This is a genomic window from Enterococcus caccae ATCC BAA-1240 (assembly GCF_000407145.1).
GTDB lineage: Bacteria > Bacillota > Bacilli > Lactobacillales > Enterococcaceae > Enterococcus_L > Enterococcus_L caccae.
Map to the genome: position 1 here is coordinate 346,029 of NZ_KE136473.1, position 57,671 is coordinate 403,699.

The 57,671-nt window shown below is 34.1% G+C and carries 49 protein-coding genes (2 of these 49 cut by a window edge); 44 read left to right on the top strand and 5 right to left on the bottom strand.

What is annotated here, in order from left to right; translation table 11 throughout:
* Nucleotides 1–629, bottom strand: the 5' portion of a protein-coding gene (locus I580_RS07180) for an aminopeptidase (RefSeq protein ID WP_010771291.1). The gene continues 610 nt to the left of window position 1, outside the view; 629 of the gene's 1,239 nt are visible here — the first part of the coding sequence; it begins with the start codon at nucleotides 627–629; the stop codon falls past the left edge of the window.
* Nucleotides 630–884: 255 nt separating this feature from the next.
* Here I580_RS07180 and I580_RS07185 point away from each other — a divergent pair, with 255 nt between their 5' ends.
* Nucleotides 885–1,457: a TetR/AcrR family transcriptional regulator gene (locus I580_RS07185; RefSeq protein ID WP_010771292.1), complete on the top strand. Its 573-nt coding sequence runs from the start codon at nucleotides 885–887 to the stop codon at nucleotides 1,455–1,457.
* Nucleotides 1,458–1,524: 67 nt separating this feature from the next.
* Here I580_RS07185 and I580_RS07190 read toward each other — a convergent pair whose 3' ends face one another.
* Nucleotides 1,525–1,968 carry a flavodoxin gene (locus tag I580_RS07190; RefSeq protein WP_010771293.1) on the bottom strand — a complete coding sequence of 148 codons (444 nt, stop codon included), beginning with the start codon at nucleotides 1,966–1,968 and terminating at the stop codon, nucleotides 1,525–1,527.
* A 348-nt stretch (nucleotides 1,969–2,316) separates the two neighbouring features.
* On the opposite strand from I580_RS07190, the gene map reads away from it, so the two are divergent.
* The 40 genes from map to glmS all read left to right on the top strand — a co-directional run bounded on the left by map (nucleotide 2,317) and on the right by glmS (nucleotide 51,754).
* Nucleotides 2,317–3,081 carry a type I methionyl aminopeptidase gene (map, locus tag I580_RS07195; RefSeq protein WP_010771294.1) on the top strand — a complete coding sequence of 255 codons (765 nt, stop codon included), beginning with the start codon at nucleotides 2,317–2,319 and terminating at the stop codon, nucleotides 3,079–3,081.
* Nucleotides 3,082–3,106: 25 nt separating this feature from the next.
* Entirely contained in the window at nucleotides 3,107–4,021 is a 915-nt protein-coding gene (locus I580_RS07200; protein ID WP_010771295.1) for a YihY/virulence factor BrkB family protein, read from the top strand.
* Between the two features lie 132 nt (nucleotides 4,022–4,153).
* Nucleotides 4,154–5,290 (top strand): glycosyltransferase family 4 protein, encoded by a 1,137-nt coding sequence (locus I580_RS07205; RefSeq protein WP_034860165.1) that lies wholly within the window; start codon nucleotides 4,154–4,156, stop codon nucleotides 5,288–5,290.
* Nucleotides 5,291–5,514: 224 nt separating this feature from the next.
* Nucleotides 5,515–6,297, top strand: a complete 783-nt coding sequence (locus I580_RS07210) for a glycosyltransferase family 2 protein (RefSeq protein ID WP_010771297.1) — start codon at nucleotides 5,515–5,517, stop codon at nucleotides 6,295–6,297.
* Nucleotides 6,297–7,130 carry a glycosyltransferase gene (locus I580_RS07215; RefSeq protein ID WP_010771298.1) on the top strand — a complete coding sequence of 278 codons (834 nt, stop codon included), beginning with the start codon at nucleotides 6,297–6,299 and terminating at the stop codon, nucleotides 7,128–7,130. Before I580_RS07210 ends, I580_RS07215 begins: the two co-directional genes overlap by 1 nt.
* Nucleotides 7,131–7,847, top strand: a complete 717-nt coding sequence (locus I580_RS07220; RefSeq protein ID WP_010771299.1) for a glycosyltransferase family 2 protein — start codon at nucleotides 7,131–7,133, stop codon at nucleotides 7,845–7,847. It begins immediately after the preceding gene.
* A 120-nt stretch (nucleotides 7,848–7,967) separates the two neighbouring features.
* On the top strand, nucleotides 7,968–8,837 hold the full coding sequence (gene rfbA, locus I580_RS07225) for a glucose-1-phosphate thymidylyltransferase RfbA (RefSeq protein WP_010771300.1): 870 nt from the start codon (nucleotides 7,968–7,970) through the stop codon (nucleotides 8,835–8,837).
* A gap of 13 nt (nucleotides 8,838–8,850) precedes the next feature.
* Nucleotides 8,851–9,423, top strand: a complete 573-nt coding sequence (rfbC, locus tag I580_RS07230) for a dTDP-4-dehydrorhamnose 3,5-epimerase (RefSeq protein ID WP_010771301.1) — start codon at nucleotides 8,851–8,853, stop codon at nucleotides 9,421–9,423.
* Between the two features lie 22 nt (nucleotides 9,424–9,445).
* On the top strand, nucleotides 9,446–10,474 hold the full coding sequence (rfbB, locus tag I580_RS07235) for a dTDP-glucose 4,6-dehydratase (RefSeq protein ID WP_010771302.1): 1,029 nt from the start codon (nucleotides 9,446–9,448) through the stop codon (nucleotides 10,472–10,474).
* Nucleotides 10,475–10,677: 203 nt separating this feature from the next.
* Complete coding sequence (gene rfbD, locus I580_RS07240) at nucleotides 10,678–11,508, top strand: dTDP-4-dehydrorhamnose reductase (RefSeq protein ID WP_010771303.1); 831 nt, start codon at nucleotides 10,678–10,680, stop codon at nucleotides 11,506–11,508.
* 159 nt (nucleotides 11,509–11,667) lie between these two features.
* Entirely contained in the window at nucleotides 11,668–12,837 is a 1,170-nt protein-coding gene (locus I580_RS07245) for a nucleotide sugar dehydrogenase (protein WP_010771304.1), read from the top strand.
* A gap of 410 nt (nucleotides 12,838–13,247) precedes the next feature.
* Complete coding sequence (locus tag I580_RS07250) at nucleotides 13,248–14,048, top strand: ABC transporter permease (protein WP_010771305.1); 801 nt, start codon at nucleotides 13,248–13,250, stop codon at nucleotides 14,046–14,048.
* Nucleotides 14,049–14,050: 2 nt separating this feature from the next.
* On the top strand, nucleotides 14,051–15,280 hold the full coding sequence (locus tag I580_RS07255) for an ABC transporter ATP-binding protein (RefSeq protein ID WP_010771306.1): 1,230 nt from the start codon (nucleotides 14,051–14,053) through the stop codon (nucleotides 15,278–15,280).
* Between the two features lie 59 nt (nucleotides 15,281–15,339).
* Nucleotides 15,340–18,426, top strand: a complete 3,087-nt coding sequence (locus I580_RS07260; RefSeq protein WP_010771307.1) for a rhamnan synthesis F family protein — start codon at nucleotides 15,340–15,342, stop codon at nucleotides 18,424–18,426.
* Nucleotides 18,401–19,765 carry a DUF2142 domain-containing protein gene (locus tag I580_RS07265; protein ID WP_010771308.1) on the top strand — a complete coding sequence of 455 codons (1,365 nt, stop codon included), beginning with the start codon at nucleotides 18,401–18,403 and terminating at the stop codon, nucleotides 19,763–19,765. The genes I580_RS07260 and I580_RS07265 overlap by 26 nt, the downstream gene beginning before the upstream one ends.
* Nucleotides 19,766–19,767: 2 nt before the next feature.
* Nucleotides 19,768–21,024 (top strand): glycosyltransferase family 4 protein, encoded by a 1,257-nt coding sequence (locus I580_RS07270; RefSeq protein WP_010771309.1) that lies wholly within the window; start codon nucleotides 19,768–19,770, stop codon nucleotides 21,022–21,024.
* Nucleotides 21,025–21,241: 217 nt separating this feature from the next.
* Entirely contained in the window at nucleotides 21,242–22,036 is a 795-nt protein-coding gene (locus I580_RS07275) for a glycosyltransferase family 2 protein (protein ID WP_010771310.1), read from the top strand.
* 20 nt (nucleotides 22,037–22,056) lie between these two features.
* Nucleotides 22,057–22,785, top strand: coding sequence for a glycosyltransferase family 2 protein (locus tag I580_RS07280; RefSeq protein WP_010771311.1), 729 nt, complete (start codon nucleotides 22,057–22,059; stop codon nucleotides 22,783–22,785).
* A complete protein-coding gene (locus I580_RS07285; RefSeq protein WP_010771312.1) occupies nucleotides 22,785–23,135 on the top strand; it encodes a DUF2304 domain-containing protein in 351 nt (116 codons plus the stop codon). Before I580_RS07280 ends, I580_RS07285 begins: the two co-directional genes overlap by 1 nt.
* A 3-nt stretch (nucleotides 23,136–23,138) precedes the next feature.
* Complete coding sequence (locus I580_RS07290; protein ID WP_010771313.1) at nucleotides 23,139–24,242, top strand: glycosyltransferase family protein; 1,104 nt, start codon at nucleotides 23,139–23,141, stop codon at nucleotides 24,240–24,242.
* A complete protein-coding gene (locus I580_RS16435) occupies nucleotides 24,235–25,236 on the top strand; it encodes a glycosyltransferase family 2 protein (RefSeq protein WP_010771314.1) in 1,002 nt (333 codons plus the stop codon). Before I580_RS07290 ends, I580_RS16435 begins: the two co-directional genes overlap by 8 nt.
* A gap of 97 nt (nucleotides 25,237–25,333) precedes the next feature.
* A complete protein-coding gene (locus I580_RS07300; protein WP_010771315.1) occupies nucleotides 25,334–26,776 on the top strand; it encodes a lipopolysaccharide biosynthesis protein in 1,443 nt (480 codons plus the stop codon).
* Between the two features lie 297 nt (nucleotides 26,777–27,073).
* On the top strand, nucleotides 27,074–30,481 hold the full coding sequence (locus I580_RS07305; protein WP_016249795.1) for a GBS Bsp-like repeat-containing protein: 3,408 nt from the start codon (nucleotides 27,074–27,076) through the stop codon (nucleotides 30,479–30,481).
* 340 nt (nucleotides 30,482–30,821) lie between these two features.
* On the top strand, nucleotides 30,822–31,565 hold the full coding sequence (locus tag I580_RS07310; protein WP_010771318.1) for a glycerophosphodiester phosphodiesterase: 744 nt from the start codon (nucleotides 30,822–30,824) through the stop codon (nucleotides 31,563–31,565).
* A gap of 1 nt (nucleotide 31,566) precedes the next feature.
* The gene (gene miaA / locus I580_RS07315; RefSeq protein WP_034860168.1) at nucleotides 31,567–32,487 is read left to right on the top strand and encodes a tRNA (adenosine(37)-N6)-dimethylallyltransferase MiaA; all 921 of its coding nucleotides are present in this window, start codon (nucleotides 31,567–31,569) and stop codon (nucleotides 32,485–32,487) included.
* A gap of 3 nt (nucleotides 32,488–32,490) precedes the next feature.
* Nucleotides 32,491–33,732 (top strand): GTPase HflX, encoded by a 1,242-nt coding sequence (gene hflX, locus I580_RS07320; RefSeq protein ID WP_010771320.1) that lies wholly within the window; start codon nucleotides 32,491–32,493, stop codon nucleotides 33,730–33,732.
* 395 nt (nucleotides 33,733–34,127) lie between these two features.
* Nucleotides 34,128–34,511: a MerR family transcriptional regulator gene (locus I580_RS07325; protein ID WP_010764139.1), complete on the top strand. Its 384-nt coding sequence runs from the start codon at nucleotides 34,128–34,130 to the stop codon at nucleotides 34,509–34,511.
* Nucleotides 34,512–34,554: 43 nt separating this feature from the next.
* On the top strand, nucleotides 34,555–35,895 hold the full coding sequence (gene glnA, locus I580_RS07330; RefSeq protein WP_010771321.1) for a type I glutamate--ammonia ligase: 1,341 nt from the start codon (nucleotides 34,555–34,557) through the stop codon (nucleotides 35,893–35,895).
* A gap of 125 nt (nucleotides 35,896–36,020) precedes the next feature.
* Entirely contained in the window at nucleotides 36,021–36,329 is a 309-nt protein-coding gene (locus tag I580_RS07335; protein ID WP_010771322.1) for an antibiotic biosynthesis monooxygenase family protein, read from the top strand.
* Nucleotides 36,330–36,468: 139 nt separating this feature from the next.
* Nucleotides 36,469–37,473, top strand: coding sequence for a DUF3114 domain-containing protein (locus tag I580_RS07340; protein WP_010771323.1), 1,005 nt, complete (start codon nucleotides 36,469–36,471; stop codon nucleotides 37,471–37,473).
* A gap of 221 nt (nucleotides 37,474–37,694) precedes the next feature.
* Nucleotides 37,695–41,372 (top strand): pyruvate:ferredoxin (flavodoxin) oxidoreductase, encoded by a 3,678-nt coding sequence (gene nifJ / locus I580_RS07345; RefSeq protein WP_143141741.1) that lies wholly within the window; start codon nucleotides 37,695–37,697, stop codon nucleotides 41,370–41,372.
* A 153-nt stretch (nucleotides 41,373–41,525) separates the two neighbouring features.
* Nucleotides 41,526–42,413: a diadenylate cyclase CdaA gene (gene cdaA, locus I580_RS07350; RefSeq protein ID WP_010771325.1), complete on the top strand. Its 888-nt coding sequence runs from the start codon at nucleotides 41,526–41,528 to the stop codon at nucleotides 42,411–42,413.
* Entirely contained in the window at nucleotides 42,410–43,558 is a 1,149-nt protein-coding gene (locus I580_RS07355; protein ID WP_010771326.1) for a CdaR family protein, read from the top strand. The genes cdaA and I580_RS07355 overlap by 4 nt, the downstream gene beginning before the upstream one ends.
* An 85-nt stretch (nucleotides 43,559–43,643) precedes the next feature.
* Nucleotides 43,644–44,999, top strand: a complete 1,356-nt coding sequence (gene glmM, locus I580_RS07360) for a phosphoglucosamine mutase (RefSeq protein WP_010771327.1) — start codon at nucleotides 43,644–43,646, stop codon at nucleotides 44,997–44,999.
* A gap of 321 nt (nucleotides 45,000–45,320) precedes the next feature.
* Nucleotides 45,321–46,178 carry an SAM hydrolase/SAM-dependent halogenase family protein gene (locus I580_RS07365; protein WP_010771328.1) on the top strand — a complete coding sequence of 286 codons (858 nt, stop codon included), beginning with the start codon at nucleotides 45,321–45,323 and terminating at the stop codon, nucleotides 46,176–46,178.
* 10 nt (nucleotides 46,179–46,188) lie between these two features.
* Nucleotides 46,189–46,740, top strand: a complete 552-nt coding sequence (locus I580_RS07370; RefSeq protein ID WP_010771329.1) for an ECF-type riboflavin transporter substrate-binding protein — start codon at nucleotides 46,189–46,191, stop codon at nucleotides 46,738–46,740.
* 134 nt (nucleotides 46,741–46,874) lie between these two features.
* On the top strand, nucleotides 46,875–48,584 hold the full coding sequence (locus I580_RS07375) for an ABC transporter ATP-binding protein (RefSeq protein WP_010771330.1): 1,710 nt from the start codon (nucleotides 46,875–46,877) through the stop codon (nucleotides 48,582–48,584).
* Nucleotides 48,581–49,417, top strand: a complete 837-nt coding sequence (locus tag I580_RS07380) for an energy-coupling factor transporter transmembrane component T family protein (protein ID WP_010771331.1) — start codon at nucleotides 48,581–48,583, stop codon at nucleotides 49,415–49,417. Before I580_RS07375 ends, I580_RS07380 begins: the two co-directional genes overlap by 4 nt.
* Nucleotides 49,418–49,655: 238 nt before the next feature.
* Nucleotides 49,656–49,778, top strand: a complete 123-nt coding sequence (locus I580_RS17325; protein ID WP_010771332.1) for a hypothetical protein — start codon at nucleotides 49,656–49,658, stop codon at nucleotides 49,776–49,778.
* Between the two features lie 164 nt (nucleotides 49,779–49,942).
* Nucleotides 49,943–51,754 (top strand): glutamine--fructose-6-phosphate transaminase (isomerizing), encoded by a 1,812-nt coding sequence (gene glmS / locus I580_RS07385; RefSeq protein WP_010771333.1) that lies wholly within the window; start codon nucleotides 49,943–49,945, stop codon nucleotides 51,752–51,754.
* Nucleotides 51,755–52,032: 278 nt separating this feature from the next.
* Here glmS and I580_RS07390 read toward each other — a convergent pair whose 3' ends face one another.
* Both I580_RS07390 and I580_RS07395 read right to left on the bottom strand, forming a co-directional pair.
* Nucleotides 52,033–53,532 carry an ATP-binding protein gene (locus I580_RS07390; RefSeq protein WP_010771334.1) on the bottom strand — a complete coding sequence of 500 codons (1,500 nt, stop codon included), beginning with the start codon at nucleotides 53,530–53,532 and terminating at the stop codon, nucleotides 52,033–52,035.
* The gene (locus I580_RS07395; protein ID WP_010771335.1) at nucleotides 53,522–54,220 is read right to left on the bottom strand and encodes a response regulator transcription factor; all 699 of its coding nucleotides are present in this window, start codon (nucleotides 54,218–54,220) and stop codon (nucleotides 53,522–53,524) included. Before I580_RS07395 ends, I580_RS07390 begins: the two co-directional genes overlap by 11 nt.
* A 157-nt stretch (nucleotides 54,221–54,377) precedes the next feature.
* On the opposite strand from I580_RS07395, the gene I580_RS07400 reads away from it, so the two are divergent.
* Nucleotides 54,378–54,722: a hypothetical protein gene (locus I580_RS07400; RefSeq protein ID WP_010771336.1), complete on the top strand. Its 345-nt coding sequence runs from the start codon at nucleotides 54,378–54,380 to the stop codon at nucleotides 54,720–54,722.
* A 362-nt stretch (nucleotides 54,723–55,084) separates the two neighbouring features.
* Here the strand turns inward: I580_RS07400 and I580_RS07405 are convergent, their stop codons facing one another.
* Nucleotides 55,085–55,975 carry a C40 family peptidase gene (locus I580_RS07405; protein WP_010771337.1) on the bottom strand — a complete coding sequence of 297 codons (891 nt, stop codon included), beginning with the start codon at nucleotides 55,973–55,975 and terminating at the stop codon, nucleotides 55,085–55,087.
* 387 nt (nucleotides 55,976–56,362) lie between these two features.
* Between I580_RS07405 and I580_RS07410 the strand changes: the two genes are divergently transcribed.
* Together I580_RS07410 and I580_RS07415 are read left to right on the top strand one after the other, a co-directional pair.
* Nucleotides 56,363–56,944, top strand: coding sequence for a TetR/AcrR family transcriptional regulator (locus I580_RS07410; protein WP_010771338.1), 582 nt, complete (start codon nucleotides 56,363–56,365; stop codon nucleotides 56,942–56,944).
* Between the two features lie 139 nt (nucleotides 56,945–57,083).
* Nucleotides 57,084–57,671, top strand: partial view of an ABC transporter permease gene (locus I580_RS07415; protein ID WP_010771339.1) — the 5' portion only. The gene runs 504 nt beyond the window's last position; the window shows 588 of its 1,092 coding nt (coding positions 1–588); the start codon lies at nucleotides 57,084–57,086; its stop codon lies beyond the right edge, outside the window.

The following is a 57,671-nucleotide window of genomic DNA, read 5'->3' on the forward strand; positions in this document are numbered from 1 at the left end:
AATTGTTCTTTATTTAATTCATCTGCTTTGTTTGCTAATTTAGTATCGTGTGCTTTCCATGCTGCAACTGGATCTGTTTCATAAACACGAGTGGTTTTGAAGATTTCATCCCAAAGAGCATCGACTTGTGCAGCGTTATCTTTTAGCTCAGGAAAAACTTTAGCAGCCCATTCGCTGCCAGCAGCAGCTACTACAGTCCAACTAACTTTGTTTGCTTGCGTTGCTTTTCTTAGGTTGACCATTGCTTTACCAGCAGCAGCTTGAAAAGTAGCAACACGATCTGCATCGACTCCTGCTAAAGCATCAGGATTGGCGGAGACAACACTGATACGGCTAGCGCCTTTATTGACCCAATCATCCGTTTGATCTATTTTGTATTGAGGAACGTTCTCTAAATATTTTTCATCTGCATGCAGTAAAAATTCGCGTTGTACAAGATCGTCATTCCATTGAACAATGACTTCGCCTGCGCCTAATTTATATGCCTCTTCTGTAATCAACCGTGCTAAAGGTGCTTGATCCACGCTGATTTGTAAAACGATGCTTTGCCCTTTTTGAACATTGACACCTGTTTCAACAATCAGTCTAGCATATTTTTTTAATGTCTCATTAAAATTTGGTAATGTCATAGAATAACCTCCTAGTTTTTCATTCGTATAATCGACAATATCATAACACGTAAAGCATGTGAACTCAAACAATCGAAAAGGCTGAGCTACTTATTTAATTCTAGAAAAAAGCTCTTGAAAGTCCCGTGTAATCAAATAAGTAAAATAATTTAAAACGAAGGACTAGTATTTTGCAGAATAAACAAATCGTGTTACAATAACTGTAGTATTTATATGGAAGCGTTGTAAAGGATAGGCAGAGGGGATTGAAAGATTATGGCAAGAAAAAAAACGATTACTAAAGATCAGATTTTAAATGCTGCATACGAAGTAGTGGCCACTGAAGGCTTTTCGAAATTCACCGCACGAAACATTGCGACCAAAATGAAATGCTCAACACAACCGATTTATTTAGAATTCAAAAATATGGACGATCTAAAAGAAGAATTATTTGAAAAGATTCATCAATATTTGGCAAAAGAAGTATTTCCTATAACGCATACAGGTAATACAATTGTTGACCTAGCTTTAAACTATATCCACTTCGCTAAAAATGAAAGCAAATTGTACCGCGCACTATATTTAGAAGAATATGGCGGCGGCAAAAGAATGCAAGAATTTTCATACAGCTATTTTTCTAATGCTGTCAAGCAAGATTCCGATTATGAAAAATTAAGTGATACGGAAATCAATTCTCTGCATATGGGAACTTGGATCGTTGCAACTGGGATTGCGGCGCTGATGACATCTGGAATCATTCACCCAAGCGACCAACAAATAGAACGTTTGATGATAGAAGCAATCGATCAGATATTAGAGCGGGATAAACCAATTGATATCGATAATTAACTTCAATAAAGAAGAGGCTGAAAGGAAACTCGACGAGTTTCCTTTCAGCCTCTTGTCATTTCAATGGTTATTTTACCGCTTCTGCCAGCTTTTTAGCGAAAGCTTCAAGATTTTGAATATCTTCTTCTTCAGCAGCTAAATCAACTTTTACGCTATCTGCGCCTTTTGAAGCTCCGATTTTAGTGAAAACAGCATCAAAATCATCCACTGATTTACAAAAATCATCGTAAAAAGTATCACCAGAACCACAAACACCATACGTTTTTCCTGATAAATTGATTTCTTGTAATTCTTCATAAAAATCTACGATTTCGTCAGGTAACTCACCATCACCATATGTGTAAGTGGCCACAACGCAAATGTCTGCATCTTCAAAATCTTCAGGATCAACTTGCGTACATTCATTGATTTCAACTTCAATATCTAAATTTTCAAAAGTTTCAGCAACGATATCTGCGATTTCTTCTGTATTTCCAGTCATGCTTGCATAAACGATTTTAGCTAAGGTCATTAGATTTCCTCCTTTAAATAATACAACATTGATTATATCAGAAGAATGAAGGTTGTGTAAATTGCAAAATGAAGGTGTAAATTGAAAGAATTACCTATGTACTAATGTTTTTCGGGTGTAAATCAGGTGCAAACAAATGAAATCTATTCTTAACAACTACTTTTCAGTGAAATTTTCATAAAATATGATAAAATACTCTTATATAAAGAATATCTAGCTCCGCGCGCTAGTCTCTATGAAAAAAGATAAAATATGTTCGTGATCAAAAGTGTTACAAACCTATTTTTTACTTTTTTATGAGATCGAACGAGCCTGCTACGTTTTTAAATTTTAGGAGGACAATATAGAATGATTACACTAAAATCACCAAGAGAAATTGAAATGATGGATGAATCCGGAGAGTTATTGGCAGATGTTCACCGTCATTTACGTTCGTTTATCAAACCAGGTGTAACAAGCTGGGACATTGAAGTATTTGTAAGAGACTTTATTGAAAGTCATGGCGGAATTGCAGCACAAATTGGCTTTGAAGACTATAAGTATGCAACATGTTGCAGTATCAATGATGAAATTTGCCATGGATTTCCTCGTAAGAAACCTCTAAAAGATGGTGATTTAATCAAAGTAGATATGTGTATCGATTTAAAAGGTGCAGTATCTGATTCTTGTTGGGCCTATGTAGTAGGCAAATCAACACCAGAATTAGATCATTTAATGGAAGTAACTAGAAAAGCATTGTACTTAGGGATAGAACAAGCTCAAGTAGGTAATCGGATTGGTGATATTGGCCATGCGATTCAGACATATGTTGAAAGCGAAAATTTAGCAGTTGTTAGAGATTTTGTGGGACACGGGATTGGGCCGACGATTCATGAGAGCCCGGTCATTCCGCATTATGGAGAGGCAGGCAAAGGTTTACGCTTGAAAGAAGGGATGGTTATTACCATCGAGCCGATGGTCAATACAGGAACTTGGCGCATGAAAATGGACCCAAATGGTTGGACAGCGTATACTTTAGATGGTGGACTCAGCTGCCAATTTGAACATACTTTGGCAATTACAAAAGAAGGACCAAAGATTTTGACTTCTCAAGGAGAAGAATTGACATACTAATTGGCTTAAGTTAGAGGAGAATTTTATGAATTTGGTGGACAAAGTAAAGAATAATGAAAAATTAATACGTTTCATAGAGACAACGCAAAAACGGATGGTCGATTCAGAGATTGGCAATACATCCGTTGTGGTGGCATACTATTTACTTTTGTCCCTCTTTCCTCTACTGATTGCGGTAGGAAATTTACTACCGTATTTACATATTGATCCAAATGATGTTTTACCTTATATTGCTGAAGCAATCCCAAAGGCCATTTTTGAGGATTTGAAACCAGCAATCCAATCCTTATTAACTCAACGTTCTGGTGGGTTACTGTCGATTTCTGCATTAGCAGCATTATGGAGTGCTAGTCAAAGTATTAATGCGCTGCAAACCGCAATGAACAAAGCGTTTGGAGTTGAACAACGTAAAAATTTTATTATTGTTCGGATTATGTCTCTATTTGTGATTCTCTTGTTTTTAATAGCGATTGTGGGTGTCGTGGGTGTTTTAGGCTTAGGAAAAACAATTTTAGACTTGCTGCAGCCGATCCTTCATTTTTCAACGGACTTTATAGACACTTTTCAGGCTTTAAAATGGCCAATCACTTCGCTTGTTTTGCTAGTGATCATGTGTTTGATCTATCGAGTTGTTCCTAATGCAAAACTGACTTTCCGCTCGATTATACCTGGAGCTGTATTTGCAACAGCGGGTTGGATGCTGTTGTCACAAGCGTTTGGTTTGTACATTAAATATTTCAGCTCAAAAATTGCTAGTTATCAAATCATAGGAAGTTTTATCATATTGATGTTATGGTTGAACCTAGCTGCTACGATCATTATCTTAGGCGGCATTATCAATGCTGTCGTTAAAGAATATTTGTCAAATGAAAAAATCCAGCACCGCTATGGTTTACTCAATCGATTGGTGGACAAAATAAAAGAAAAATTAAAGAAATAGATCGAATGCTTTGGATTCAGATAAACGAGTAGGAACGTTGACTTTCCAAAACTGTGGAAACATCTGTTCCAACTTGTAAATGTGAAATGATTCGGTATAATATACGATGTACATTAAGAAAGTAGGTTCATCATGTCGATGTTTATTTATGAAATTTTTATTCGTCTATTTCTGACGTTTATTTTATCACTGATTATAACGCCAATCATTAAGGTATTAGCTTTTAGAATGGGTGCCTATGATGCGCCTGGGGAAAGAAGAGTAAACACTAAGATCATGCCGACAGCAGGTGGTTTAAGTATTTATTTTGTTTTTGCATTTTCTTGTCTAGTTATGTTTCAGTCGATTATACCATTAGACTATATTTGGCCGATTATTTTAGGTGCAGGTATTGTCGTCGTTACAGGTTTGATAGATGATATTTATGAGCTGTCCCCAAGGAAAAAAACATTAGGGATTTTGATAGGTGCACTAGTGATTTATTTTGTAGCAGATATTCGAATCGATGCTGTAACGTTACCTTTTTTGGGTCATATTGATTTGCGTTGGCTGAGCTTACCTTTGACGCTGTTTTGGATTTTAGCGATTACGAATGCGATCAATTTGATTGATGGACTGGATGGATTAGCTTCCGGTGTGTCAATTATCAGTTTAACAACGATCGGTGTGATTGGTTATTTTTTCCTTCATGCTAAAACAGTCTACATTCCAATCGTGATTTTTGTTTTAGTTGCCAGTATCGCAGGATTTTTCCCGTATAATTTTTATCCAGCCAAAGTCTTTCTGGGCGATACGGGTGCGTTATTTTTAGGCTTCATGATTGCAGTTATGTCTTTGCAGGGATTGAAAAATGCGACATTTATCACGGTGATAACCCCGATGATTATTTTAGGTGTACCGATTACTGATACAGTATACGCAATTATACGTCGCTTAATGAACAAACGTCCAATTTCTTCTGCAGATAAGATGCATTTGCATCATCGATTATTATCTTTAGGATTCACGCATAAAGGCGCAGTCATGACAATTTATGGTCTAGCTTTGGTCTTTTCATTTGTAGCATTGTTGTTTAGCTATGCCAGTAACGTTGCCTCGATTTTATTGATTGTTTTTAGTGCAATCGGACTAGAATTATTTATTGAAATGATTGGTTTAGTTGGTGAAAATCATCAACCGTTGATGTATATTTTACGCATGTTTGGCAATCGTGAGTTTCGTCAACAACAATTAGAAAAACGATTAGGCAAACATTCTAAGAAAAAGTAAATAAACAAAAAAGCACCTTTGCTGGTTTTTTAAGCTATGCTATAATTTGGTAATCAAGTAAATGGAAAGAGCGGAGTAAGACGCGGTAAGTTTTGCTCCGCTCTCCTAGAATCTAACGAAACTACGAAAACAGCTATATAAAAAAATGAAGCCAATTCTACTTTGCATGAAAGAAAGATAAGCTGAGTTTGAACATTATTAGCTTTTAAACGAGGTGCAAAAATATGAATGATCGAATAACGATTTCCATTGTTACTCACAATAGCCGTCATATTTTTGATGTGCTTGATAATTTAAAACAAGAATTAGGTCTGGAATCAAGCTATGATATACATATATTTGATAATGCTTCTGACCAAAGTTATATAGATAAACTCGAAAGTTATGGTCCCTTTATTTCCTTGCACAAAGCTGAGGAGAATGAAGGTTTTGGCCATGGACATAATGAAGTAATAAAAAAAATCACTACACGTTATGCGGTCATTTTTAATCCGGATATTTTGCTAAAAAAACATATGCTAGATGAGATGATTCGACGAATGAAAGAAAGTGATCAGTTAGCTGCAGTCTGTCCTAAAGTATTGAACTCGGATGGCACGACGCAATATTTGGTCCGTCAAAAATTAGATCTATTTGATTACATATTACGTTTTATTCCATTTCAATCGATCAAAAAGTTGTTTGATAAGCGTTTAAGTTATTATGAATGCCGAGATTTACCAGATGATCAAACATCGTACATTAAAATGGGATCTGGCTGTTTCATGGTTATTGATGTTGAAAAGTTTAGGCATGTTGGTGGTTTTGATGAGCGATTCTTCATGTATTTTGAAGATAATGATCTTTGTTTGAAATTTGGAAAAGCTGGCTATAAGATTTTGTATACTCCATTTGATACAGTCATTCATTTATATGAAAAAGGAGCGCACAAGAATAAAGAACTATTTAAAATATTTTTACAATCAATGGTTAAATTTTTTAATAAATGGGGCTGGAGGTTTTTTTAGTGAGGAATAAGTTGGTAATTACAATCGTGTTATATCAAACTGAATTCTCAAAAACACCAAGCTATGAGTATTTTAAAAAAATAGCAATGGAAAAAAATCCGGTGAATCTATTTGTTTATGATAATAGCGACAATGCCCAAGAGGATGAATTGTTTAAACTGGAAAATGTACTTTATATTCATGATGAAACCAATCCAGGGCTTGCTAAAGCTTATAATGCTGGAGCAAACTATCTTTTGGACATTCAAGGAGATTTGTTATTACTATTAGATCAAGATACACAGCTGAATACGATGTATCTTGACGCTGTTTTGGACTTAAAGCTAGAAGAAGATATTGGCGCCTATGTTCCAATTATCAGCTCGCATGGTAGGCAAATATCACCGTTGTTTTCTGATGAATATATTGGTCGCAAATCCAAACTTCCTAAAGCGGACGTTTATTCTGAACGAATCATGAGTATTAATTCTGGAACAGTTTTACCTAGGACTACATTAACCGAATTGGGTTCTTTTAATGAGGATTTTCCTTTGGATTTTTTAGATCATTGGCTTTTTTGGAAAATTCATCAATTAAACAAAAAAATTAGTGTTTTAGATCATCACCTGACCCATGATTTATCTGTATTGGACTATAAAAAAATTAGTTTTAAACGATATGAATCTATTCTTCGAAGTGAAACATTGTTTTATCAGAAATATGATCAATCTCTATTTTATCGTCACAGAAAACATCTGCTTTTAAGAACCATCAAACAATTTTTACAGGTCAAAAATCGTAAAATTTGGCGGCGGACGTTTTCAGAGTATCAAGTGCTAATGAAAGGAAAATAAATGATCTCAGTTTGTATTGCCACATATAATGGAGAAAAATTTTTAGAAGAACAACTGGATAGTATTTTGTCTCAACTCTCCTCTTGTGATGAGCTGATCATATCAGATGATGGTTCTAAAGATATGACATTAGCTATAATCAAGCGCTACGCAGCGCAAGATCAACGGGTAAGGATTTTTCAAGGTCCAGGTAGAGGTGTGATTGCTAATTTTGAATTTGCTATTATGCAAAGTCAGGGAGATTTTATTTTTTTAGCTGACCAAGACGATATTTGGTTACCGGAAAAAACCAAAACTATTGTGTCATTTTTCCATTTACATCCTAAAATAGACTTAGTAATCAGTGATTTAGTAATTGTTGATGAGAAATTAAATATTATAGAAGAGTCTTATTTTGAATATCGCAACGTTAAACTCGGTCTTTTTCACAATATCATGAAAAATAAATACATTGGTGCTGGAATGGCGTTTCGTGCGGAATTTAAGAATGAAATATTGCCAATCCCGCCCAAAATTCCCATGCATGATATGTGGTTTGGTCTGATTGCTGAGACTAAGAACAAGAGCGCGTTGATTCCACAAAAGCTTACTTTATATCGTAGGCATGGCAGTAATGCAAGTGAAATCAATACAAAGGCTAGTCGTTCTCAACAATTAAAATGGCGGGCAACACTTATCATGGCTCTTGTGAGACGGAAAATATTGAAAGTAAAATGAGAGATATTTTACAGTTTTGTAAAATAACCTTAAAAAGCATGACAAGTTTCTGCGATAGTGCGATAATGTTAACTGGCGTAAGCAATTAAGCGAAATAAATAATTTTAGAGGAGTTTTTCAATGAAAGGAATAATTTTAGCTGGGGGTAGTGGAACTAGATTATATCCCTTAACCAAAGCCACATCAAAACAATTAATGCCGATTTATGATAAACCAATGATTTATTATCCAATGTCTACATTAATGTTAGCAGGAATCAAAGAGATTTTGATTATTTCTACACCGGATGACACACCACGTTTTGAAAGTTTATTTGGCGATGGAAAAGATCTTGGTATTCATATTGAATATGCTGTTCAAGAAAGCCCTGATGGATTAGCGCAAGCTTTCATTATAGGAGAAGAATTCATTGGTAATGATAGTGTTTGTCTTGTTTTAGGAGACAACATTTATTATGGTGGCGGTTTATCTAACATGTTGCAACGTGCTGCTTCTAAAGAAAATGGGGCAACGGTTTTCGGTTATCATGTAAATGATCCTGAACGTTTTGGTGTAGTTGAGTTTGATGAGCAAATGCAGGCTCTTTCAATTGAAGAAAAACCTGAGAAACCAAAATCAAGTTATGCTGTAACTGGTTTATATTTTTATGATAATGATGTTGTAGAAATCGCTAAAAATATTAAGCCATCTGATCGTGGCGAATTAGAGATAACGGATGTTAATAAAGTCTATTTGGAAAGAAATAAATTATCTGTTGAATTGATGGGACGTGGCTTTGCTTGGTTAGATACTGGAACGCATGAATCATTATTAGAAGCATCAACCTTCATTGAGACAATTGAAAAACGTCAAAATTTGAAAGTAGCATGTTTAGAAGAGATTGCTTACCGGATGGGCTATATCACAAAAAATCAACTTATTGCTCTAGCACAGCCATTGAAGAAAAATGGTTACGGGCAATATCTACTGCGCTTAGCAGAAACAGAGTAGGGGCGAATAAAACATGAAAGTACTAAATACAAAATTACAAGATGTAAAGATCATAGAAATGGACGTATTTGGCGATCATCGTGGTTTTTTTACTGAAAGTTATTCTAAAGAAAAATTTGCAGAACAAGGATTAGATTTTGATTTTGTACAAGATAATCACTCTCTTTCTAGTGAGGCTGGCGTTCTGAGAGGTCTCCATTTTCAAAAAGGTGAGTTCGCACAAACAAAGCTAATTCGTGTAGTAACAGGTGCGGTATTAGACGTGATTGTTGATATCCGTAAAGGCAGTCCAACTTATGGACAATGGGAAGGGTACATTTTATCGGAACATAACCATCGTCAATTGTTAGTCCCTAAAGGATATGCACACGGTTTTGTTACATTGACACCAAATGTCAACTTTATGTACAAATGTGATAACTACTATAACGCTCCTTCAGATGGAGGTATTGCATTTGATGATCCTGATTTAGCAATTGATTGGCCAATCGATATTCAAAAGGCTATTACATCTGAGAAGGATAAAAATCATCCAACGTTAAAAGAATTTGAATCAAAAAATCCATTTGTTTATGGTGAAATCTAAAAAATTAGGAGAGATCTTAAAAATGAAAAACATCATTGTTACTGGTGGAGCTGGATTCATCGGATCAAACTTTGTTCATTATGTAGTGAACAACCATCCAGAAGTTCATGTCACTGTGCTAGATAAATTAACGTATGCAGGAAATGAAAAAAATCTTGAGGGACTTCCACAAGACCGTGTTGAACTGGTTGTTGGTGATATTGCAGATGCTGAATTAGTAGATCGTTTAGTCAAAGAAACAGATGCAGTTGTCCATTATGCAGCAGAATCCCATAATGACAACTCACTAAATGATCCATTTCCATTCGTTCAAACCAATATTATTGGAACGTATACACTAATTGAAGCTTGTCGCAAACACGATGTACGTTACCATCATGTTTCGACAGATGAAGTGTATGGGGATTTACCATTGCGTGAAGATTTACCAGGACACGGTGAAGGTGAAGGGGAGAAATTTACGGCCGAAACGCCTTATAATCCATCTAGCCCTTATTCTTCAACTAAAGCTGGTTCAGATCTTTTGGTGAAAGCTTGGGGTCGTTCATTTGGTTTGAAAGCAACGATTTCTAATTGCTCTAATAACTATGGACCTTATCAGCATATTGAAAAATTTATTCCTAGACAAATCACAAATATTTTAAGTGGTATTACGCCTAAATTATATGGTGCGGGTAACAATGTTCGTGATTGGATTCATACAAATGATCATTCTTCAGCTGTTTGGACAATCTTAACCAAAGGTAAATTAGGTGAAACATACTTGATTGGTGCTGACGGAGAAGAAGATAACAAAGCAGTAATGGAATTGATTTTAGAATTGATGGGTCAGCCCAAAGATGCTTATGAGCATGTGAATGATCGACCAGGACACGATTTACGTTATGCAATTGACTCTACAAAATTAAGAGATGAACTTGCTTGGACACCAGAATTCACTAATTTCCGTGACGGTTTAGCTGATACAATTCAATGGTATACGGATAATGAAGAATGGTGGAAAGCTGATAAAGAAGCTGTAGAAGCTAACTATGCAAAAAACGGTCAATAATAAGCGATGTTTTTTTGATAAGACATCATGCTGCTGATTTTAACCGAGTAAGATTAAAATAGTAATTTGTTGAGCGTGGAACAAAACTGCTTTTTCGTTTTGTTCCACGCTCAAAATACGAAAACAACGTTAACTTTTTAGGTAGTATATTTTTCAAAACCATACTACTACGAAGTTTTCTCGAATTGAAGGAGGAAATGAGAATGATACTTTTAACTGGCGGTAATGGGCAATTAGGAACAGAGTTACGTCATTTTTTAGATGAACAAGGATTGGATTATGTTTCAACTGACTCAAAAGAAATGGATATTACTGATGCAGAAAAAACAATGGCATTTATTACAAATTTAAAACCTGAGGTAATTTATCACTGTGCAGCGTATACGGCTGTAGATAAAGCAGAAGATGAAGGCAAGGAGCTAGATGAAAAAATTAATGTTGATGGTACAAGAAATGTAACTGCTGCTGCAAAAGCTGTGGATGCAACTTTAATTTATATCAGTACAGATTACGTTTTTGACGGCACTAAAAAAGACGCTATGTATAAAACGGACGATCAAACAAATCCGAAAAATGAATATGGTCGTACTAAACTACTAGGGGAACAAATTGTTCAAGATACTTTGGAAAAATATTACATCATTCGTACGTCATGGGTGTTTGGTCAATATGGACATAATTTTGTCTTTACTATGCAAAAATTAGCTGAGACACGCGATCAACTTACAGTTGTTAACGATCAATTTGGACGACCAACGTGGACTAGAACTTTAGCAGAGTTCATGGTGTTTGTGCTAAAAGCAAAAGTACCTTATGGAATCTATCATTTATCAAATGAAAATAGCTGCAGCTGGTACGAATTTGCCAAAGAAATTTTGAAAGATACAGAAGTAGAAGTTCTGCCAGTAGATTCAAGCAAATTTCCACAAAAAGCAATTCGTCCTAAATATTCTGTGATGGATCTTACTAAAACAACAGCATTAGGGTTTGAAATTCCAACTTGGCAAGAAGCTTTAAAATTGATGCTAGGTTAGCTAGAAAAAAGCAGGTAAACCTTGTCTAAATGCTTTATATTCAGCTTGTTCAACGAGTAATAATTTGAGTGAATGTCGAGCAGCTTTTATTTTACAAGTATCTAAGTTATAATTGTTGAGTCGAAATTATGAATGAATATTGACTGGAGGAACATAAAAATGAAAAAAATTTCTGTGTTTGGCTTAGGCTATGTAGGTTTAGCTAATGCATTACTATTAAGTCAGAATGAACAAGTAAAGGCCTATGATATCGTTGACGAAAAAATTGATTTATTAAATAAAGGTATCTCTCCTATAGAGGACAAAGAAATTCATGAATTTTTAAAAAGAGATGATTTAACGATTGAATTTTCAAAAGACTTTGAAGATGCCGTTAAATTTGGTGATTTTTTAATTATTGCTACTCCAACTGATTATAATGAAGACAAAAACTATTTTGATACCTCCACAGTTGAGAATGTTATCGAACGAGCGCTAGCTATTCGTAAAGATGCTGTATTTATTATTAAATCGACTGTGCCAGTTGGGTATACGAATACAGTAAAAGAAAAATATCAAACAGAGAATATTATCTTTTCACCTGAATTTTTAAGAGAAGGTAAAGCGTTGTATGATAATCTTTATCCATCTAGAATTGTTGTTGGCGAATGCTCTGAACGCGGGAAAGAAATTTCAACTATCTTTTTAGAAAATACTGTTGAAAAAAATACAGAAGTGTTGTTGACTCATGCGACAGAGGCAGAAGCAATAAAATTATTTTCTAATACTTATTTAGCACTTAGAGTAGCCTACTTTAATGAATTAGACACTTACGCTGAAGTAAGGGGATTGGATGCAAAACAAATTATCGAAGGTGTTGGTTTAGATCCAAGAATTGGCTCTCATTACAATAACCCATCCTTTGGTTATGGTGGCTATTGTTTGCCTAAAGATACAAAACAATTGCGCGCAAATTACGATAAAGTACCGAATAATATTATTGGTGCTATAGTAGATGCTAATACGACTAGAAAAAATTTTATTGCGGAACAAATTCTGGCGAGAAATCCTAAAGTAGTAGGGATTTATCGTTTAACAATGAAAGCAAACTCAGATAATTTTAGATACTCTTCAATTCAAGGAATTATGAAGCGGTTGAAAGCTAAAGGAATTGATGTTGTGGTATATGAACCTAATTTAGAAGAAGAAGAGTTTTTCAATTCTAAAGTTATAAAAGATTTAGAGATTTTTAAACAAAATTCAGATGTTATTGTAGTAAACAGAATGGAAGAAGCTTTGTTTGATGTTGAAGATAAAATCTACACTAGAGATATTTTTAAAAGAGATTAAAAACTAAGAAGAATAATCTTTTTGAAAGATAGATTAATAAAGTTGGAGCCTGCTTTTGATATATGTGTAACAAAACAGAGAAGTTTTTATGTGATAAAATAAAAAATGTAGACAATGGTCATTACATTTATGTAAACAGTAAATAAGTTTAATAATTGATTGTATTTATAGGCTTTCTAGATTAATAAAACTTCAATTTTTGAATCACTGCACTGACCATCATAGAAATAGTAGCATTGAAAATGAAAATTTAGTATAATAAACAGATTAATGGGCAAGGTGTTATCAGATAAAATAAAATGTATATATTTTTTGCAAGGTTATTTTATTAAGATTTTTTATGATATATGACAACCAAGTCGTTAATGGTGTCATTCTTTGAAAACTGAGATTTGAGGGAGAATTTATTAATGTTTGAAAAAAAGAATAGAATTTTGCTAAAGGAACTTGTAAAAACTGATTTTAAATTAAGGTACCAAGGAAGTGTTATCGGTTATTTGTGGTCAGTTTTAAGACCAGTTTTATTGTTTGCAGTGATGTATATTGTATTCATTTATTTTTTGCGATTTGGTGATGATGTTCCTCACTTTGCAGTAGCCTTACTCTTAGCCCAAGTATTATGGGGGTTCTTCAATGAAACCACTAATCTAGGTATGGTATCTATTGTTAATCGAGGTGATTTATTAAGAAAACTTAATTTCCCAACATATATAGTTGTTGTTTCTGTGTCAATCAATGCGTTTATTAACTTGATGATTAGTCTTGTAATTGTATTTATCTTTGGATTGATCAATAATGTGGAGTTATCTGCGTTTGGTTTCTTAGCGCCACTTATTTTTATTGAATTGTATGCTTTCTCATTAGGAATTGCGTTTATTTTAGCTACAGTTTATGTAAGGTTTAGAGATATTGGGCCAATTTGGGAAGTTATTTTACAAATCGGTCTCTATATGACACCAATCATTTATCCAGTGACTTTAATCATTGAAAGAGCAGATATTAGAATTGCTAAAATATTATTATTAAATCCTATGGCTCAGATGATTCAAGATATGCGTTATTGGTTCACAAGTTCTGTGAATGTTACTGTGTGGCAATTGATTGATAACAAATTTATTATGATTATTCCATATGTTATACCTTTCATTGTATTGATAGTAGGTTTTTTGATTTTTAATAAAAATTCTAAGAAGTTTGCGGAGATTCTTTAATTATGAAAAATGATATTGCAGTAAAAGTAGATGGTATAAGTAAAAGTTTCAGACTTCCAACTGAAAATACTACAAGTCTTAAAAGGACGATTGTTAATTATTTTCAAGGAATTAAAGGCTATAAAGAACAACGAGTACTTAGAGATATATCGTTCGAAGTGAAAAAAGGAGACTTTTTTGGTGTAGTAGGACGTAATGGTAGTGGTAAATCCACGTTACTAAAAATTATTTCTCAAATTTATGTACCCGAACATGGAACTGTTGACATTAATGGTAAGTTGGTTTCGTTTATTGAATTAGGAGTAGGATTTAATCCTGAATTGTCTGGAAAAGAAAATGTTTATTTAAATGGAGCATTACTAGGCTTTTCAACAGTTGAAATTGATGATATGTATGATGATATTGTAGAATTTGCTGAGTTGTCAGACTTTATGAATCAAAAGTTAAAAAATTATTCTAGTGGTATGCAAGTTCGCCTAGCTTTTTCAGTTGCAATTCAATCTAAAAGCGATATTTTAGTTTTAGATGAAGTATTGGCGGTAGGTGATGAAGCCTTTCAGCGGAAATGTAATGACTATTTTATGCAAGCAAGGGAAGATAAAAAAACGATTATTTTAGTAACACATTCAATGGCTGCTGTTCGTAAATATTGTAATAAAGCAATGATGATTGATAAAGGTGAAGTTAAGATCATAGGAACGCCAGAAGATGTGGCTAATCAGTATTCGTTATCAAATGTATTAGATAGTGGTGCAGCGACTGTGATTGAAGGTAATGAAGTCGACAATGCAGCAGAAGAAAAAGAAGAGACAAAACTGATCAAAAATTTGAAAGTTGAGATGCTTTCTGACACTATTATTGATAATGACAATTCATTAGTTGAATTTACTGTAACATATGATGTGATTGATGATATGAGAACGTATGTAGCATTTTCTATGATTGATATAGATAAAAATGTTTGGGTATATAATGATAATTCATATGATGATATGACTTCTGCGAAAGGTCAAAAGAAGATTAGCTATAAATGCAATTTGAATAGTATTAATGGATGCACTCTAAAGTTGAATGTTTCTATTCGTAATGATGATGATGAACCTTGTGCTTTTGCAGACAAAGAAAATACGCCTGTGATAATAGTGGCTAAAAAAGATAATATGAGCAAAAGTGAGAGAATTTCAAGCAGTGGAATTTTGAAAAGAAATGGTTCTTGGTCGTCTAAAGTGTAATTGTCTGCTTTAGTAAATTTAAATAATAAGATAAAAGGTAGATGAAGGTGAAGTGAATATTGAAAAATTTAGTATCTATTATTATAACTTGCTACAATCATGAGGAGTATATTGCGCAATGTTTGGAAAGTGTTTTTTCACAAACATACAACAATATAGAGCTATTAATTATAAACGATGGATCAACAGATAAGTCTGGACAAATTATTACTGAACTTTTACCTAGTTCGCCATATAAAAAGACAGAGTTAATTTCACAAGATAACGAGGGTATTTGCGTTGTCAGAAATAAGGGACTAGATTGGGCTAAAGGTGAATTTCTTTTATTTGTAGATAGTGATAATTATCTTGACGAAAATTATATCGAAGAATTAGTTCAAACGGCGCAAACTAATAAATCAGATATTATTTATACAAACTTATTTGATGTAGATAAAAATGAAGTATTCGTGGAAGCTAAAGAATTTGAATTAGAAACTTATCTAACGTCGAATTACATTGATAACTGTTCCTTAATTCGAGTATCAAAAATTAAAAATAGCAAATATGATTTAGAACTTAATCGAAAAAAATTAGTCGACTATGATTTTTTTATGAATCTAATTTTGAGGAATGATGCTATTCCTCAAGAATGTCATAACACAAAATTGAACTATAGGATACTAAATGATTCTATTTCAAGAAAAGGCGATCATTTATCTGAAAAATTTTATTTTGAAGTTTATTTGTATATACTAAGTAAATACATACAAGAATTTCCAGTAGAAATCATAGAAGCTGTTAAAAATAACATATTCATACTATCAGATAGATTAACAGATCTTATAAATCATTTAGATGGTGTGACTAAACATGTTCATAATCAAGAGCACGATTTAGATGATCTTTCAGATACTGTTGAAGCATTAAAGAGAGAAATTATTGAACGACTTAATGTAGAAAAAGAAATTGCCTCTGAAAATGAGTCTTTAATAACGACAAATACAGAATTATTAAATGATAAACAACATTTGAGTAATGTTATATCATTGTTAGAAGTGGAAAAAAATCAAATTTTAAACTCAAGATCATATCGTGTGGGTAATTTGATAATTAAGCCAATCAGTTTAAGTTTAAGAGTGTTAAAAAATCCTAAATTAATTGGAAAAAATATTCAAAAGATTAAACGAGTTTTAATCCGTAAAATAAAGCAATTTCCTAATGTTAAAACAATTTACTTAAAAGGTGTTAGAGCACGTCAAAGGAAGAAAAATAACTATGACAATCCGAGTAGAGTTTTAGTTTTTGTGATTTATGAAGATCAAGAAAAACTTCAACAATATAAGTTAGTTTTCTTAAAAGCTCTTGCTGAGATGGTTGATGATATTTTAATAGTGGTCAATGGAACTTTACCAGATGAAGATATTTTAGAGCTTTCAGAAATAGGTCAAGTTGAATTAAGAAGTAATAAGGGATATGATACTGCTGCCTTCAGATATGGCATTAATTATTTCGGCAAGGAACAATTGAGTAAATATGATCAACTTTTATTAGTTAATGATACAAATGTGGGGCCAATTGGGGATATTTCTGTTGCATTTTCTAAAATGGCTGAGAGAAGACTAGATTTCTGGGGAATATCATATGGTGAGGAACAAAATGATATTACTCAATATAATAAATATGGCTTTATCCCAATTCATCTTCAATCATACTTCTTGATTATAGAAAAATCATTATTAGATTATGATGGATTTTATGAATATTGGAAAGAATTGGGAGATACTGATTCGAGAGATAAAGCAATAGGTAAGCATGAAACTGTTTTTACTAAACATTTTGAAGATTTAGGCTTCAAACATGGAGCACTTAATGAAAATAATGTGGATAGTCCAATGTATATCCATCCATTAAGAATGGTAAAAGAAGGTGTACCTGTAGTAAAATATACAGCTTTTTCTAATTATAATAATGATAAGTTTGCTTGGCAAGGTTTAATTAGAGAGACAGAAATTCCTAGTTTAATTGAATATATAAGAACAGAGACTGAATACCCGATAGAAATTATCGAGAAAATTATGGATGATGTGAAAAATAAAAAGGTAAAAGAACATATCCTAATTATTGATGGTGTAGAAAATGCTATTCCTCAATTAACTAAGTATCGTGTACAAAATAAAACAGAGCAATTAGAATCACTTGGTTATAATGTTCAGAGTGTAAATCTATCTTCTTTTCAAATGAGATATGCAGAACATGCCAGTCATATAATTATTTATCGAGCACCGCTCGATAATAAGTTAATCGAGTTAATTCATCTTGCTCAAAAGCACGATAAACCGGTTCTGTATGATATTGATGATTTAGTGATTGATACAAAATATACAGATCAATTAACGTATGTTAAAGAACTTTCAGTTTCTGAAAAACAAAATTATGATGGTAGTGTAGTTAGTTATGGAGAAATGCTTGGACTTTGCGATGGTGTGATTACTTCCACAAAGAAAATGAAAAGTGAACTTTTTAATTATAAAGATCTGGTATTATTAAATCGAAATTTAGCAAATATGGAATTAGTTCAATTGAGTCAGGAAACAACAAAGGATTATAATAAGTCTAATGGAGTAATTAAAATAGGATACTTTTCAGGCTCTATTACACATAATGAAAACTTTGAATTGATAAAAGAAGCCATAATAAAGTTACTAAAAAAATACAACAATTTAGAACTTCATTTGGTAGGTCATCTAGATCTTCCAACGGACCTTAAGCCTTATCATGATAGAATCAAGTTACATCCTTTTGTATCTTGGCAAAAATTACCTAAGTTGATTAGTGAGGTAGATATTAATCTAGCACCATTAGTAAATTCAATTTTTAATGAAGCTAAGTCTGAAATAAAATGGATTGAAGCTTCTTTGGTTAAAGTCCCGACGGTTGCTAGTAATATCGGTGCTTTCAAAGAAATGATTGTGGATAATGAGACAGGGATTCTTGTAGAAGATGATGAATGGTATTCTAAATTAGAAAAAATGATTCAATCTATGGAGCTACGAAGAACAATTGCTGAAAATGCACATGATTATGTTTTAGAACATTGTACAACCAATCATAAAATAGATGAGTTAGTAGGGTATATTAATGAAAACAATGGACCAAAAAATTGAGAAACCAGAAAAAATTTTTTTACTTTTATCTTGTATATTTATTAGTTTAAGTATTTTTCTGATGCCGATAGCTAGAGTACCTGATGAGAAAAGTCATGCGAGAATGGCTTGGGGAATTTTATATGAAAAAACAGATAACAGTTTTCAGTGGCAGAAGATTGACAATACTCGTGGAGAGATAGACACTGAAGCATATAATCAATTGTTTAGCCAGAAGGTAGATTTTAGTAATGAGAAATTTAAGATTTCTTTACCACCAAAGCGAATCATGCAGTTACCTCAGTTATTTGGTATGTTGTTAGGGAGAGTAATCTATCCTTCCGTGGGGGTTATGATTACTCTTGGACGAATTTTCAATGCTCTATTTTATATTTTGATGATGTATTTTATTATAAAATATTTAAAATATGGTAAAACAGCATTGATGTTCATATCTCTTTTGCCAATAATGATTCAGCAAAGCGCATCACTCTCCTATGATGTCATGAATTTTGTTGCAATTACGGGATTTTTTGCAATTTTGAGTAATTTATCAATTGAAAAAATACTCACGAGAAAATATGTGATCCTTTTACTAATTTCAGCAATCGGGTTATATATAACTAAAATGAATAATCTTATTCTTTTGTTTTTATTATTAACATTAAATCTGAGACTTCCTGAGAAATTTTGTACGATAAATAGATGGATTGACAACAGTGAAAAAGTGGTAAAAAAATATAAATATATTTTTTTATTTTCAGCTATGATTCTCTTACTAGCATTTTCAATTTTTTATTTGAAAGATAAAGGCGGAATAACTAATTTTGCACAAGTTATGCTGAATACTATTTTAGACAATAACTTAAATCCACATTTAAATACGTATTTAACAACAGGAATGTTTGGTTATTTAGGAATGTTTGATTTTCAGATTCCTATGTGGTTGATATTTATTGATATTGCAGTATTAACAATGTTACTAATGAAAAATGAACCATATGAATTGAATAAGGGGTATGGAATGTTGTCTGGTTGGATGTTGCCTTTTCAAGCAATTATTATTATAGGTGGTATGTATTTTGCTTGGACACCAGTTGTTTTAGGTGAGGATGCTCTGATTTCTCAAGGTGCTCAAGGAAGATATTTTGTACCATTTTTAATATATCTTGTTCCTCTCTTTATTAGCTGTAAGGAGAAAATGACTGTCATTTTTAAAGAGAAAAGTATAATTAGACTTACTGTGATTACTATTATAGTGAACTTCAGTTTGATGGTTTATTTAATTTTATTAACGTATTGGTTCCCTTTACAAGAAGCTGAATGGTTAATAAATTTTAGAGAATGGATAGGAGGATGAATATGAAAACTATTCTTTTTGTTTCACCAACTGGTACATTAGATAATGGGGCAGAGATATCGATTTTCAATTTAATGAAATTTTTGGCTACTGAAGGATACAAAGTAATAAATGTTGCCCCTACGTATCAAGATATAAGTGAAAATGAATACTCCAAAAAATTTACAGAATGTGGAATCGACTGTGTTCTGATAAATAGTCAGAGATGGTGGTGGGAAGATGCCCCGGGACATTTATTTGGAACAGAAAGCCAGAGAGCAGTCTCATATAGAACTACAATAAAAAAAATTACTGATATAATAGTTACAAATGAAGTAGACGTTGTTATTAGTAATACTGTAAATGTTTTTCAAGGAGCAGTGGCCGCTGCATTAACTGATGTATCACATTTTTGGTTAATACATGAGTTTCCAGAAAATGAATTCGCCTACTATGGCAAAAAACTAGATTTTATTGATGCTTATTCTACTGAAATTTTTGCAGTTAATGGTCAATTAAGAAAAAAAGTAGCTGAGTTATTTCCTAATAGAAACATAAAGTCTTTTTCTCCGTATACAGAAATAGAGACGATAAAGTTAAAAGAAGGAGATAAACAGAGAATTATTTCTATAGGGCGATTAACTGAAAGAAAAAATCAGCTAGAGCTTATTCAAGCATTTGAAAAGCTGAGTTATTCCGATCCAGATTTAGAACTTGTTTTTATTGGTGGTTGGGATGAGGAATACAAAGAAAAATGTACAGATTATATAAACGAACATAATTTAAAACATATTTCTTTCTTAGGAAATCATGAGAAACCTTGGGAAAAAGTAACGAATAAAGATTTATGTGTATTTTCTTCAGCAATGGAAACATTTGGATTAGTATATGTGGAAGCTTTGTTAAGCGGAGTTCCAGTAATATTATCAGATAATCCAGGACATTTATCTGCCTTTGAAATGTTTGAGTTTGGGCATTTGTATCAAGCTGGTAATATAGAAGAATTAGCAGCAATAATTGAGAAAACGTTAAAAAATTATCAAGAAGAGCAGGCAGAAGCTTTAAGCTTTGTTGAGAAAGCAAAGGATATCTATAAATTATCAGTTGTGTACAATGAAATAATTAAAGAAATAGATAATGGTACACATAAGCAAACAAATCCTATTCGACATATTAGCAGCTTACTTACTTTAGATGAAGGAAAAAGTAAATTGGCACGTATGGAATTTAAAGTTAGACAAAAAATACAAAAAATTAACTATCGATTGTTTCGAAAATAAAGGATGAATGATTTTTAACGGTCGAGAAACTAAAAGAGTTTTACACTATTAAATAACCTAGGATTAGTGATGCTTGTAAGTAAACTTGAATATAGTAATTTATAATAGTACAATTAAGTTATCAGTAGTTGGATCACTCGGTTATCTAATAGTGATAACTTAATTTTTTGCTGTTTTTGTGGATTAAATAGTTAGAAGCAAAAAAGAAAGGAATCATATGGAAAAATTAAAACATACATTTATGATATGTGCTTATGGGAAATCTCCCTATTTGAAAGCCTGCATAGAATCTTGTATTAATCAAACCTTGGTTGAAGGTGGGAGTTCGCAAGTACATTTATATACAAGTACTCCGAATAGTTATATTGAAGAACTGTGTAAAATTTTTAATATTCCTATGTTTACCATGCAAGGTGGCGGAATTGGTAAAGATTGGAACAATGCCCTATCTTTTGTTAGTACGCCATATGCAACCATAGCTCATCAGGATGATGTATATCTAGCTGATTATGGAGAGCTTGTTATTAGAGCTCTTGAGATGCGTAAAGACACAAATATTGTTTTTACCGATTATAGTGAAATCGATAATAAAGGTACCCTAAGAAAACGTAACATCAATTTACATATTAAAACTTTGGGACTTCATGTTATGTCACTTCTGCCGTTTAAATGGTATCAAAGACGAATTTATGCTTTTGGAAATTTTATTTCCTGTCCTGCGGTAACATATAACATGGATAGATTAAAAGGGTTTAAATTTGATGAAACACTAAAGATGACATTAGATTGGGATGCTTGGGAACGAATTATGAAACAAGAGGGCTGCATTCGATATATTTCAAAAAAACTAATGCTCCATCGAATTCATGAAGATTCTGAAACAACGAATAATACGATTGATAAAACTAGAGAAATTGAAGAGCAATTATTGTTTGAGCGTTATTGGGGGAAATTTTTTTCAAAACTTATTATGAAACTTTATATGTTTAATCAAAATTCGAACAATATTTAATCTATTTTAGGGACGGTAAAATGAAAACTAATAAAATTTTATTAATCATTCCAGCTTATAATGAAGCTGCTGGAATTGCAGATGTGATAAGAAAAGTAGAAGAATATAGACAATCTTGTCATTATGATCTTGACTATGTAGTAATTAATGACGGTTCTACGGATAACGAAGAAGAAGTTTTGCAGGAAAATAACATAAACCATATTGAATTGGTTTATAATTTAGGTATTGGTGGAGCTGTTCAAACTGGTTACAAATATGCATTAAATGAAGGATATGATATTGCAGTTCAATTTGATGGTGATGGACAACATGATATAAATTCTTTAAATAAGTTGATTGATCCTATTATTGAAAATCAAGCTGACTTTACAGTAGGATCAAGGTTTGTCTCAGATAGTGATTCAACATTTAAATCATCAGGAGCAAGACAGTTGGGCATTAAAATTTTGTCCAATCTAATCCGAATTTTAACAGGGGTAAATATTAAAGATGTAACAAGTGGGTATAGAGCTGGTAATAGAAAGATAATCCAACAATTTGTGGATAGATATCCAAGTCAATATCCTGAGCCGGAAAGCTATATGTATTTGATAGCAAATAAGTCCAGGATTAAAGAAATTGGCGTGAAGATGTTCGAGCGTGAGACAGGGAAATCCAGTATTAGTCTAATCAATTCTATAAGTTATATGGTGAATGTTTCATTATCAATATTAATTGCTTCATTAATAGATAAGGAGGAGTTTTAATGCCTTTTCAATTACAAGTTTTAGCTGTTTTAATAGCAATTATTTTTTTTGTGTCCACTATACATTTGACTCGGAAAGGTCATGCTGAAGTAAGACAGATGAATAAGTGGCTTGTATTAGGAATTATTATGATTTTTGGATCGTTATTCCCACCAGTAGGAAAAGCTGTAGCCAAATTCTTAGGAATTACTACACTAACTTCATTAGCTCTTTTTGTTTTAACAGGAATACTACTGTTTTTTTCATTAGTCACTCAAATTACATTGATTAATACAGAAAAACAGCTAAAAATACTAACGCAAGAATTATCACTTTTAAAGAAAAAGATCAATGAATCAGAAGAGGAATAGCTTATGAATGGAATTTACTTGTCTCAAGATTTAACACACGCATATGGAATCTTGGAAAAAATCAATAAACAAATTGATGAGTTTGAAAAAAATGGTTTTCATATAACTAAACATATAAACGGAAAAAGAAACATCTTTCATTTACTGAGAAATTTAATGCCATTTTGGTCAGAGCAATATTTTAAAACCAAAAATATTAATTGGAAAAATTTTGATTTTGCTTACATTAGAAAAGGTGCTGTACTAGATAAAAGTGTAGTTCAATTAGTAAAAGAAGCGAAAATACAAAACCCAAATATAAGAATCATTCTTGAAATTCCTACATATCCTTATCTTAATGAATTTAATGGGTTGGTAAAACTTGATATTATGATAAAGGAAAAAAAATGGGCAAAAAAATTATCAAATTATATAAATAAAGTAGTGACTTATTCCGATGATCAAGAGATTTTTGGCATAGAGTGTATTAATATTTCCAATGCTTATAACTTCAATGAATTGGTTTTAACTCAGGAAGAAAATTCTGATGAAACTATTCATTTAATTGGTGTAGCGACATTATGTTTTTATCATGGTTATGATCGATTGATTGAAGGTTTGAAAGATTACTATACTACTAATGAAAAGAAAAGAAAGGTTGATTTTACTTTAATAGGGGATGGTCCAGTTTTAAAAGACTATCAGAAACTAGTAAAAGACTATCAGCTTGAGGATGTAGTAAAGCTAAATGGCAGAATAAAATTATCTGATTTGGATGATTATTATCAAGTAGCAAGTATTGGTGTTGATTCTTTGGGTAGACATCGTTCAGGGGTTACATATAACAGTAGTTTAAAAGGGAAAGAATACTTAGCAAAAGGACTTCCAATTATATCAGGTGTAAAAACAGATTTAGATGATAAGAATTTGCCTTTTTATTATAGAGTTCCAAATGATAACTCTCCAGTTAACATTTTTGCTCTGGTTGATTGGTACGATGGATTGATGCTTGATAAAAGTAAGAATAAACTCTCCACAGAGATATATTCTTACGGTAAAAATAATTTTACGTTTTCGGTAACTTTTTCTCCAGTAATTGAATATTTGAAAGGAGCTTTTTATGAGTGAACTGATAAGTATTATCGTTCCAATTTATAATGTGGAACAATATTTGTTAGAGTGTCTTGAAAGTATTAGTAATCAAACATATAAGAACTGTGAAGTTTTATTAATAGACGATGGCTCTACGGATCAATCCCGTATGATAGCCAAAGAATTTTGTGATACTCATTCAGAGCAAAATTTTCGGCTTATTACTAAAGAAAACGGTGGACAATCCTCTGCTAGAAATATTGGTATGAAAGAAGCAAACGGGATATATATTGTATTTATTGATAGTGATGATTTAGTCTCTAATACATACGTAGAAATGCTGTATAGTGCAGTTAATGAAAAAAAAGCAAAATTGGCTATGTGTAAAATGACAAAAAATTTAAGCGAATTATCTAATAAGTTAGATAGTCCAGCTGAATATTTGGTTGGAGATTTTTTAACTTTAGTAGATACGCTGTATGCCTCAAAATATCCGTCAGCATCAGCTAATGCAAAAATTTATCACCACTCATTGATTAAAAGTACTCGATTTTACGAAGGAATTATTTATGAAGATGGTTTGTTTTTCTATGAAATTATTAACCAGGTTGATGGGATTATTTTGATCGATGTTGCTAGTTATTATTATAGGACCTCTGAAAACTCAACTATGACGTCTGGAATAACCAGAAAAAATTTTGATATTTTAAAACAAAATGAATTAGTATATAATTTATTTGAAAAAAATCACCCGGAAGCCTATCAACATTTTTATCGTAAAGCATTGAATGCAAATGATTATACCGCTGTGAAATGTGTGGAAGAAAAAACTAAGTTATCAAAAGAGTTACTTAGAGAACTATATAATCAGAATAAGAAATATTCTAAAAAAATTTTTCCGAGGAAATTGATTTACTTATCATGGTGGGGATATTTTTCTGTTGTTTTTATTATTAGCAAATTTTATAGTACTAAAAAAACAGACAAAGAGCTTTATGTTAAAAAGTTAATTAAAAAAGTTACTTCATAATTATTATCCATGATAGAACCTACATTTAGTATTTGTGAATTGGTAGATAGAAACATGTATTAAGATATACAATAAATATAAAGACGAGAGGTTTTTTATGAATAGTACTTTTCGTGTAGGTATGATTTTTACTGCAATTGGTTCCTATAGTGTTCTATTAATTCAATTGTTGATAAACATTATACTTTCTAGAATAATTCCAGTAGAGGAATTTGGAATTGTTGCAAATGCACAAGTTTATTTACTTTTTTTTCAATTAGTAGTAACTGCGGGAATTGGTCCTGCAATTATTCAAAAAAAGGAATTGAATGAGAGAGATTATGGTATATTATTTAACTATACAATACTTTTTTCAATTTTTTTAAGTGTAATTTTTGGTCTACTAGGGAATTTTGTTGCATTCACTTATCATAATGATATGTATAGACCATTATTTTGGGCAATGTCAATTGTTGTTTTGTGTGAAGGAATAAATACAGTACCTAAAGCGATTCTAAATAAGACACTTCGTTTTCGAGCGTTGAATATACGGGTATTTTTCTCAAGTTTTATAGGAGCAATATTTGGTGTAGCAGCTGCATTTTCAGGTTTAGGTGTTTATGCTTTAGTAATCTGCAGTGCTGTTCCACCTGTAATATCATTTATATTGAATTTCTCTGCGGTTAAAATTCGTTACACCTTCAGTTTAGATCCTAAACCGTTTTTATCTATTCAATCATTTAGCAGAAATCAGTTGTTTTTTACAGTTTTCAATTATTTATCAAGAAATGCTGATAATTTATTAGTTGGGAAATTTCTGGGTCCTGTACCAATAGCAAATTATCAAAAAAGTTATCAGCTACTTTCAATGCCTACTACTGTATTTTTGGGTGTAATAACACCTGTATTGCAACCTATACTTTCACAACATCAAGATAATGTACAATTTATTAGAGAATCATTTTTTAAGATTATTCGTGTTATAGCTTTATTGGCTTTTCCAATAACTGTTTTTATGATGTTAAATGCAAAAGAAATAATTTTTTTCCTTTTTGGTCCTAAGTGGCATGGGGCAGTGATACCTTTTTTCATCTTGTCATTTAGTTTATGGGCTCAAATGCTGAACGCAGTGACAAGTAGCATATTTATGGCTAGAAATCACTCTAACAAGTTATTAATAAATGGAATTATTTCTTTTGTAATTATGATTCCTAGTATTATTATCGGTGTAAATTTTGGAACAATTATATATGTTGCTATTTTTGTGTGCGTTGCTAACCTTGTAAATTTTCTTGTATCTTATTGGCTATTAATGAATAAAGCTTTAGAAGGAAGATTAATAGATGCATTGAAACAACTGATTACACCTGCTTTAATAGGTATACTAGTTGCAGCAATAATGTTTTTAACAAATCCTTTTCTTAGCTTCTCTAATTTCTTCTTGACTTTACTAGCAAGAGGGATTTTCTGGATAATTTTAGTATTTACTTGCATGTATTTTTTAGGCGAAATCAAAGTAATTAAAAATTTGTTTATCAGAAGTAATGATGAAAATCAGTAAATTTTATTTTATTGAACGATAGGTATTAGTGAATATATCTAATGAAAAGAAGACAATTGGAAAATCTTCCTGTTTGTTTTTCTTATAAAAAAACAAATACTGTTTAAAGTTTATCCGAGAATGTCTTAATTTTTAGCAAAATATAATAAAGCGATCCTTACGATGCATCAGTAAATTTTTGGATGATCTTGTCGGGTTTGCTTTTTTACGTAATTGCTTTATAGCTTTCAATATAGTAAGATAAAAAAGTTAAGTAACTCATTAGATATATAATAAAAAGTTTGGAGATTGATTTATATGAAAAAATTTTTTTCTTTGGGAGCTGTTTTTTTATGTTTATCTACATATGCATATATTCCTGTGCAAGTATTAGCGGAAGATAATTCCGATCAAGAAACGTCTATTCAAGAGACACCAGCTACATATGATAGTACCAATAGTACTGAAATTGAAAGTTCTACAACGCCTAGTTCTAGTGAAGAACCGAATGAAGTATCTAACAGTGGTACTGAGGAAACGAGTGCTTTAATTGATGAAAATCTAGATTACTATGAACCTTCTCCGTTAGATCGTTCAAATTTGGCATTGAGTGGACGCTCTAGCAGAAGTACCCGAGAGGCTATTGATAGAGTGAATGCTGGGGAATCCAATCGACCAAGAGTCAGTTTTGTCGATGTTTCCTCACATAATGGTACAATTACTGTTGCCCAGTATCAGATGATGAAAATATATGGAGTGAAAGGAGTCGTTGTAAAACTAACAGAGGGAATGACTTACCTCAATCCTTATGCAGATTCACAAATAAAAAATGCGAAAAGTGCGGGGCTTAAAGTTTCGGTGTATCATTATAGTCATTATACTTCGGACTCTGGGGCTCAAGCAGAGGCAGCTTATTTTGCTAAAAATGCAATTGCCTTAGGTCTTTCCAAAGAAACAGTTATGGTATCTGATATTGAAGAGCCAGCTATGCGAATTGCTTCTTTGAACACAAATACTTTGGCCTTCAAAAATAAATTGAATAGTGACGGTTTTGGTAAAGTGGGATATTATTTATCAAGAAGTTGGTTGAATGTAGCAGGAGGTATATTTGATACTGGATTATTTGGTAAAAGTAATATTTGGGTAGCACAATATCCATATTCACCAACGGCTTCTCAAAATTGGAATAATGACTTTTCGTCTTGGCAATGGTCTTCAAATTTTTATTTCCCAGGGATTGCTCATCCATTTGATATAAATACGGATTATACGGGATTATTCACCGAAGAGTTGGAGTGGGACGAAAGCATTCCAGTTACAGGAACAACTACTATTATTGATAAAGTAGGTTCTGAGACATTTTACAGTGCCACAGCAAATTTAGAAACAAGTGGTCGTATACCAACTTCTGTCTATTTTTTAACGTGGTCAGAAAAAAATGGTCAAGATGATCTTCACTGGTATCTTGGGCAAAGACACAGTGATGGAACGTATAGTGCAACTATCGATATAAAAAATCACAAAGATGCGGGTGATTATAATGTTCATACGTATATCCAACTGCCAAATGGGACATTGAAATTTATAACTAGTAATAAATTTACAGTTTCTAAACCAACCTTAAGTGCAGAAGTTGGTAATTATAATGCAGATAAAGGGACGTTTGATGTAAAAGTAACAGGAGTAAGTCCATCAGGAATAAGCCGAGTATCGGTTCCAGTGTGGAGTAAAGATAATCAATCAGATCTAAAATGGTACGATGCTGTAAAACAATCTGATGGTACGTACAAAACTACAGTAGATATCAAGAATCATAATTATAATGTTGGAACATACAAAGTCCATGCATATATGTATTCAAATAATGGACTTACAGATAGTGTTGCGGCGAGTTCAATCAATGTAACACTTCCAAAGGTGAGTGGAGTAGCTGAGGTTAAAGATACAAACGGAAAAGAAACCTTGTATGCCGTAACAGCAGATATTTCGTTGGGAGTCTATGAATCAACAACTCCTGTTTATTTCTTAACGTGGTCAGAAAAAAATGGTCAAGACGATCTCCAATGGTATCTTGGGCAAAGACACAGTGATGGAACGTATAGTGCAACTATCGATATAAAAAATCATAAAGATGCAGGAAATTACAATATTCATACGTATATTAAACTTCCAGATGGAACAATGAAATATGTTACAAAGAATAATTTTACGGTTTCTAAACCAACCTTAAGTGCAGAAGTTGGTAATTATAATGCAGATAAAGGGACGTTTGATGTAAAAGTAACAGGAGTAAGTCCATCAGGAATAAGCCGAGTATCGGTTCCGGTGTGGAGTAAAGATAATCAATCAGATCTAAAATGGTACGATGCTGTAAAACAATCTGATGGTACGTACAAAACTACAGTAGATATCAAGAATCATAATTATAATGTTGGAACATACAAAGTCCATGCATATATGTATTCAAATAATGGACTTACAGATAGTGTTGCGGCGAGTTCAATCAATGTAACACTTCCAAAGGTGAGTGGAGTAGCTGATGTTAAAGATACAAACGGAAAAGAAACATTGTATGCCATAACAGCAGATATTTCGTTGGGGGTCTATGGATCAACAACTCCTGTTTATTTCTTAACGTGGTCAGAAAAAAATGGTCAAGACGATCTCCAATGGTATCTTGGGCAAAGACACAGTGATGGAACGTATAGTGCAACTATCGATATAAAAAATCATAAAGATGCAGGAAATTACAATATTCATACGTATATTAAACTTCCAGATGGAACAATGAAATATGTTACAAAGAATAATTTTACGGTTTCTAAACCAACCTTAAGTGCAGAAGTTGGTAATTATAATGCAGATAAAGGGACGTTTGATGTAAAAGTAACAGGAGTAAGTCCATCAGGAATAAGCCGAGTATCGGTTCCGGTGTGGAGTAAAGATAATCAATCAGATCTAAAATGGTACGATGCTGTAAAACAATCTGATGGTACGTACAAAACTACAGTAGATATCAAGAATCATAATTATAATGTTGGAACATACAAAGTCCATGCATATATGTATTCAAATAATGGACTTACAGATAGTATTGCGGCGAGTTCAATCAATGTAACACTTCCAAAGGTGAGTGGAGTAGCTGATGTTAAAGATACAAACGGAAAAGAAACATTGTATGCCATAACAGCAGATATTTCGTTGGGGGTCTATGGATCAACAACTCCTGTTTATTTCTTAACGTGGTCAGAAAAAAATGGTCAAGACGATCTCCAATGGTATCTTGGGCAAAGACACAGTGATGGAACGTATAGTGCAACTATCGATATAAAAAATCATAAAGATGCAGGAAATTACAATATTCATACGTATATTAAACTTCCAGATGGAACAATGAAATATGTTACAAAGAATAATTTTACGGTTTCTAAACCAACCTTAAGTGCAGAAGTTGGTAATTATAATGCAGATAAAGGGACGTTTGATGTAAAAGTAACAGGAGTAAGTCCATCAGGAATAAGCCGAGTATCGGTTCCGGTGTGGAGTAAAGATAATCAATCAGATCTAAAATGGTACGATGCTGTAAAACAATCCGATGGTACGTACAAAACTACAGTAGATATCAAGAATCATAATTATAATGTTGGAACATACAAAGTCCATGCATATATGTATTCAAATAATGGACTTACAGATAGTATTGCTGCAACATCAATTATAATTTGATAAAGATAATGTTAGTATGACTAGAAATAAATGGTTAATAAATTTTTTTAAAAGAGTTAAATCGGCTTTATTTGACCTTAGAGTGAATTACTCTAAGGTTTTTACTTAATTGAAAAATATAGCTATAGACTAATGATTTAAATGATCTGTTTAGGCTAACGATTTAACTACTTCTACTAAAATTTAAATAAAATAGGAAAGACATTTTCTAGTAAATTTTATTAAGGAATGTTAATCGTTTTTCTTTAACAGAGGTAAGATAAGATCTATAATAAATCCTTCTAATAGTTTGATACTCATTATTATGAATGATACAATAATTTCGATTGGAGGGGCTATTGTGACAAAAGTTATCGCTCATCGTGGTAGTAAAGGAACCCATCCAGAAAATACTTTGGCAGCTTTCAAAGAAGCTGTTCGTGTTAATTCTGATGGAATCGAGTTAGATGTCCAGTTATCAAAAGATAATCAGTTGGTTGTAATTCATGATGAAACAGTTGATCGTACTACTAATGGTCATGGAACAGTTGGAGGGTTAACGTTAGTTGAACTAAAACAGCTTGATGCTGGTAGCTGGTTTGAAAAAAATCCAATGTTTCAGGAGATTCCAACCTTAGAAGAAGTTTTGGTTCTGCTTAAAAAAGAAGATTTTCAAGGTTTATTGAATATTGAAATCAAAACAGATAACGTTCATTATGAAGGAATTGAGCAAAAAATTATTCAGCTTATGCAGTCTCAAGTTTGGCCTTTTGAATATATGTATTCAAGCTTCTATTTTAAAAGTTTAGAAAAAATCTGGGCAATCGAAAAAAATCAAAAAATCGCTTCAGTATTCGAATTATCCGCTGAAGATGAGCAACTAGCAATTGGAACAGGCTTTATTGAAGGGATTCATCCAAATATTGAATGGGTTCTCACTCATTTAGATGAATTGGATGAGTTTCCCAAATCAATTAGACCTTGGACCGTTAACAAAGCAGAACAAATGAATATCTGTTTTGCCTATCAATTAGCTGGGATTCATACTGATTTCCCAGAAAAGGCATTAGAATTACGTAGGTTGGGACAAATAAAGGGTGACTAAATTGAAAAAAGTGTTAGTAATTGTAGGTCCAACAGCTGTTGGAAAAACAGCATTAAGTATTGAGTTAGCTAAAAAATTAAATGGGGAAATCATCAGTGGTGATTCGATGCAGGTATATAAAAAACTCGATATCGGGACAGCAAAAGTAACGGAAGAAGAAAGAGCAGGAATTCCGCATCATTTGATTGATTGCCGTGAATTGACTGAGACATACTCAGTTGCTGATTTTCAAAAAGAAGGGCGTCAGTTTATTGAGGAAATTTTAGGGAGGGGGAACCTTCCGATTGTTGTTGGTGGAACAGGATTGTATGTTCAAGCTTTACTGTATGATTTTGAGTTAGGATCACAAGATGAGTCGACTGAAATTCGTCAAGAGTACGAGCTTTTTGCGGAAGCACATGGAAACAAAGCGTTGTGGAATCTACTTCAACAAAAAGATCCTCAAGCAGCTGAAAGTATTCATTTTAACAATCGTAAGAAAGTTGTCCGAGCATTAGAAGTGTTCGATAAAACAGGCTATAGTATTCTTCAACCAAAAGAAAAACCAAAAAAGTTATATGATTATTTTCTAATCGGCTTAGAAACAGAGCGTTCCGTCCTATATAATCGAATCAATAATCGTGTCGATATCATGATAGCTCAGGGACTTTTAAAAGAAGCTGAGTTACTATACAAAAATAAAACGCAACAATCGATTCAAGGTATAGGATATAAAGAATTTTTCCCTTATTTTGAAGGAAAAGAAACATTAGCTGAAGCAACTGAACAAGTAAAGCAAAATTCAAGAAGATATGCGAAAAGGCAATTGACCTGGTTTAGAAATCGCATGAATGCCAGTTGGTGGGATTTAGTACAAACACCAGATTCTATTTTAGAATTAGAAAATGAAATAGAAAACTGGCTGGATTCTTCGGAAGGATAAACAATGGATAAAGTAGCAGAAAAGGTTATTTTAGTAGGTGTTGAAACAGAGGCAAACTATACTCAATTTGAAGCTTCTATGAAGGAACTGAAAAATTTGACTAAGACCGCACAAGGTGAAGTCGTATTTTCACTAACACAAAAACGACCTCGCGTGGATTCCCAGACAGTGATCGGCAAAGGAAAAGTAGAAGAGCTTGTTCAATTGATTGATGCTTATGAAGCAGATATTGTCATTTTTAATCATGAATTAACGCCAAGACAAAATCAGTTGATTGTGGAAGCAGTAGGTATAAAAGTAATTGATCGAGTTCAATTAATCTTAGATATTTTTGCAATGCGGGCGCGTTCAAAAGAAGGCAAATTACAAGTTGAGTTGGCTCAGTTGAATTATTTACTCCCTCGATTGATTGGACAAGGAAAACAATTGTCTCGTTTAGGAGGAGGAATTGGAACAAGAGGTCCTGGAGAAACAAAGCTTGAATCGGATCGCCGACATATTCGGAATAAAATTACAGCAATTAAACGTGAACTAAAAGAAGTAACGGCTCATCGTGAGCGTAGTAGACAAAAACGCCAATCATCCGATATATTTCAAATTGGTTTGATAGGTTATACAAATGCAGGTAAATCGACTATTTTAAATCTGCTGACAACAGCTGGCGCATACTCAGAAGATCAATTATTTGCGACCTTAGATCCACTAACAAAAAAATGGCAACTACCACAAGGCATGATTGTAACCTTAACAGATACCGTAGGTTTTATTCAAGACCTGCCAACGCAACTGATTGAAGCGTTTCAATCAACTCTGGAGGAAAGCCGCAATATGGATCTATTGTTACATGTAGTTGATGCAAGTGCTGAAGATCGTTTACAGCATGAACAAACAGTTGTTGCATTACTAAATGATCTAGGTTTAGAAAAAGTTCCTGTTTTGACTGTGTATAATAAAAGTGATCAAATTGATGATATTGATTTTGTTCCGACATTGTTTCCAAATGTCTTAGTGTCAGCCAAAAGTACCTTAGGTAAAGAGCAATTGACAAGATCAGTTAGAGAAATAATGATGGAGCTGTTGGTGCCATACGAGCTTGATATTCCAACAAATCAAGGGCAGCAGTTAAGTGACATGACGCGTCATACATTACTTTTATCAGAGACATTTGAAGAATCTGAAAATGCATACCATGTTAAAGGGTTTGCAAAAAAGAATTCTAAATGGATACGATCATTAGAAGAATAAAAGTACTATAGATGTTCGAGTCTAATAATGCAATGGCATATTATATAACTTAGTAAGAGAATTGTTGAATCGGTTCTTTTACTAAGTTTTTTATTTATGTAGTCTTTTTTTTCAAAGATTTACTAGTCAACTATGGAAAAAAGGGTATAAAATGCTACCGATATAAAGTTTTTTAATGTATTTTTTTAGTTTATGTCAGAAAACCTAACATAAATCGTTGACAATAGAAAAAAGTATTGATATCCTATACCTAATCTATCTAGCTAAGCAGGTTAGCTTCTCTGAAAAAAGATAAAATCTGTCTGTGATAAAAATTGACACAGATTTGTTTTCCTATTTTTCTGTTGAAATTGAATGAGCCTGCTATAGTTTTATATTAAGAGAGGGGGGTGGATATGAGAGAGAAGGAACTGAGAAGATCGATGTCCGTTTTTCCAATTGGTACAGTTATGAAACTGACAGATTTATCAGCACGTCAAATCCGTTATTATGAAGAGCAGGATTTGATTCATCCAGAAAGAAGCGAAGGGAACCGCCGTATGTATTCACTAAATGACATTGATGTATTATTGGAAATCAAAGATTATTTGTCAGATGGTCTAAATATGGCAGGGATCAAACGTGTTTATGAAATGAAGCTGGAAGAGCAAATGCATGCCCAAGAATCAAATAAGCCGCTAACTGATGAAGATGTTCGCAAAATTTTATATGATGAACTGATTTCTCAAGGTGGACTTACTCAACAGAATCCATTCCAATCCAGAGGGCCAAAATTGTAACATTTGAGATTCATACAAAAAATGAAGGACGTGAAGGAATACTATGACAACGAAACAAAACACAGTAGAAGATATCAAACGAATTGCCGAAGAAGAGAATGTTCGATTTTTACGATTAATGTTTACAGATATTATGGGAACAATCAAAAATGTGGAAGTTCCAGTGAGCCAATTAGACAAAGTGCTAAGCAACAAAATGATGTTTGATGGGTCTTCTATTGAAGGTTTTGTGAGAATTGAAGAAAGCGACATGTATCTGTACCCTGATGTGTCAACATGGATGATTTTTCCATGGGAAAGTGATCATGGGAAGGTTGCTCGTTTGATTTGTGATATTTATAATCCAGACGGTACTCCATTTGCAGGAGATCCTCGTGGGAACTTGAAAAGAGCACTGGCAGATATGGAAGCGCTAGGTTTTACGTCATTCAATCTTGGGCCTGAACCGGAATTTTTCTTATTCAAATTAGATGAAGATGGTAAAATCACGACAGATTTAAATGATCGAGGCGGTTATTTTGATTTTGCTCCCACAGATTTGGGAGAGAACTGTCGTAGAGATATCGTTCTTGAATTAGAAAGTCTGGGATTTGAAGTCGAAGCATCTCATCACGAAGTAGCACCAGGACAACACGAGATCGATTTCAAATATGCTGATGTTATTGAGGCCTGTGATAACATTCAAACCTTTAAATTGGTTGTTAAAACGATTGCCAGAAAACATGGGTTGCATGCGACATTTATGCCAAAACCGTTGTACGGGATCAATGGATCAGGTATGCATTGTAACATGTCTTTATTTAAAGGAAATGAAAATGTCTTTTATGATGAAAATGGTCCAATGCAGTTAAGTCAAACCGCTTACCATTTCCTTGGTGGGTTGTTGAAACATGCACGTGCTTATACAGCTGTTTGTAATCCAACAGTCAATTCATATAAACGTTTAGTTCCTGGTTACGAAGCGCCGGTATATGTTGCTTGGAGTGGCCGTAATCGTTCGCCATTAGTACGTGTTCCTGAATCACGTGGACTTTCAACTCGATTAGAATTACGTTCTGTTGATCCATCAGCAAACCCATACCTAACGATGGCAGCTCTTTTACAAGCTGGATTAGATGGTATCAAAAATGAGATTGAGCCACCACAAGCTGTTGATCGTAATATTTATGTGATGAATGAAGAAGAGCGAAGCGAAGCACAAATTCATGATCTGCCTTCAACGCTGCATAATGCCATCAAAGAATTACGTAAAGATGACGTGATGGTCAATGCATTAGGTGAACATATTTTTGTAAACTTTGTTGAGGCGAAACGAATGGAATGGGCAGCGTTCCGTCAAACTGTTTCTGAATGGGAAAGAGAACAGTATTTAGAATTATATTAAGATTCGTGTGGATAAGCTGAAATCTAGTTTATCCACTTTTTTTATTGTTCAGTTAATGCGGATGAAGTATGCTATACTTCTAAGTGAGAATCATTATCACTTAAACTTGAAAAGGAGAAGAAATCATGATTGTTCAAACGGTGACATTTGTTATAAAAAAAGAAGGCAAAGAAATGTTCGAATCTAAAACGAGTAAAGATGTAGCTTCGATGTTAGGATTTTCAGGTTGTCTATCAAGTGAATGTTGGTTTACAGAAAATAAGGATACCTGTGAATTCATGCTAGTGTCTAAGTGGCAGAGTAAAAAGGATTTCCAAAACTGGCTGAAACGTCCAGAACATTTACAAGAACATCGAGATGCACATCAAAATAAGGAAGCTAAACCATCTATCGTCTTAGAAAAAATCAGAAAAAGTTATGAGGTTTCTGCTTAAACAAATATCTTCCAGAATCTGAGGTAAATTTATTTACTTTAGATTCTTTTATTTATACGCATAATTTCATTCAAATAAGTGTAAATTTAATAAAAAAGCAGGTATTGTAGAAGTCAAACAAAAACTAAGGAGAATAGAAATGAAAAAAAAATATTTTTCTTCAACTATCCTTGAAAAAATAGAAATACTTCAGCAACAGGGATGGGATAAAGCGGCTCTGGTTGTCTACATAAATAATCTAGATGAACACAAAATAAATGCCAATCAAGCGATTTTTTTAGTTGGTTCGCAACTTTATACTGAAATGTTTGAAAGGAGTCAGCTTTCAGCCTTAAAAAAAATTATGCTAGTTATTGATCATCTTGGGGGATATTTGGATAATTCAGGTGATTTGCAATTTGCTCCAACAGAATATAAATTTTACGATCAAATGCCACCAGGAGCAATTTTTCTAGCTAGTTATTCAAAAGCTGTTCAGCAAGCCTATCCTAATGGGTTGATTATAGCCAAAGAAGATACAAAATTAACAAAAGCAGTTCTTAAGAAAAAATACGCAAATGAAACCAAAATTCATCAATTTAGAAATCAATTGGATAGATGCAATATCAGGTATGTAGAAAATTATAAAAAAATACACAATTTAAAAGATGATGAAACAGCAATCAAAATGATCTTGAAAGATAATTGGTTTTATGCCGATCCACACTATCACAATCGGGCCAATCTGGGTGTAGATATATTGACGGAACATCTTAGTAAAGATGGACGAACACTCTCTAATAAAGGGTTGATAAAAAAAATCAGAAAACGAGGTTTCTATAGGAAAATTTTGTCGGGCGATTATCATAGTGAGTTTATTATAGACGAACACGGACAGCTTTTAAGTCAATGGAAAGAACAGATAAAGACAAATTATTTCTTAGAGAATGCAGTCGCAAATGGTGAATCTTTTAACTATGGTAAACGTCCAAGAGAGGATAGAGATCAGACGCATGATAAGCTAGATGGAAATCCTCCCAGATATTTTGATACCGACAGACGAAATCAGCTTAAACGAAATTGGCTTTCACCCAGAGATAACTGGTTTTATCAGCTAGTTAGAAGACTTTCTGAAAAAGGAATGTGTTATAAAAAAAGAGAATAATTCATTTGGAATCAAAATAGAGTAGGAATCGGGTCAATCGTTGTCCTAACTTTTTAGTTTCACAAAAAATAGTTCTTATTCAAAGTAGAGAACGCTAAATAATTCAACAGTTTGTGAAATTTATTCACAAACTGTTCCAAAATGGGGTCGCTTCCGTTATAATAAAGGAGAATATGCGTGCAACTATTCTACTTTTAGATAGAAGGATGATGAATATTATTATGCGAAAAATGAAGACGATGGATGGAAATACAGCAGCCGCATACATTTCATATGCATTTACCGAATTAGCGGCTATTTATCCAATTACACCAAGCTCAACGATGGCTGAACTTGTCGATCAATGGTCAGCCGAAGGCAAGCAAAATATCTTTGGACAACCTGTTAAAATCGTTGAAATGCAATCAGAAGCAGGAGCCGCAGGCGTTGTCCATGGATCGCTGAAAACAGGTGCGTTAACAACTACATATACTGCTTCACAAGGTTTACTATTGATGATTCCAAATATGTATAAGATTGCTGGTGAACTATTGCCGTCGGTATTTCATGTTGCCAGTCGTGCTGTGACGACCAATGCTTTGAATATCTTTGGTGATCACGGTGATGTGATGGCTGCTCGTCAGACTGGTTTTGCTATGTTGAGTGAGAGCAGTGTACAGGAAGTAATGGATTTATCGGCAGTTGCTCATTTAGCTTCAATAGAGTCAAGTGTTCCTTTCATCAATTTTTTTGATGGATTTCGGACAAGTCACGAAATTCAAAAAATCGAAGTATTAGAATATGACGAATTAGCTCCCTTATTAGATCAAGAAAAATTAGAAAACTTCCGCAGCAGAAGTATGAATCCAAATCATCCTTCAGTCAGTGGAATGAATCAAAATCCAGATATCCATTTTCAACAACGTGAGACAATCAATAGTTATTACGAACAAATTCCAGCTGTTGTGAAAAAATACATGGATGAAATCAATGAGCTTAGAGGAACCAATTATGATTTAGTCACTTATTATGGAGCAGAAGATGCTGAAGAAGTGATTGTTTCGATGGGATCAGCAGCACAGGCTATTGAACAAACAATCGATTACTTAACGAAACAAGGCAGAAAAGTAGGTTTCTTAAATATTCATTTGTATCGTCCTTTCCCAATTGAAAACTTTTTAGAAAAAATGCCTAAGACGGTCAAAGCAATCGGCGTGATGGATCGTACAAAAGAACCAGGAGCAGGCGGCGAGCCTTTATTTTTAGACGTTCAAAGTGCGATGTATGAATCAGAGTTACGTCCAATGATTATTGGTGGACGTTATGGATTAGGATCAAAAGATGTATTGCCAAATCAAATCGTCGCAATTTATGAGGAGTTATTGAAGGATAAAAAAGCAGCGAAAGCTCGTTTTACAATTGGAATCGTAGATGATGTGACCTATACTTCTCTTGATTGTGGACAAGCGCTGGATCTAACCAATCCAAAAACGTATCAAGCAAAATTCTGGGGTTTTGGTTCAGATGGAACTGTCGGTGCAAACAAGTCGGCAATCAAAATCATTGGGGACCATACCGATAAATATGCGCAAGGATTCTTTTATTACGATTCTAAAAAATCTGGTGGTTTAACTGTTTCTCACCTACGCTTTGGGGACACACCAATTCGTTCGACTTATTTGATCGAACATGCGGATTTTGTTGCTTGTCATACGGCGGCTTATTTGAATACGTATGATTTAGTTAAAGGGTTGAAAAAAGGCGGGACATTTTTACTAAATACAGTTTGGAATGACGAGCAATTAGAACGTTTTTTACCGAATAAGTTAAAACGTTATCTAGCTGAAAACGACATAAAGTTTTATACGATCAATGCTGTTAAACTAGCCAGTGAAGTTGGTTTAGGTGGACGGATCAATACTGCGATGGAAACAGCCTTCTTCAAATTAGCAGATATTATGCCGTTTGATGAAGTGTTGCCGATTTTAAAAGAAGAAGCCTTCAAAAGCTACGCCCGTAAATCAATGTCTGTAGTAGAGAAAAATGTTCAAGCAATCGAGCGTACTGTTGAGCTTTTACACAAGGTCGAAGTTCCGACTGCTTGGAAAACGGTTGAAATAAAACCAAAAATCCGCAAAGCAAACGTTACTGATTACGTTCATGAAATCGTAGAACCAATCAATCGCCAAGAAGGAAATGAGCTTGCGGTTAGTACCTTTGTCAAAAATGATATGACAGATGGACGGATGCCGCTTGGCACAACAGCTGTTGAAAAACGCGGTATTGCTGTTGAAGTGCCAGAATGGAATAGTGATCGTTGTACAATGTGTAATGAGTGCGCATTTGTTTGTCCACATGCCGCGATTCGTCCGTTTTTAGCAGATGACGAGGAAATGGAAGAAGCGCCAGAAGGATACATTGTCAAAGAAATGCGTGGGGCGGATGGCTTAAAATACCGAATTCAAGTTTCTGTAGAAGATTGTACGGGGTGTGGACTGTGTGTGGATGCTTGTCCTGCTAAAGGTAAAGCATTGGTTATGAAACCATATGAAGAACAAAAAGAACAAGCGATGAACTGGGCATTTTCTATGACGTTGAAACAAAAAGAAAATCCAGCCAAACCTAACACAGTTTTAGGTACGCAATTTAACAAACCACTATTAGAGTTTTCTGGTGCGTGCTCTGGTTGTGGAGAAACACCTTATGTGAAGTTATTGACTCAGATGTTTGGTGATCGAATGATGATTGCCAATGCGACTGGTTGCTCTTCTATTTGGGGTGGGGCAGCACCTGTTGCACCGTATACAACTAATGATCAGGGGCAAGGCCCAGCATGGTCTAATTCATTGTTAGAAGATAATGCTGAATTTGGTTATGGTATGTTATTAGCTAGCCAAACTCGTCGCGAACACTTAGCGATGAAAATGAGTGAAGCTATGACTATTGCTTCGCCTGAATTAAAATTGTTGATGGAAGACTGGATCGATCACATGCATACTGGAGAAGGAACCCAACAACGTGCAGCCAAACTGAAAGCAGCATTGCTTGATGAAAAAATGAACCAACCATTGTTAGAGGCGATCTATGCAGATAACGATTTATTTGTGAAAAATAGCCAATGGATGATTGGTGGAGATGGTTGGGCCTATGATATTGGTTATGGTGGAATCGATCATGTTCTTGCCAGTGGAGCTGATGTGAATATGTTAGTTTTAGACAATGAAGTCTATTCTAATACCGGTGGTCAGACATCAAAAGCAACACCAGCATCTGCAATCGCAAAATTCTCTGCTAGTGGAAAATACGTTTCTAAAAAAGATTTAGGTATGATGGCAATGACTTATGGCAATGTTTATGTTGCTCAGATTGCGTCAGGTGCTAATCAAATGCAGACGATCAAAGCCTTTGAAGAAGCCGAGCGTTTCCCTGGACCATCGATCATTATTGCCTATACACCATGTATTACTCACGGGTTAACTGGAGGCATGAGCAAAACTTTGGAAGAAGCGAAAGAAGCCGTTAATTCTGGTTATTGGTCATTGTATCGCTATAATCCGCAGCTAAGAGAATCAGGAAAAAATCCGATGACATTAGATTATAAAAAACCGAATTTTGAAGAGATGCAAGCATTTATGCGTAAACAAGTTCGTTTCTCCTCATTAGAGTCTACACAACCTGAATTTGCGGGGAAACTTTTTGAGAAGACAGTCGCTGATGCCAAAAATCGTTTTTACAATTATGCCCGTATGGCTGGTCAAGAAGAAAAAATACGAGCAAAATTAGAAAAAATACCGGCAGAATCAATGGTTGAAAAAACACCTCGTTTGAAGAAAGAACGTGTCGTTGACCCAGAAGCAGAGGCAAGACGAGCTGCTAGACGAGCAGAACGTGCAGTAAAACGAGTGAAACCAGAAGAATAAACAATTGTTTTAGAATGAAAGAAGTCAGGCGCTAGCGTCTAATTCTTTCATTCTTTTTATTTAAATTTTTCTATCGTTCGCTCTCATCCTGTAATCAAGCAACAGATTATGGTATACTGATTAAGAAATCTTCAGAGAGAAGTGAGGTTTATGATGTCTTTTCAACTTAGTCAATTATTTGATTTGAATTATTGGCGACAATTGATCTCATCAGATTTCTTGTCGCGTGACTATATTATTAATGTTATAGATATTTTGGTAGTGTGGTATCTTGTTTACAAACTAATCATGCTAGTTAAAGGAACGAAAGCTGTCCAGCTATTAAAAGGGGTCGCTGTGTTCATTGTGATTCGGATATTGAGCGAAATTATTGGGCTGCATACATTGTCTTGGTTGATGAATCAAGTGATTATGTATGGTGTCATTGCAGCTGTCGTTATTTTTCAGCCAGAAGTTCGGCGAGGGCTGGAACATCTTGGCAGAAGCTCCTTTTTTCGTACGAGTAAGTCTGAGCAGCAAGAAGATGAAAAAATGGTGCTTGCGTTTGATAAAGCAATCCAATACATGTCCAAACGGAAAATCGGTGCATTGATCACAGTAGAAAGAAATACAGGACTAGATGAATATATCGAAACGGGCATCGATTTGGATGCTGATATTTCAGGAGAGTTATTGATAAATATTTTTATTCCGAATACACCGTTACATGATGGAGCAGTGATTGTAAAACAAGGGAAGATCGCTGTGGCAAGTGCGTACTTACCTTTATCTGAAAGCAATTTAATACCTAAAGAATTTGGTACTCGTCATAGGGCTGCTGTTGGAATTAGCGAAGTCAGTGATGCTGTGACCATTATTGTGTCAGAAGAAACAGGTGATGTCAGCTTAACGTTGAATAATGATTTGATTTCTAGATTGAGTCAAGAAGAGTATCTGAAAATTCTTAGAGCGGAATTAGTTCCTAAAGAAGAAGGCAAAGATAAGAAGAATCTTTTGCAGCACTTCCTTGAAGGTGTTTCGAAAGGGGCGAAGAAGAAATGAAAAAGCCCTCTCAAAGCAACTGGTTTTCAGGTCTGCTAGCATTACTTTTTGCCTTGCTGTTATTTTTCAATGCAAATGCATCAGGAAGTATATCCAACATTTCTGGTTCGAACCAAGTTTATGATGAAATGTTGTACAATATTCCGGTTCAAGTAGAGTATGATCAAGACAAGTACTTTGTATCTGGTTATGAAGAAACAGTCAATGTTCACTTAAGTAGTGCTAATCGGATCCAATTGAATTTAGAATCAAATGAAGATACTAGAAATTTTCAAGTGGTCGCTGATTTGACTAAAACGCCTCTTGGAACTTCTGAGATTCAACTACGAGTTAAAGGATTAAGTACGGCTGTAACAGCGGAAATCGAACCAAAAACAATCACTGTAACTGTAGAGAAAAAAGTGACAAAAACATTTAATGTCGAAGCACAAATACCAGAGTCAATTGAAGCAGAAGGGTACAAAATAGAAAAGGTCGCAGTAAGCCCTAAGAGTGTAGAAATCACAACGGGAGAAGAAACTGCTAAAGTAATCGACCGCGTAGTTGCACCGTTATCAAATGTTAAGCAATCAGTGGATGCGATCAAACAAACAGTGAATGTCCAAGCACTTGATAGTAAAGGACAAGTACTAAGTATTGAGAATCCGGCGCCACAAGTAAAAGTAACCGTTGATTTATCATTGCCATCCAAAGAAGTTGGGCTGACAATCAGTCCAACTGGTTCACCACCATCTAATGTCGAACATTATACATTTAATCTTTCAGAACAAAAAGTCGAAATTAGAGGTACAAAATCAGTTTTGGATGCAATCAACACCTTAGAGCTGCCTGTTGATATAAGTAATATCAAATCATCAACAAAACAAACGATAAAAATACCAACAAATGGAGAATACATTGTGACACCTGAGGAAGTAGAAGTGACGATCAATCCAGTCTTTACAGGAACTAATACCAGTTTTTCTGAGACTAGGGGACAAAGTTCAGTAACAGCTTATTCAAGTCAAGTGTTACCAACACCTGTACCTTCAAGTGAGAAAATAAACAGTTCCTCGAGTGTGTCGAGTACGTCAAGTTCTACTAGCACTGAAAGTACTGTAGAAAATGATATAGAAAATGGGAGTAGTTCGACTCCTGAGAATTAAGTTGATTGTCTAAAAAATCTGGTATTCTTTTGAGCCTTGTTCAATGGGATACTGATATTGTTTAGTAAGTAGAAGGAGAGTTATGATGGGTAAATATTTTGGAACAGACGGTGTTAGAGGCATTGCCAATAAGGAATTAACACCGGAATTAGCATTTAAATTAGGTCGTTTTGGTGGATATGTGTTAAGTCAACATGAAGATTCAACACGTCGTCCAAGAGTTTTAGTTGGACGTGATACACGTATCTCAGGTCAATTACTGGAGCAAGCTTTGATTTCTGGTCTTTTATCTGTTGGTATCGAAGTCTTTCAATTAGGCGTTATTTCAACGCCAGGTGTAGCCTATTTAACAAGATTACAAAAAGCTTCAGCGGGTGTCATGATCTCAGCTTCACACAATCCAGCAGAGGATAACGGAATTAAATTTTTTGGCTCAGATGGGTTTAAATTAGTGGACGATCAAGAACTTGAAATCGAAGCGTTATTAGATGCAGAAGTAGACAACTTGCCTAGACCTTCAGCTGAAGGCTTAGGTACGCTAGATGAATTTCCAGAAGGATTATTAAAATATTCTCAATTCTTAGTACAAACAATTCCAGGTGATTTATCTGGGTTAACGGTTTGTATCGATGCTGCAAATGGTGCAACAGCAACTTCTGTAAACCGTTTGTTTGCAGATTTAGAAACAGATTTCTATACGATGGGTACAAGCCCTAATGGATTAAATATCAACGATGGTGTAGGTTCTACACATCCTGAAAAATTAGCGGAAATGGTTGTTGAAAAGGGTGCAGATGTAGGTTTGGCTTTTGATGGCGATGGTGATCGAATTATTGCAGTTGATGAATTAGGTCATATCGTTGACGGAGATAAAATCATGTTTATTTGTGCGAAGTATCTTGCTGAAAAGAATCGTTTGAAAAAAGATACGATCGTAACGACTGTCATGAGTAATCTAGGTTTCCGTAAAGCAGTAGAAGCTGCTGGTATGAAAGATGTAATCACTCAAGTTGGTGACCGTTATGTTGTTGAAGAAATGCGTAAGAATGAGTATAATTTTGGTGGCGAGCAATCAGGGCATATGATTTTCCTTGATTACAATACAACAGGTGATGGAATGCTCTCAGGTATTCAATTATTGAATGTGATGAAACAAACGGGTAAAAAACTCTCAGAGCTTGCTTCAGAGGTAACAGTTTATCCACAAAAATTAGTCAATATTAGAGTAACAGATAAACATGGTGCGATGGATGTACCAGCAATTAAAGAAATTGTGGAATTGATGGAAGCCGAAATGAATGGTGATGGCCGCATTTTAGTTCGTCCTTCAGGAACTGAGCCACTATTACGAGTGATGGCTGAGGCACCAACGCAAGAAAAAGTTGATTATTATGTGGATAAAATCGCTGATGTTGTAAAAGCTGAAATAGGAGTAGGTTAGTTAGTGTTTAAGGGAATAGGAGGATGGGACATAAGTGTTTAATTCCCAGAAATAAGAAGGGATTGCTTCTACTCCTACCGTTTATCCGGATTCCACGTGAGTGGGATATGACTCGAAGAGTTATGTCCCACTCACTATTATTTTTCTTTTTTTAATACCGAATAATCATTGCTTTTTTTTTATAATCGTTCGATAATTTGTTGACAGAATAAACAGAAAAAGGTACTATGTTTGAGAATTGGTAGGAAAGAAGCGATGCTTCCAAACGATCTGTTCATTGAAAAATAAAGATATCAGAATAGTTCAGAGAGGGGTAATGTGATGGGGAATTATTTAGTTTTACAAACAGATTTTGGACTTGGGGACGGAGCAGTAAGTGCGATGTATGGCGTAGCACATATGGTGAGCGATAAAATCATCATTGGTGATCTAACCCATGAAATTCCTCCGTATGATATTTGGGCAGCCTCTTATCGTTTATATCAAACTGTGAAATACTGGCCGAAGGAGACTGTTTTTGTATCAGTTGTCGATCCAGGTGTGGGGAGTACGAGGCGAAGTATTGTTGCCAAAACAAATTCCGGACATTATATTATTACACCAGATAATGGCTCGTTAACGCATATTGCCCATTATCAAGGAATTGAAGAGATTCGCTCGATTGATGAAGTTACAAGCCGTTTGCCACATTCAGAAGAGAGCCACACGTTTCATGGCAGAGATATTTATGCCTATAATGGTGCACGATTAGCTAGTGGAGAAATCTCTTTTGAAAAGTTAGGTAACGTTGTCGCGGCATCTTCTCTAGAAATACTGCCATTAATCGAAGCAAAGCATAACGAGCATATCCTAGAAGGTAGTATCGATGTTCTAGATATTCGTTTTGGTTCTTTGTGGACCAATATTCCGTTGGCCTTTATGAAGGAAGAAAACATTGTTCATGGTGATCAATTACAGGTGACGATCTATCATCAAGGGAAGAAAGTGTATCAAAATATTATGAAATTTGCAAAATCTTTTGCAGATGTTAATATCGGTGAACCATTAGTATACGTTAATTCATTGGTCAATATTGGGGTTGCAGTCAATCAAGATTCGTTTTCTAAATTGTATCATATTGGAACGGGTACTGATTGGACGATTCAGCTAAGAAAAGCACCAAAGATAATTTTTGAGTAGGAGTGGGAAGATGAAAAAAGATTTTTCAGTAAAAACAATTGTAGCAATTGGAATTGGCTCAGCAGTATTTGTCATCTTGGGTCGCTTTGTAGTGATTCCAACAGGATTTCCTAATACGAATTTAGAGACAGCTTATCCTTTCTTAGCATTGATATCTGTTATATTTGGACCAGTAGCAGGTGGATTGATTGGTTTGATCGGTCATACGTTAAAAGATTTTACAACTTATGGCAGTGCATGGTGGAGTTGGATCGTTTGTTCGGGTATTATAGGAGTGATCTACGGTTTTGCTGGTAGAAAAATGGATCTTCAACACGGCGAATTCAGTAAAAAAGACATTATTCGTTTTAATAGTTATCAAGTAATCGGAAACGCTGTGGTATGGGGATTGATTGCTCCCACTTTGGATGTGCTGATTTATAGTGAACCAGCTAGTAAAGTATACACGCAAGGTGTGATTGCCGTTATTTTAAATATTATTGCAGTAGGAATCATTGGTACCTTATTGATGGCAGCATACGCAGCAACACGAACAAAAAAAGGCAGTTTAACAAAAGATTGATTATATAGTAAAATGAACTTTAGTATTACTTTCATTTCAGAACTAAAAGTTAAGGGCGAGAAAAAGCAAGCTTGGGTTTAAAGCTTAGTAGCCTTTTCTTGTCCTTTTTTACATAGAATAAAGGAGCGGCAACGATGAAAAAACCACTTATAACATTTAAGGATTTTACTTTCCAATACCATAGTCAAGCTGAACCTACATTACATAATATTGATTTAACGATTTATGAAGGCGAAAAAGTCTTGATCGTTGGCCCAAGTGGCAGTGGAAAATCAACCTTTGCTCAGTGTGTCAATGGCTTGATTCCATATAGTTATGAAGGAAAAATAACAGGGGAAGTAAACATCGGAGATAAAAAATTAACGGAGACAAGTCTAGTTGATTTATCTTTTGAGGTTGGGACTGTTTTACAAGATACAGATGGCCAGTTTATTGGATTAACAGTGGGAGAAGACGTCGCATTCGCTTTGGAAAATGATGAAGTTTCACAAACAAAAATGAAAGAAGAAGTGGATCATTGGACAAAAATTGTTGGGTTAAATGAGTTTTTACATCATCGACCTCAGGATTTATCAGGGGGACAAAAACAACGAGTATCAATGGCGGGTGTTTTGATTGATGAAGCCCCGATATTATTATTTGATGAACCATTAGCGAATCTAGATCCAAAAGCTGGAAAAGAAACGATTGCACTGATTGAAGAGATTCATCAAAAAACAGAAACAACTATTTTGATTATTGAGCATCGTTTAGAAGATGTTTTATATCGATCGGTCGATCGTATAATTGTGTTTAATGAGGGCCGAGTTGTCGCCGATTTACCTGCTGATGAATTATTAAAAACGAATATCTTAACAAATCAAGGCATACGAGAACCACTTTATATAACTGCAATGAAATATGCTGGTATTGATTTAGAAACAGTCTTATATTTGTCTAATATTGAAAAAGTTCAAGCGCCAAATCTAAAAGAACAAATGGAAAACTGGATGAAAAACCAAGTTCAAATTTCAGAAAAACCCGTTTTACCGCCGTTATTGACTCTGGAAAATGTGACGTATCAATATAATCGAAATGATCGATATGTTTTAAACGATGTTTCGGTTGTATTTAATCGTGGAGAAATGCTCAGTATTGTTGGGAAAAATGGAGCTGGGAAATCCACGTTGAGTAAAGCTATTTGTGGCTTTGTTACGCCACAATCTGGAAAAATGAGCTGGTTAGGAGAGGACCTTACTCAATTTTCAATCAAGGAACGTGCCGATAAAATTGGTTTTGTCATGCAAAATCCGAATCAAATGATTTCAAAGAAAATGATTTTTGAAGAAGTTGCTTTAGGCTTGACTTTAAAGGGGATACCGACAGAAGAAATTAAAGAGCGTGTTGAGAAGGTGCTGAAAATATGTGGATTATATTCATTTCGTCATTGGCCGATTTCTGCACTTAGCTTTGGACAGAAGAAGCGCGTTACAATTGCTGCAATCTTAGTTTTAGAACCTGAAATGATCGTATTAGATGAACCGACTGCTGGACAAGATTTTAAGCATTATACTGAAATGATGACATTTTTAGAAGCGTTGAATAAGTTAGGTGTAACGATTGCGATGATTACGCATGATATGCATCTGATGTTAGAATATACGGATCGAGCATTGGTGCTGTATAACGGTGAAATCATCGCTGATACGACGCCAGTCAATCTTTTAACGGATACTGGTTTAGTGGAGCAAGCATCGTTGAAAGAAACAAGCCTATTTACCTTTGCGCAGCATTTGGGGTTAGAAGATCCATTTTTATTTACTGAAAACTTTATGACCTATGATCAGGAGGTGCGTTTGAAATGAATGAACATCAAATGTTAGGTTATATTCCTGATAATACCATGATTCATAAATTAAATGGAACGGCTAAACTGATTTTTTTGATTCTCTTATCGATTGCTTGTATGACAACCTATGATACTCGTTTTTTGATTGGTATGACAGCATTTTCATTGGTTTTATTTAAGTTATCTAATATCAAATGGCATCAGATTTCATTTGTTGTAAAATTTATTTTTGTTTTTTCATTATTGAATATTATTGCAGTTTATTTATTCGCTCCAGAATATGGAGTAGAATTATACCAGTCTAGAACGGTTATTTTGGAAGGTTTTGGGCGTTTTACAGTAACGCAGGAACAATTATTTTATGAGTTCAATCTAGTTTTAAAATATTTTTGCACGATTCCTTTGGTTTTGATTTTTCTGCTGACAACAAACCCAAGTGAATTTGCTTCTAGTTTAAATCGAATCGGTATTAGTTATAAGATTAGTTATGCAGTTGCGCTAGCTATTCGTTATATTCCAGATATTCAAGAAGATTTTGTCAATATTTCACTTGCACAGCAGGCTCGTGGTTTTGAAATGTCCAAAAAAGGCAAACTAACGCAACGGTTGAAAGGAACAGCCCAAATTGTTTTTCCTTTGATTCTTTCAAGTTTAGATCGAATTGAGACCATTAGTATAGCAATGGAGCTACGACGTTTTGGCGAAAAGAAGAAAAGAACTTGGTATGCTCAACAACCGTTCCGTATTTCTGATTTTTTGGTTATAGGATTAGCGGTTTTGTTGACGGGAATCAGTTTTGTCTTATTCAACGTGAATGGTGGGAGATTCTATAACCCATTTAATGAATAATTTCTAGAAGCTGGGATTAAAGTAGTTAGCTTATTTTCGAAGGAGCTGCCTTGATCCCAGCATTTATTTGATTTTAAAGAGCGTAACAAAATGAAAGATTCGTTTTGTTACGCTCTCTTTTGTTTTTTAGACTAGACCAATTTTGAATTTTTATAAAAGTGTTGACAATTTTGTTTGGTATATTGTATTATTAATGCAGTTTCTATTAGATATAATGAAAAGGAGGGTAGTTATACCAATGATGGATAGCGCCAGGCCTGAGTATACAGGTGACGAGGAAAGAGCTTATCGAAAGATTCGGCGGATGGCTCTAGGGACTGCACTCTACAAGTTGAAGAAAAAAATAATTGCAAAATTATAACAAAAATTCAACTATGCAGAATAGAAACCTATGATGGAGATTCGGAAAAATAGAATGTATTAGAAATAAAAATTATGAAGTCTGTTCAGATAAAATGATTGAACAGAGATAAACTTTTTTCGAGTCATGACCTAAGACAATTGAGAAAGTAGGAAATGAATAGTATGTGTGGAATCGTAGGAATTATTGGGAAAGAGAATGCAACAGATATTCTAATCCAAGGATTAGAGAAATTAGAATATAGAGGATATGATTCTGCTGGTATTTTTGTAACAGGGAAAGACAAGCAAGATCATCTAGTGAAATCATTAGGAAGAATTGCTGATTTACAAACTAAAATCGGCCCAGAAGTCCAAGGAACAGTGGGGATCGGTCATACACGTTGGGCAACTCATGGCAAACCAAGTGAAAGAAATGCCCATCCTCATACATCAAGTAATCATCAATTTATTTTAGTACACAATGGTGTGATCGAAAATTTTGAAGAAATAAAACAGGAATTTCTTCAAAATAAGCAATTAGAAGGTGAAACAGATACTGAGATTGCAGTTCATCTTATTGAACATTTTGCGCAAAATGGGCTGACAACAAAAGAAGCTATGAAAAAAGCACTGACTGTGATCGAAGGCTCCTATGCATTTGCGTTGATCGACAAAAATAATCCAGACACTATTTTTGTTGCTAAAAATAAAAGTCCTTTATTAATCGGCTTAGGAGATCAATTTAATGTAATTTGTAGTGATGCGATGGCGATGTTAGCTGAAACCAATCATTTTGTTGAAATTGCAGATGGGGAAATGGTGACTGTCCAAGCAGATAAGATAGAGATCGAAGACACAAAAGGAAACTTGGTGTATCGTGAATCTTATGAAGCGCAACTTGATTTAAGCGACATCGAAAAAGGTACCTATCCTTATTATATGCTTAAAGAAATTGATGAGCAGCCAACAGTGATGCGACGGATTATTCAAGAGTATACAGATGCAATTGGGGATACTATGATTGATGAAAAAATCGTCAAAAAAATAATTGCTAGTGATCGTATTTATGTAGTTGCTTGTGGGACTAGTTATAATGCTGGTTGGGTTGGCAAAGCACTTCTTGAGAAAATGACTAACATACCCGTTGAAGTTCATCTTTCAAGTGAATTTGGCTATAATATGCCGCTATTATCAGAAAAACCATTTTTCATCTTCTTGAGTCAAAGTGGAGAGACTGCAGATAGTCGTCAAGTATTGGTGCAGCTGAATGAATTAGGATTGCCTTCATTAACATTGACGAATGTAGCAGGTTCAACATTATCTAGAGAAGCAGATTACACGTTGCTCCTCCATGCAGGACCAGAAATTGCTGTTGCATCAACCAAAGCTTACACGGCTCAAATTGCTGTTTTAGCTGTTCTTGCTAAAGCTGTTGGAGATTCTAAAAAGAATCAGTCATCACTAAAATTTGATCTTGCGCATGAGCTAAGTGTTATTGCAGCAGTGATGGAAACAATCATCGATGAAAAGATGTCGATCAGTCAGTTGGTAGAGGAGTATTTATCAACAACCAGAAATGCGTTTTATATCGGTCGGGGTGTGGATTATTTTGTATCAATGGAGGCTTCATTAAAACTGAAAGAAATTTCCTATATCCAAGCTGAAGGGTTCGCGGCTGGCGAGTTAAAACATGGAACGATTGCACTGATCGAAGAGGGAACCCCGGTTCTTGGTGTGATTACGGACAGAAAAACTGCTGCTCATACTCGCGGAAATCTAAAAGAAGTCGAAAGTCGAGGTGCACATAATTTTGTGATTTCTTTAGGTTCACTGTCTAAAGAAACCGATCAGTTGATTATACCAGACGTGCATCCTCTATTGACGCCACTAGTTAGTATTATCCCGACACAATTGATTGCTTACTTTGCAACGTTACAAAGAGGTTATGATGTGGATAAACCTCGTAATCTAGCTAAAAGTGTTACGGTTGAGTAAAATCAAAAAGAGACTGAGATAATCGTGCTCAGTTCTGAAAAATTGTTGTGGTCGAAATGGAATGTAATTTACTTTTTGGCCATTGTTTATCCATATTTTAAGAGGAAGTTGGAACGAAAGTATTTAACTCCGAAAACCGAGTAGGTACTATTCAACATCAAGTTGTACCTCATTGTGAATTCCAACTTATTTACGAAGGATTTGTTTTTGCTTCCACCGTTTATTCGAATACCTTAAGGCTGAGATGTAACTCGAAGAGTTCTATCTCAGCCTCATTTTTATTTTATAGGTATCTTAACGTAAAAGACGGTCCCAGTTTGTTTATTACTAGTCACATCTAAAATAAAGTGATGCCGCTCTGCAATTTCTTTGGCAATAGCTAAACCCAGGCCAGTTCCGTCTACTGGTTTTTTTGACTGTACTTGATGGAAGCGTTGGAAAATCTCTTTTTGTTCTTTGGACGGAATATACGAACCAGGATTATGAACGCTAATGATTAGGTTACCTGATTTTATGATTGACTGGACAGCAATTGTTGCTTTTTGAGGTGCAAATTTGATAGCATTTTCCAGCAAGATAACAAAAAGCTGCCGAATTCTACCGTAATCGCCATTGACAACGATTGGTGTCACTACTGAATTCTCTAATCGTAATTGTTGTCCTTTTTCTGATGATTTCAAGCGCAAACTTCTTAGGCTATCTGATAAAATATCAATGATTGCTACAGGTTCCATCGTAATTGTAAATTCGGGATTTTCTAGTCTAGATAGTTCCAGTAAATCATTGATCAATCGTTCTAAAACAATGGATTCCATTAAGAGTTGTTGATGGTATTGTTTGATTTTGTCTGGCTGATTAATCAAACCGTCATTTAAGGATTCAAGTGAACCACGGATCACGGTGACAGGTGTTCTTAATTCGTGAGAAATGGTGGATAAGAAGTTCTTCTGTGCTTGCTCACGATTTTCACGCTGAAATTTTGCATCAGCAAGTCGATCTTTTAGGATAATTAATTGTTCGCCCAGTTGTCCCATTTCATCTTGAGGATCGATATCTAATGATTTATCATAATTTTCAACGACAAGTTCTTCAGTGAAATGACTCATTTGATTGATTGGCGCGATGAATTTTTTTGATAGCAAAATGGATAATAAAAGCCCAATGATCCAAGCCAGTAAAATACTAATGAACAGCAATAAATATCCTTGTTTTTCTTCTTTGTGAACTCTAGAAATCGCTGAGTGGAGTAAAACAACAGCAAGGACATTTCCATCACTATTTTTTATCGGTGCCCCTACCGTAACAGTGGGTTCTCCAATAAAATTGCTGAAGGCATCACTAGTGGCAGTTTTACCAGTATAGACTTTTTTTATAACATCTCGAGCATTGTCAGGTAAATCATTGTATTCTTTACGATGCATACCGTGACCAACTGTGATTGTATCTGCATTTTCATCAACGATCCAAATATCATCCATAGCCAACTGATCCATAAATTTTAAGAATGAAGAATAGCCCATGCTCATCTTCATTGAGGAGTTAGATCCCATCATGCCATGCATGGAAGCGTTACGGTCAGTTGTAGCTTCTTCTTGTTCAGTGAAATAATCATTTAGAGTATCGGCGATTATGGTTGCACGTCGAGTCATTTCTTCCGTATGGATAGTGACAGTTTGTTTAGAAAATAAAGTACTGAATGCTACACCGATTACTAATGAAAAAAGTAGTAGTGTAAGTGAAAAGTAAAGGATTAGTTTTCTAGTTAGTTTATTTTTCATTTTTACCCTCGAATTTATATCCTTGGCCCCAAACGGTTGCGATTTCCCAGTTTGGATGAGCAGCTTCATCTAATTTTGCTCGCAAGCGTTTGATGTGAGTATCAACGGTTCTTGCATCACCAAAATAATCGATGCCCCATAAACTATCTAGCAAGTTATCTCTAGAAAATACTTTTTCTCGGTTGGCTAAGAGGAGCCAGAGCAGCTCTAATTCTCTTTTTGTTAACAAGATTTCTTGCTGTTCAATGGTCACCTTTTTTTCCTCTAAGTAGACAATCAAATTATCGTAAGTGAGTTGTTTCATCGTTTGTTGATTTTCATCTGTTCGCTCGATTCGTCTTAGAATCGCACGAACTCTGGCCATGACTTCGCTTGGAGAAAATGGCTTAACAATATAATCATCTGCCCCGATATCTAAGCCCATGATCCGATGATAGTCTTCCCCTTTTGCTGTAACCATGATGATGGGCACATTTGACGTTTCCCTTATTTTTTTACAAACATCGAACCCGTCTAACTTAGGAAGCATGACGTCTAGTAAAATCAGCTCGATTGAATGACTAGAAAAGGCATCAAGCGCTGCTTGTCCATCAAAAGCTACTATTGGTGAAAAACCTTCTTTGATAATATATTCTTTTAAAACTTCTGTAATTTGTAAGTGATCATCCACGATCAAGATATTCTTCATGAGACATCCTCCTAGTTTCTACGTTTATTATAATCAATAATTATCTGTTTGGGGAATTTATTTTCGACACATATTTGACACAATTATTGAGTACACTAAAAAAAGTTAACTAGCTATACAAGCTCATTCAATTTTTAAATGTAGGAGGAATTAAGAAATGAAGAAGAAAATGATCAGTGCTTCACTTGTAGTAATATTTATAGGGATAGTAGGGTTTATCACAGTTAGCGAAGCAGTTGGAAGAGTTGAAAATAATCAAATGAATACTATTGAGATGGGGCCTAGACATGGACACTATCGTGATAGCCGTGATAATAAACAAGATGAACTAGAACAAAAAGTGAATGCGAATGAATTAACCAAGGAAAAGGTGGAAGATATTCAAACAGAATGGCAAAAATCTGATGATTCTATGTATGATAGAAGGGAAACGAGTCGGTGGAAACATATGAGAGGAACAAATTTAAGAAACCATGGCAGAATGAACAATTCTTGTTGGTAAAAATGTTTAAAAAAAATATTCCCTCATCCGAAAAGATGGAGGGAACACAAATCAAATTACACACAACCATAAAATACCATAGTTTCTCATAATTCTCAACAATTTTGATGTTAATACAAAAAAATGAGAATTATTTTAGATGAAAAACAGATTATTCTAAAACGTATCTTCTTTTTGTTAGCAAAACGAAAAAAAATCATGAAAATGAACAGAAAGAGAGCGTGCAACAAAACGAAAAGTTCGTTTTGTTGCACGCTCTCTTTGTGAAGACACGGAGATGAAAAAGTAGTGGAACTATTACAATTTTTTTAGTGCTAAAACACTAAGAATTGAAGTTTCCGTCGATAGAGAGCGGAAATCTCTTATAAAACTCTTACAGCGAAATCGGGTGTATATGAAGCAACGGTTGCGATTTGTACAACATCTCCAGGAACTGGTGCATGTATATATGAACCGTCTCCAGTTGAGATTCCAACATGGTAGGTTCCCCCATGACTACCCCAAAATACTAAGTCACCTGCTTGCGCTTGTGAAACTGGGATTGTCTCCCCAGCTGTTTCTTGATCAACAGTTGTTCGACCTAAAGCATGCCCAGCAGAAGCAAAAGCGACTTGAACTAAACCAGAGCAATCAAAAGCGTCGGGACCAGCAGCACCGTAAACATAGGGTTTACCTAAATGTGTTTTTGCAGCATCAACGACAGCTGAGCGTATATCTGTTTGTTTTGCTTGTTCGACTTTTTGGCTTTTTGCCTGAGCTATTTTTTCAGACAACAGAGTTTCTTGTTTATGAACCTCTAATTCTTGCTTTGAAATATTTTCTGAATCTAGTTTTAATGTGGCTTGTTCTTGTTTTAAGTATGCTAATTGCCCTTTTTTCTCAGTTGTTGCGTTATCTTTGATAGTGATCGGAGAAAAATGAGTTGTGAGTGTTGAACGATCACTATTATCTGGTTTTGATACTTCATAAATAATTCCAGTAGATTTAATTTCATTTAGCTGTGCAAGTTCAGTTTGGATTTCTTGCATTTTCTTTTGTATGTCTAAAAGTTGATTTCTTTTTTTAGTTTGCTGTTGCGAAAATGTTTGTTTTGTTTCTTTTAATTGTGTTAGTTTTTGTGATGATTCGGCAATGATTTTTTCTTGTGGCGTTATTTCAGCAGAAGTTGCAAACGCCTGATCTCCTAACAATAGTCCAGTAAAAAGGGGAACACAGCTGATAAATAATATCGTAACGAATTTATTTTTTTTCAAAAAAACTCTCCTCAATTGTTTAAAATTTTCTCTATAAAATCTTAAAAGATATTTTAAATAAAGTACGGATTAGTACCTTACTCTTTTAAGACCAGTTAACATTTAAACACAGCTCGTTGAAAAAGTATGTAAAAGGTAGGTTAAAAGTTGGTTTCTTACTTTACAAAAAAGGATCATTTATTTCACAATAAGGGAAAGTTGTAATATAGTGATGTTCAGATTTCAATAACGATCGTTTTTGAAATGTAATACAGTACTGTTTAAATTATGAATTCATTATATAAACTATAGGATCATTTTTATTGACTATCTTTTTCTTAATTTTTGATTTAAAATAGTTCATACAGTAAAAGATTATGGTCTTAAGCAAAAGTGGAGGAAAGGGCAATGAAAAAAGAAAAAGTATTTGAAGTGACGCATCAATCAATTTTAGAAACGGCAAAGAAACTTTTCTTAAAAAATGGGTATAAAAATACTTCTACTCGTGATATTGCGAAAGCTGTAAATATGACGCAGCCAGCAATGTATTATCATTTCTCTAATAAGGAAGTTTTATTTATTGAAATCAATAAGCAAATAGGGAGTCAGTTGAAATACGAAATAGAACAAATACAAAAGGAATCAGATACTCTTGAAAATCAATTGGTCAAATGTACACATGCTTTGTTAAATGTCTATCATCGAGATATTTTTTCATTCATTCACCAAAGTGCGGCTGAAATGGAACCAGAGAATAAACAGAAATTATTTCATATATTAAATGACTTTTATTTAGAACCATTGCAGGGAATTTTTGAATCAAGTTCTAGTTCATTAAACTCTAAAGTCTCATCTCAAAAAGCATCACAGTTTTACCTAATGAGTTTGTCATTGCTTTTTTCAACGATTCATCAACTTTCTACAGAAAAAGAACGCTCAGAGCAGATTGCAGAACTAATCGATATGGTTTTACATGGGGTTTTATCTTAAAGAATTGCATCAATTTTTATCATGTGATAAAAAAGTGTTGTTTAATTCTTTTTTTCATGGTAGAATTTTTATCAACTGATAAAAATGTTTAGTTTTTTTCGACATTTTTTTATCAACTGATAAAAAAGAGGTGGAGTCAATGTTTTTAGGTTTAGAAGAGATGAAGTTTTTTAAGCTTAGGTATACATTAGTAATCGGTGTGATTGTATTGGTTGCGTATGTTGCGTTTATGTTGTCTGGGCTAGCAAATGGATTGGCACAAGGTGTAAGGCAAGGCGTTGATCAGTGGGATGCTACGAGCGTTATTTTGTCTGATGATGCAAATAAAAGTTTGAATGCTTCAAGTTTAGTCATTGACGATTTAAAACAAGTCGAAGCGAAACAAAAAGAACCACTTGGACAATATGCAGGAGCGCTAAACAAAGTAGGACAAAACAAAGAGACCGATAAGATCAATATTTCACTATTTGGTGTGACTGAAAGCAGTTCGATCAAACCTAATTTGGTTGAAGGACGATATTTTAAAAATTCAGGAGAAATTATCATACCTCAAAATTTGGTGGATAAAGGAATTAAATTAGGTGATACTGTAAAAATTGGTAAACTTGATAAAGAACTGAAAGTTGTTGGAATTACAAAACAAAATAGTTTTAGTATTGTACCATTGATTTATACATCGATCGACCAATGGCAAGAACTTAAATTTGGCAAAATTATTGAAGGGGAC

Excerpts from the sequence above, each read along its gene's own strand:
- I580_RS07340 (WP_010771323.1), top strand. The coding sequence starts at position 36,469 with ATGAAAAAAAAATATTTTTCTTCAACTATCCTTGAAAAAATAGAAATA.
- I580_RS07410 (WP_010771338.1), top strand. The coding sequence starts at position 56,363 with ATGAAAAAAGAAAAAGTATTTGAAGTGACGCATCAATCAATTTTAGAA.
- I580_RS07395 (WP_010771335.1), bottom strand. The coding sequence starts at position 54,220 with ATGAAGAATATCTTGATCGTGGATGATCACTTACAAATTACAGAAGTT.
- I580_RS07245 (WP_010771304.1), top strand. The coding sequence starts at position 11,668 with ATGAAAAAAATTTCTGTGTTTGGCTTAGGCTATGTAGGTTTAGCTAAT.
- glmS (WP_010771333.1), top strand. The coding sequence starts at position 49,943 with ATGTGTGGAATCGTAGGAATTATTGGGAAAGAGAATGCAACAGATATT.
- I580_RS07400 (WP_010771336.1), top strand. The coding sequence starts at position 54,378 with ATGAAGAAGAAAATGATCAGTGCTTCACTTGTAGTAATATTTATAGGG.
- I580_RS07290 (WP_010771313.1), top strand. The coding sequence starts at position 23,139 with ATGAATGGAATTTACTTGTCTCAAGATTTAACACACGCATATGGAATC.
- cdaA (WP_010771325.1), top strand. The coding sequence starts at position 41,526 with ATGTCTTTTCAACTTAGTCAATTATTTGATTTGAATTATTGGCGACAA.
- I580_RS16435 (WP_010771314.1), top strand. The coding sequence starts at position 24,235 with ATGAGTGAACTGATAAGTATTATCGTTCCAATTTATAATGTGGAACAA.
- I580_RS07335 (WP_010771322.1), top strand. The coding sequence starts at position 36,021 with ATGATTGTTCAAACGGTGACATTTGTTATAAAAAAAGAAGGCAAAGAA.
- I580_RS07220 (WP_010771299.1), top strand. The coding sequence starts at position 7,131 with ATGATCTCAGTTTGTATTGCCACATATAATGGAGAAAAATTTTTAGAA.
- I580_RS07265 (WP_010771308.1), top strand. The coding sequence starts at position 18,401 with ATGAAAACAATGGACCAAAAAATTGAGAAACCAGAAAAAATTTTTTTA.
- hflX (WP_010771320.1), top strand. The coding sequence starts at position 32,491 with ATGGATAAAGTAGCAGAAAAGGTTATTTTAGTAGGTGTTGAAACAGAG.
- nifJ (WP_143141741.1), top strand. The coding sequence starts at position 37,695 with ATGCGAAAAATGAAGACGATGGATGGAAATACAGCAGCCGCATACATT.
- rfbA (WP_010771300.1), top strand. The coding sequence starts at position 7,968 with ATGAAAGGAATAATTTTAGCTGGGGGTAGTGGAACTAGATTATATCCC.
- I580_RS07200 (WP_010771295.1), top strand. The coding sequence starts at position 3,107 with ATGAATTTGGTGGACAAAGTAAAGAATAATGAAAAATTAATACGTTTC.
- rfbC (WP_010771301.1), top strand. The coding sequence starts at position 8,851 with ATGAAAGTACTAAATACAAAATTACAAGATGTAAAGATCATAGAAATG.
- I580_RS07300 (WP_010771315.1), top strand. The coding sequence starts at position 25,334 with ATGAATAGTACTTTTCGTGTAGGTATGATTTTTACTGCAATTGGTTCC.
- I580_RS07270 (WP_010771309.1), top strand. The coding sequence starts at position 19,768 with ATGAAAACTATTCTTTTTGTTTCACCAACTGGTACATTAGATAATGGG.
- I580_RS07375 (WP_010771330.1), top strand. The coding sequence starts at position 46,875 with ATGAAAAAACCACTTATAACATTTAAGGATTTTACTTTCCAATACCAT.
- I580_RS07275 (WP_010771310.1), top strand. The coding sequence starts at position 21,242 with ATGGAAAAATTAAAACATACATTTATGATATGTGCTTATGGGAAATCT.
- I580_RS07365 (WP_010771328.1), top strand. The coding sequence starts at position 45,321 with ATGGGGAATTATTTAGTTTTACAAACAGATTTTGGACTTGGGGACGGA.
- I580_RS07355 (WP_010771326.1), top strand. The coding sequence starts at position 42,410 with ATGAAAAAGCCCTCTCAAAGCAACTGGTTTTCAGGTCTGCTAGCATTA.
- I580_RS07380 (WP_010771331.1), top strand. The coding sequence starts at position 48,581 with ATGAATGAACATCAAATGTTAGGTTATATTCCTGATAATACCATGATT.
- I580_RS07210 (WP_010771297.1), top strand. The coding sequence starts at position 5,515 with ATGAATGATCGAATAACGATTTCCATTGTTACTCACAATAGCCGTCAT.
- I580_RS07370 (WP_010771329.1), top strand. The coding sequence starts at position 46,189 with ATGAAAAAAGATTTTTCAGTAAAAACAATTGTAGCAATTGGAATTGGC.
- glnA (WP_010771321.1), top strand. The coding sequence starts at position 34,555 with ATGACAACGAAACAAAACACAGTAGAAGATATCAAACGAATTGCCGAA.
- glmM (WP_010771327.1), top strand. The coding sequence starts at position 43,644 with ATGGGTAAATATTTTGGAACAGACGGTGTTAGAGGCATTGCCAATAAG.
- I580_RS07305 (WP_016249795.1), top strand. The coding sequence starts at position 27,074 with ATGAAAAAATTTTTTTCTTTGGGAGCTGTTTTTTTATGTTTATCTACA.
- I580_RS07250 (WP_010771305.1), top strand. The coding sequence starts at position 13,248 with ATGTTTGAAAAAAAGAATAGAATTTTGCTAAAGGAACTTGTAAAAACT.
- I580_RS07255 (WP_010771306.1), top strand. The coding sequence starts at position 14,051 with ATGAAAAATGATATTGCAGTAAAAGTAGATGGTATAAGTAAAAGTTTC.
- I580_RS07280 (WP_010771311.1), top strand. The coding sequence starts at position 22,057 with ATGAAAACTAATAAAATTTTATTAATCATTCCAGCTTATAATGAAGCT.
- map (WP_010771294.1), top strand. The coding sequence starts at position 2,317 with ATGATTACACTAAAATCACCAAGAGAAATTGAAATGATGGATGAATCC.
- rfbD (WP_010771303.1), top strand. The coding sequence starts at position 10,678 with ATGATACTTTTAACTGGCGGTAATGGGCAATTAGGAACAGAGTTACGT.
- I580_RS07205 (WP_034860165.1), top strand. The coding sequence starts at position 4,154 with ATGTCGATGTTTATTTATGAAATTTTTATTCGTCTATTTCTGACGTTT.
- rfbB (WP_010771302.1), top strand. The coding sequence starts at position 9,446 with ATGAAAAACATCATTGTTACTGGTGGAGCTGGATTCATCGGATCAAAC.
- I580_RS07390 (WP_010771334.1), bottom strand. The coding sequence starts at position 53,532 with ATGAAAAATAAACTAACTAGAAAACTAATCCTTTACTTTTCACTTACA.
- I580_RS07325 (WP_010764139.1), top strand. The coding sequence starts at position 34,128 with ATGAGAGAGAAGGAACTGAGAAGATCGATGTCCGTTTTTCCAATTGGT.
- I580_RS07190 (WP_010771293.1), bottom strand. The coding sequence starts at position 1,968 with ATGACCTTAGCTAAAATCGTTTATGCAAGCATGACTGGAAATACAGAA.
- I580_RS07285 (WP_010771312.1), top strand. The coding sequence starts at position 22,785 with ATGCCTTTTCAATTACAAGTTTTAGCTGTTTTAATAGCAATTATTTTT.
- I580_RS07185 (WP_010771292.1), top strand. The coding sequence starts at position 885 with ATGGCAAGAAAAAAAACGATTACTAAAGATCAGATTTTAAATGCTGCA.
- I580_RS17325 (WP_010771332.1), top strand. The coding sequence starts at position 49,656 with ATGATGGATAGCGCCAGGCCTGAGTATACAGGTGACGAGGAAAGAGCT.